Below are 54,873 nucleotides of genomic sequence, written 5' to 3'. Positions count from 1 at the left end.
GAGGCACAGTGGCGGTTTGAAAGCTGCCGTCGGCAGCCTGATGAGCAAAGATGGGCGCGCGTTTGAACAGCAGTCGCAACGCTTGCCAGTAAATCGCCAACGCGGTTTTTGCAGTCATCCACGGGAAGCGCCGCAGGTAGCGATGCAGGCTTTGCCGGTTGAGGGTTTCGCGTTGCAGATTGAGCGTGGCGTCGAACAGCTTGTGTTCGCCCTGCCAGTCGGCCATGTGCACGCCAAGGGTTTTGGCGGCGGGGCTGAAGCTCATGCGGTATTCAAGATCGCGCGGCAGAAACGGCGAGACATGGAACGCCTTGGCCACCGCGAAATGCTGGTGAAAATCCTGCAGATTGGCCGGCGTGCGCGCAGGCAGCACGTAGTGATAACGCTCGCGCCATGGGGTGTTGGTCACTTCGCAGACAATCGCGGCCAGTTGCCCGTCGGCTTCGTGGCAGTAAAAGAAACTCACCGGGTTGAACGACAAGCCCCAACTGCGCGCCTGGGTCAGCAGGCAGATCGAGCCTTGCGGTTCATGGCCGATGGCGGCAGCGACCTGCTGGCGCACGGCATCGATCAGGCGAATGCCGCGCCCGGTGAAGGTCTTCAGATAGTCGGTTTCGCGAAAGGAGAATGGCGCGAAGCGGCTACGCCCCGCCAGTGGCGACAGCGCCAGTACAGCGTCCTGTTCGCTCAGATCGAGATAGAGCAAGCCGATCTTGTAACGGAACGCGTGCTTGCGCGGCGAAAAGCGCCGATGACCGATCCAGCCGCTGTACAGGGCGCTGTTCATAAGGTTTCCCCGAACGAAGCAGCCACGCGCAATGCGCTGACCACACCGTCTTCATGGAAACCGTTGGCCCAGTAGGCGCCGCAATAATGTGTGTGTTGTGCGCCGTCCAGTTCTGCCCAGCGATTCTGCGCCGCCACTGCCGCGAGGCTGAATTGCGGGTGGGCGTAGGTGTATTTGGCGAGCACTTTGAATGGGCTGATGCCCGCGCTCTGGTTGAGGCTGACGCAAAACGTGGTGTCGCTCTGGATGCCTTGCAGGATGTTCATGTCATAAGTGACCGCCGCCTGAGTGTGGCCGGATCCGCCAAGCCGATAGTTCCAGCTCGCCCACGCCAGTTTGCGAGCGGGCAGCAGACGCGTGTCGGTGTGCAACACCACTTCATTGTCGGCGTAGGGCAGGGCGCCGAGGATTGCGCGTTCGGCATCGCTGGGGCTGGCGAGCAGTTGCAAGGCCTGATCGCTGTGACAGGCAAACACCACTTGGTCGAAATGTTCGCTGCCTGCCGGGCTGTGGATAACCACGCCATGTTCGTTGCGATCAACACGGGTCACCGGGCAGTTGAGGCGGATGTTCTCTTTGAACGAAGCGGTCAGTGGCGCGACATAGGCGCTGGAGCCGCCCTCGATGACCCGCCATTGCGGACGATTACTGATCGATAACAGCCCATGGTTCTTGAAGAAACGGACAAAAAACTGCAGCGGAAAATTGAGCATCTGCGCCATCGGCATCGACCAGATCGCGGCCCCCATCGGCACGATGTAATGCAGGATGAAACGCTCGCCGTAGCCGCCAGCCTTGAGGTAGTCGTCCAGCGTGGTGTCGGCAGCGATCCGCTGTTCTGCGAGGTCGCGTTGCGCTTCTTTGTTGAAGCGCAGAATGTCGCGCAGCATGCCCCAGAATCCCGGCGACAGCAGATTGCGGCGCTGGGCGAACAGGCTGTTGAGGTTGTTGCCGTTGTATTCCAGCCCCGTGTCCGGATCGGTCACGGAGAAGCTCATTTCGGTCGCTTTGAAGCTCACGCCGAGCTCGCCCAGCAAGCGAATGAAGTGGGGGTACGTCCAGTCGTTGAATACGATGAAGCCGGTGTCCACCGCGTAGGAGCGACCGTCGACGGTCACCTCTACGGTGTGCGTGTGGCCACCGACCCAGTCGCTGGCTTCGAACACCGTGATGTCGTGTCGGCGATTGAGCAGGTAGGCGCAGGTAAGCCCGGAGATCCCGCTGCCGATGATGGCAATTTTCACGTTGGTTCCTGCAGCGGTGGATTGCGTCGCACCATGCGTTTGCCAATGGCGAGTTGCGCTCGGGCGGGCAATTTCGACAACGGCCACAGGGCGGCCATGAACAGCGCGGGAAAGGCGATTTCCAGTGGCCGGTCCTTGAGTTTGGCGTAGATGTGTCGTGCGGCTTTATCCACAGGCCAGCTCAGAGGCATCGGAAAATCATTCTTGGCGGTCAGCGGTGTCTCGACAAAGCCGGGGCTGACCACCGTGACTTCAATGCCTTCATCCGCCAGGTCAATGCGCAACGATTCGAACAGGTAACGCAGCCCGGCCTTCGACGCACCATAGGCTTCGGCCCGAGGCAGCGGCAGATAGGTCACGGAACTGGCGACCCCGACCAGATGCGGTGCCGTGCCTTTACGCAGCAAGGGCAGGGCGGCTTCGATGCAATAGCTGCTGGCGAGCAGATTGGTGCGCACCACATGCTCGACGATCGAAGCGTCGAACTGGCGGGCATCGACGTACTCGCACGTCCCGGCATTGAGAATCACGCTATCGAGCGATCCCCAGTCCTGAGTGATGTGCTCACCGATTTCGCGCACGGTCTGGCTGTTGGTCAAATCGCCCGGCACCACCAGCACTTGTCCCGGATAACGTTGCGACAAGGCCTTGAGCGGGGCGACCTGACGTGAACTGACCGCCAGGTGCGCACCGGATTTCAGAATTTCCTCAGCCAGTGCCGCGCCGATACCACTGCTGGCACCGGTCAACCAATAGCGCCGTGGAGGTGTACGAGTCATCCCATTCTCCTTTTCAACCAAGTAATTACTCGGCCCAATACGGGCAAATGTTCGTACAGCAGCGCCCCGGCATCGAAATAATCCCGGTGGCGATAAACCTTGTCGCGCCAAAGCAAATGCGAGCAGCCGCTGACGCGTATTTCCCGGCCACTGGCCAGCCGTGGGTGGCGATAACTCATGACCCAGCGCAGGTAGCCTTCACCGTCACTGATCTGGTCGAAACCGTAGAAGTCGAAGCGCAGTTCGCTGACGTTGGCGTACATCTGGGCAAAGTAGCTGCGCAGTTGCGTCAACCCCTGCACGTCGTGCAACGGGTCGGTGAAGTGAATGTCATCGCTGTACAGCTCGCCCAAGCGTTGCAAGTTGTCTTTATCCAACTCGCAAAATTGCCGGGCGAAGCTGCGCAGCAATTCACTCATGATCGCCTCCGGCCGCTTGGCGGGCAGGCAGGTTCTTGAAGGCGGCCAACGCGCGCTCCCGTGACGCGCTGAGATTAACGATTGGCGCGCGATAGTCGGCGACACCGAACAGCCCACCGGCGCTGGCCGGGTTGTGCACTTGTTTTTTATTGAGCCCGGCCAGTTCAGGCAGCCAGTGCTTGATGAACAGCCCTTCGCTGTCGAATTTCTCCGACTGGCTCAGCGGATTGAAAATGCGGAAGTACGGCGCCGAATCGGTCCCGGTCGATGAGCTCCACTGCCAGCCACCGTTGTTGGCCGCCAGATCGCCGTCGATCAGGTGGCGCATGAAAAAGCGTTCGCCTTCACGCCAGTCGATCAGCAGGTTTTTGGTCAGGAACATTGCCACCACCATGCGCAGACGGTTGTGCATCCAGCCGGTTTCGAGCAATTGGCGCATGGCCGCATCGATGATCGGCAGCCCGGTGCGCGCTTCTTGCCACGCCGCCAGATCATCCGGTGCATGGCGCCAGGCCAAGGCCTCGGTTTCCGGGCGGAAGGCGCGGTGGCGCGATACCCGTGGATAGCCGACCAGGATGTGTTTGTAAAACTCACGCCACAGCAGTTCGTTGATCCAGGTGACCGCGCCCACCTTGCCGCTTTCGAATTCGCCCTGATTGCTCTGCAGGGCCGCGTGCAGGCATTGGCGGGGCGATATCACCCCGGCGGCAAGATAAGCAGAAAGCTGACTGGTGCCCGGTTTGGCCGGGAAGTCTCTTTCGCTTTTGTAGTAGTCGATTTGCGCATCGGCGAAGGTATCGAGGCGGCGTTGAGCTTCCTCTTCCCCTGCCGGCCACAGGGCGCGCAGGGACTCGCCGGGGGCGGCGAAACCGTCGACGCAGTCAGGCACCGGATCGCTCTCGAGCGCCAGTGCGGTTTGCTTGCCTGGGGTTTTCACCAGGGCCGGCATCGAGCGATGCAGGCGTTCATAGCAGACCTTGCGGAACTGGCTGAACACCTGAAAATAAGTGCCGGTTTTGGTCAGTACCGTGCCGGGCTTGAACAGCAGTTGATCAAGATAGCGGTGAAATTCGACGCCTTCGCCTTTCAGCGTGTCGGCCACCGCCGCATCGCGACGGCTCTCATGAACACCGTATTCTTCGTTGACGTGAACGGCGGCGATCTTCAGTTGCTGGCAGAGTTTGAGCAGCTGCGCTGGGGCCTGATCCCAGTGCGCAGCGGTGCGGATCAGCAAGGGAATGTTCAGCTCGCCCAGGCTTTTGCTCAGTTCGCGCAGATTGCGTAGCCAGAAATCGACCTTGCACGGCGCGTCGTCATGTTCTTGCCATTGCCGGGGGCTCAACAGGTACACGGCGACCGTCGGGCCGCGTGCTGCGGCGGCCGCAAGGGCGGTGTTGTCATGTTGGCGCAAGTCAGTGCGCAGCCAGATCAATTGCATGTCGGTCTTCACTGGGTTCATCAAATCAGCCCGCGCTGAATGAGCACCTGGTGCGCTGAAAGCGCATCTTCAGCCAGGTACAAATCAGCTATCTCGCAAGTTCTTACGGACAACTCGGCGTGGTGGATGCATACCGTTGGTCCGACAATTATTTTTGGGCCACTGACCCCCGCCAGAAGTTTCGGCAACTGTGCGAGTTGCATGGCTTTGCTGGAATACAGCAGTACGCCACGCGATTGCAGATGTTCGACCGCCAATGCCAGTTCCCCGGCTGGCAACGGCCAGTCAAAGACTTGCACCGGACAATCATTGCTGCTGATCAGCCACGCGCATAGCCACAGATGAGGTTCCAGTGGCAGGTCGGAGTGATTGATCAGCAGCAGCGGCGCTGAATGCAACTGACGGTTGTTATGGTAGATGCGCGCGCCGAATTTGCTGCGTAACCATGAATAAAAGAACACGCGCTCCATCTGCGCACCGAACTGGCCCTGCCAGCGTTGCTCAAGATCGGCCAGAAGCGGCATCAGCAATTGTTCGCACAGGGTGCGCGGCGGATACAGCGCCATGGCTTGATTGACGCTGTCGTCGAGGTTGCGTTCATTGAGTTGCGTGACGGCCATCAACAGTGTCTGACGCAATCGTTGCCAGTCGTTTTCCACCGTTTCGCTGAACGCTTGCGGGGTCTCGAGCAACGGCTTGACCTGACTGACCGCAACGCCGCGGTTGAGCCAGGTGAGGATGGTCAGGATCCGTTGCACATGCTCGGCCGAATACAGCCGATGCCCCTTGGGTGTGCGCTGCGGCACGATCAGCCCATAACGGCGTTCCCATGCGCGCAGAGTGATCGCGTTGACGCCGGTTTGCCGCGCCACTTCGCGGATCGGCAGCCAGCCTTCGTCGAGGGCTTTTTTAAAGTCCGCGCCCAAGTCTTCCTGGGCGCTGCTATCGGTTTTTTCAGTCATTAGATGGCGTTTCGCAAGCTGAGATTTTCCGGATGCGGTTGCAGATAAACCTGCTGCGCAATGTACGGGTCCGGATGGAGGCGAAAGTGATGCTTGAGCAGGGTCAACGGCACGACCAGCGGCACGATGCCGAGGCGGTACTGGCCGATGACATGTTGCATCTCTTGTTTGTCTTCGGCGCTGATCGCCTGTTTCAGATACCCGCTGATGTGTAACAGGACGTTGCTATGGGTGCCACGGGTGGCGCATTTTTTAAGCGCCGCCATCAGTTCGCTGAAGTAGCGTGGGCCCAGTTGCGCAGGGTCGCTCTGCGCCATGTTGCCTAACAACTGCCCCAGTGCCTTGTATTGCAGAGGGTTGTGGGCCATCAGCTGATATTTGTAGCGCGAATGGAATTCCGTGAGGGCACGGCGGCTCAGGCCTTGGGCAAGCAACTGCTGCCAGTCGCGGTAGGCGAGCACGCGGGTAATGAAGTTCTCGCGCAGCACCGGATCGTTCAGGCGGCCGGCTTCTTCCACCGGCAAGTCCGGGTGCCGTGCACAGAAGGCTTGAGCATAGATGCCGCGTCCGCCGCCGTTCACCGGGGCGCCGTTGGCGTGATAGACCTTGACCCGTTCCAGTCCGCAGGACGGTGACTGCTGCATGAAGATGTAGCCGCAGATGTCATTCAGTTCGGCGGCCATCTTCTGGCCGTACTCGGCCAGTGGCTGGGTGACGTTGATTGCGGGGTTGACGGTGCCAATGGCTTCGGGATGCTCCGGGTCGCCGACCAGGCGAATCGGCTCGCGAGGAATGCCCAGGCCAATCGCGACTTCCGGGCACAGCGGGACGAACTCGAAATATTCCGAGAGCGTGCGGCTGCACAGTCGCGACTCCTTGTGACCACCGTTGTAGCGCACCTCGGCACCCAGCAGGCAGGCGCTGATGGCGATTTTGGGTTTAAGCGCAGAAGGTTCGGACATGAGCACCTCGAATCTATACCTGTACAGAGGTTTGCCTCTGTACAACTTTTCCTCAGCATAGATTGTGGGGTGTACAAGTCAAATGATTTGTATAGGTTTTTGCGGGGGGGGAGCTCACTTCCAGCCCAAATGCCATTCAGCCGGGTCTTTCAGGATTTGCCAATCGAGTCGCTCGGCGCGCTGGGTCAGCACGGCCTGCAACTCAATCTCAAGCACCGTGCCTTCCTCATCGCAGAACAGTTCGGTCACCAGAAAATGCTTCTCGCGGTTTTTCGGCTGGGCTGCTGTCCATTTCGACAGCAGCAATTTGCGCGGATTGATGCGGTTCATTGCAGGTGCTCGTGCAAGCGTCGCGCGGCCTCCTGACCACTGAGCCATGCACCTTCGACACGTCCCGACAGGCACCAGTCGCCGCAGGCATACAAGCCCAGATCGGCATCGGCCAGCGTGCCCCATTCGTGGCCGGTCGCCGGGCGGGCATAGAGCCAGCGATGGGCGAGGCTGAAGGTCGGGGCGGGCATCGCGCCGTGCAGCAATTCGGCGAAAGCACCGTGCAGTTGCTCAATGACCGCCTCTTTGGACAGGTCGATGTGCTGCCGGCTCCACGCGCTTGTGGCATGCAACACCCAAGTGTCGAGGGTGTTGTCGCGCCCCGGCTTGCTGCGGTTGCGCGCCAGCCAATCGAGTGGGCTGTCCTGCACGAAGCAGCCTTCGATGGGGGTCTCCAGCGGCGTATCGAAGGCGAGGGCAACGGCCCAGGTGGGGTCCATTTTCACCCCGGCGGCGGCCCCGGCGAGTTTCGGCGCGGCGGCCAGCAATGCGGTGGCCTGCGGCGCGGGCGTGGCAATCACCACATGACTGAAAGGCCCGTGGGTGAAACCTTCGGCGTCTTGCAGATGCCAGTGTTCTTCGCCACGGAAGACCTCGGTGATCCGGCAAGCGAAATGCACTTCCATGCCATCGAGCAAGCCGCGTGTGATTGCGCTCATGCGTGGCGCGCCAACCCAACGGGTCTGCTCGTCCGGGGAGAGGTTGAGTTGCCCGCCCTGATAGGTGTAGAGCTGCGGCGTCCACTCGGCGACCCAGCCCTGGCTTTGCCAGCGCTGCACCTCGGTGACGAAGCGCCGGTCGCGGGCGGTGAAGTATTGCGCGCCCATGTCCAGCGAACCGGCGTCGCTGCGTTTGCTCGACATGCGTCCGCCGCTGCCGCGACTTTTATCGAACAACTGGACGGTGTACCCGGTCTCTGTCAGAGCCTGGGCCGCCGAGAGCCCGGCGATGCCGGTGCCGATGATTGCGATAGGTACAGTCATAGGGGCCTCGTTTACCTTTCTGTACAGAACAGACTACGCTGCTGATGAAACCTGTACAATTTTGTTTTTTGGTATAACTTCTAGCATTCTCGTTCGGACAGCTTGGCCTATGGTTAAACAATAGAGCCTGCCCGATAGAAAAGATCCCTGCTTCTAAAAATAGACTAGTGATCCGGGTAAAACGCCACGCGAGGAAGATGTCATGCATATATTGCTGACCGGCGGTACTGGTTTGATAGGGCGTCAGCTCTGCCGACATTGGTCTGGGCAGGGCCATCGTCTGACGGTGTGGAGTCGACGTCCGGAAACGGTCGCAAAAACCTGTGGTGCCCAAGTGCGTGGAGTTGCGCGCCTGGAGGACCTCGGCGAAGAAACTGTCGACGCCATCATCAATCTTGCTGGCGCACCGATTGCCGACCGACTCTGGACGCATCGACGCAAAGCGTTGCTGTGGAGCAGCCGTATCACGCTGACGGAAACGTTGTTGGCATGGCTCGAAACGCGGGCGCAGAAACCGTCGCTGCTGATCTCCGGGTCCGCCATCGGTTGGTATGGCGACGGTGGTGAACGTGAGCTGACGGAAGAGTCGCCGCCGGTCATCGACGATTTCGCCAGTCAGTTGTGCATCGCCTGGGAAGAAACGGCCCTGCGTGCCGAGTCTCAGGGCATTCGCGTGGTGCTTGTGCGAACCGGTCTGGTGCTGTCGGCTGAGGGCGGTTTTTTGTCGCGGCTGTTACTGCCGTTCAAGCTCGGGCTGGGCGGGCCGCTGGGCAATGGCCGGCAGTGGATGCCGTGGATTCATATCGACGATCAAATCGCCTTGATTGATTTTCTTCTGCTCCGCGATCAGGCGAGTGGTCCTTATAATGCGTGCGCGCCGAACCCTGTGCGCAATCGCGAATTTGCCAAGACGTTGGGCAGCGTACTGCACCGCCCGGCGTTCATGCCGATGCCGACGCTGGCGCTCAAAGTCGGCCTCGGCGAGATGTCTTTGTTGTTGCTGGGCGGCCAACGGGCCACGCCGGCACGCTTGCTGGAAGCGGGCTTCACTTTCCAGTTCACGGATTTACGCGCGGCCCTGGATGATCTCTCCAGCCGCCTCTGAAATAGGACGTTGCATGACCGATCACGCCTTGCTTCTGGTCAACCTGGGCTCCCCGGCCTCCACCTCGGTGGCCGATGTGCGCAGCTACCTCAATCAGTTTTTGATGGACCCGTACGTGATTGACCTGCCGTGGCCGGTAAGGCGTTTGCTGGTGTCGTTGATCCTGATCAAACGCCCCGAGCAATCGGCCCACGCCTATGCTTCGATCTGGTGGGAGGAGGGTTCGCCGTTGGTGGTGCTCAGTCGTCGTTTGCAGCAGCAGATGACCCAACAGTGGAACCGTGGCCCGGTTGATTTGGCGATGCGTTACGGCGAGCCGTCGATTGAAACCTGCCTGTTGCGATTGGTCGCGGCGGGGCACAAACGCATCACACTGGCGCCGCTTTATCCCCAGTTCGCTGACAGCACCACTACCACGGTGATCGAAGAGGCGAAGCGTGTCATTGGCAGCAAAAATCTCAATGTGCAGCTCTCGTTGCTGCAACCGTTCTACGATCAGCCGGAATACATTGAAGCGCTGGTCGAAAGCGCCAGGCCGCACTTGCAGCAGGACTACGATCACCTGCTGCTGAGCTTCCATGGCTTGCCCGAGCGGCACCTGACCAAACTCGATCCGACCGGCAATCATTGCTTCAAGAATGAAGATTGCTGCAAGAACGCATCGCCTGAGGTCTTGGCCACCTGTTATCGCGCGCAATGCCTGCGCACGGCGGCGTTGTTCGCTGAGCGCATGGGGCTGACGGATGGCAAATGGTCGGTGTCGTTTCAGTCGCGTCTGGGCCGAGCGAAGTGGATCGAGCCCTATACCGAGGCGCGGCTCGATGAGCTGGCGAAAAGCGGCGTGAAGAAGATTCTGGTGATGTGCCCGGCGTTTGTCGCTGACTGCATCGAGACACTGGAAGAGATTGGTGATCGCGGCAAGGAGCAGTTCTGCGAAGCCGGGGGAGAGGATCTGGTGCTGGTGCCGTGCCTCAATGACGACCCGCAATGGGCGAAGGCGCTGGCCACTCTGTGTGAACGAGCGCCGTTGGCGCTTTAAAAGCTTCGCGAGCAAGCTCGCTCCCACAGGGTCTGTGTTGCCACAAATGTTGTGTGCTCAGCAGATTCACTGTGGGAGCGCTCGCGAAAGCGGTCCTTCAGGCAATAAAGATTTTCAGCCGTCAGACCAGCGGCTCATCCGCCTTCTTGTGCTTCCAGCTGTCATTGCCCGGCAGGATCAGGTTCAGCGCAATCGCCACCACCGCGCATAGCGCAATGCCTTTGAGGCCGAAGTCGTCAGGCCCGGTGCCCGTGCCGACCAGCACGCCGCCAATCCCGAACACCAGCGTCACCGAAACGATCACCAGATTGCGCGCCTCGGCCAAGTCGATCTTGTGACGGATCAGGGTGTTCATCCCCACCGCCGCGATCGAACCGAACAACAGGCACAGAATCCCGCCCATCACCGGTACAGGAATGCTCTGCAGCAGCGCGCCGAACTTGCCGACAAACGCCAGGCTGATGGCGAAAATCGCCGCCCAGGTCATGATTTTCGGGTTGTAGTTCTTGGTCAGCATCACCGCGCCAGTCACTTCGGCGTAGGTGGTATTCGGCGGGCCGCCGAACAGTCCCGCAGCGGTAGTGGCGATGCCATCACCGAGCAGGGTGCGGTGCAGGCCCGGCTTCTTCAGATAGTCGCGACCGGTCACGCTGCCGACCGCAATCACGCCGCCGATGTGTTCAATCGCAGGCGCCAACGCGACCGGAACGATGAACAGAATTGCCTGCCAGTTGAACTCCGGCGCCGTGAAGTGCGGGATGGCAAACCAAGGGGCAGCGGCAATCTTCGCGGTATCGACCACGCCGAAATAGAACGCCATGGCAAAACCGACCAGTACGCCGGAAATGATCGGCACCAGGCGGAAGATGCCTTTGCCGAACACCGCCACGATCAACGTGGTCAGCAGCGCTGGCATCGAGATCATCATCGCGGTCTGGTAGTGGATCAGTTCGGAACCGTCGCCGGCCTTGCCCATTGCCATGTTCGCGGCAATCGGCGCCATGGCCAGGCCGATCGAAATGATCACCGGGCCAATCACCACCGGCGGCAGCAGACGGTCGATGAACCCGGTGCCTTTGATCTTCACGGCCAGGCCCAGGAAGGTGTAGACGAAACCGGCCGCCATCACGCCGCCCATGGTCGCGGCGAGGCCGAACTGGCCCTTGGCGAGAATGATCGGCGTGATGAACGCAAAGCTCGACGCCAGGAACACCGGCACCTGACGCCCGGTGACGATCTGGAACAGAATCGTCCCAAGACCTGCGGTGAACAGTGCCACGTTCGGGTCAAGGCCCGTGATCAGCGGCATCAGCACCAGGGCGCCGAAAGCCACGAACAGCATCTGCGCGCCGGACAACACCGTGCGCCAGAGCGGATCGTTGAACTCTTGCTGCATGGTCACGCGTCCTTCTGCTTGGTGCCGAAGATCTTGTCACCGGCATCGCCCAGCCCTGGGATGATGTAACCGTGTTCGTTCAAGCGTTCATCGATGGACGCGGTGTAAATGGTCACGTCCGGGTGAGCCTTTTCTACGGCGGCGATGCCTTCCGGCGCGGCCACCAGCACCATGGCGCGGATGTCCTTGCAACCGGCCTTCTTCAGCAGGTCGATGGTCGCGACCATGGAACTGCCGGTGGCGAGCATCGGGTCGATGATCATGGCCAAACGTTCGTCGATTTCCGGAACCAGTTTTTCCAGATAGGTGTGTGCTTGCAGGGTTTCTTCGTTGCGGGCAACGCCCACAGCGCTGACCTTGGCGCCCGGGATCAGGCTCAGCACGCCTTCAAGCATGCCGATGCCGGCGCGCAGGATCGGCACCACGGTGATCTTCTTGCCAGCGATTTTCTCCACCGACACCGTGCCGCACCAACCGGCAATGTCGTAGGATTCCAGCGGCAAATCTTTTGTAGCTTCGTAGGTCAACAGTGCGCCGACTTCCTGAGCAAGCTCGCGGAAATTCTTGGTGCTGATGTCGGCGCGGCGCATAAGACCGAGTTTATGACGGATCAGCGGATGGCGGATCTCAAGGATGGGCATGGGAAAGGCTCCGGCGGCGGGCAAAAAAACCGGCCTAGATTAATCTATCCGAGGGTGATGTCCTATAGGACATCGAGTACGTTAGTCCATAAAGGCTTGATCTGGCCTCGCTTGATGCGTACCTTTGCCCGCTTTTCCTGATTCCGCCACCCCTTGGAGAGCACCATGTCCGCTGATCTCGAGCATATCCGTCAAATCATGCGAGAGGCTGACTGCCTGTACACCGAGTCTGAAGTCGAGGCGGCCATCGCCCGCGTCGGTGCACAAATCAACGAACAACTGGCTGATAGCAATCCGGTGGTGTTCTGCGTGATGAACGGTGGCCTGATCTTCTCCGGCAAACTGCTGACTCATCTGAGTTTCCCGCTGGAAGCGTCCTACCTGCACGCCACCCGCTATCGCAACGAAACCAGCGGCGGCGACCTGTTCTGGAAAGCCAAGCCGGAAGTCTCGTTCATCGACCGCGACGTGCTGATCATCGACGACATCCTCGACGAGGGTCACACCCTGGGCGCGATCATCGACTTCTGCAAACACGCTGGGGCGCGCAAAGTGCACACCGCCGTGCTGATCGACAAGGATCACGACCGCAAAGCGCGTCCTGACCTGAAAGCCGATTTCGTCGGCCTGCCGTGCATCGACCGTTACATCTTCGGTTACGGCATGGACTACAAAGGCTACTGGCGCAACGCCAACGGGATCTTTGCCGTCAAAGGCATGTAACCCACGCCTTGATCTAACGGCGGGAACGGGCTTGCTCGCGAAGGCGTCGTGTCAGTCAATATCATTGACAAGGGACACACCGCTTTCGCGAGCAAGCCCGCTCCCACAGTTGTTTGGTGTGCGCTGATCGATTTTCATACACCCCATGCTAGAGTGCTCGGCCCCGCCCCCGGAGCCTGTCATGAGCCTCTTGATCCGCAGCTTTGCCGCCCTGTTGCTGACCCTAAGCCTGCCTCTGGCCGCCGCGCCGATGCACAGTCAATTCCTGCCGCCGGACGACCTGACCCTGCGCGCTGCCGCGCCCGAACAGCAGCAACTGCTGCAAGTGACCGACTATTCGGTGGTCGTGGGGGCGCAACGCCCATCCAATCAGCAGCCGATTCCGGTCACCTCGTCCCTGATGATTCGCCTCAAGGGCAAACCCCTGAACAAGGGCGCGACGATCGCTCAGGTGCTGGTGAGTTTTGATGGCGAAAGCAAAAGCCTGAAAAAACCGGTTTACGACGATAAGGGCAAGACGCTCACCCTGTTTTACCCGTTGTCGCAATACCGCGTGGTGATCGACTTGCTGCGCCACGATACCGTGTATGTGCAGTTCCTCAGCTACGCCAACGGCCATGTCTGGGCCGATTTGCACACCGGGGCCGTTCGATCGCGTTGAGCCCGGCGGCGGGGCAGGGGTAAACTGCCGACCCCGTGTCATGTCTGCGAGCTGGAGTCGGCAATGCGTAAAGATAAGAAACAAGTGATTGGTGACGAGATTGGCGATGAGCAGATCAAGCTGTTCCTCGATTTTGAACCGATCGATGCCACTTCGCCGTCGCTGCACAAATTGATCAAGGCGTACCGAGGCCTGCGCATCGATGACTTCGAGCGCTTTCTGACGTTCTTTGTCGCGGCGGGTTACGACGTGGATGGCAAGGATGAGCAGGGCCAGACATTCGTTGACCACATCAAGGATCAGCGCAACGCTGCTGACTACATCGAATTGATCGAAAAAGCCCGGGGCTAAAAACCTGAGGCACAAAAAAACGCCCCGCACTCACTGAGTGCGGGGCGTTTTTTATGCGGCAAGATCAAGCGTAGCTTGGGGTCTCGCTGCTTTCTTCAACCAGTTCCAGGGCGATGTTGTTCTGCGTGTTGATCTTGCGATACAGCGCCGCATCGGTTTCCAGGACTTTTTCACGGGCCGGGAAGATTTCGGCCAGTTTGGCCGCCCACTCACCCTTGGCCTTGCCCGGGAAGCACTTCTCGATCAGTTCGAGCATGATCGAAACGGTCACTGATGCACCCGGCGAAGCACCGAGCAGGGCGGCGAGGGAGCCGTCCTTGGCCGAAACCAGCTCGGTACCGAATTGCAGGATGCCGCCCTTTTTCGGGTCTTTCTTGATGATCTGCACCCGCTGACCGGCCACTTCCAGGCGCCAGTCTTCGGCTTTCGCCTCAGGGTAGAAGCGGCGCAGGGATTCCAGGCGCTGCTCCATCGACTGCATCACTTCGCTGACCAGGTATTTGGTCAGGTCCATGTTGTTCTTCGCCACCGCCAGCATCGGCCCGATGTTGCCGGCGCGAACCGACATCGGCAGGTCCATGAAGGAGCCGTGCTTGAGGAACTTGGTGGTGAAACCGGCGTATGGCCCGAACAGCAGGGATTTCTTGCCATCGACCACGCGGGTGTCCAGGTGCGGCACCGACATCGGTGGCGAACCCACCGCTGCCTGGCTGTAGACCTTGGCCTGGTGGTGTTTGACCACTTGCGGATTATCGCAACGCAGCCACTGGCCGCTGATCGGGAAACCGCCGAAACCTTTGCTTTCTTCGATACCCGAAGCCTGCAGCAACGGCAGTGCCGCGCCACCCGCGCCGAGGAAAACGAATTTGGCGTCGACTTCACGGCTGCTGCCGCTGTTGACGTCCTTGATGCTGACGGTCCAGCCGGCGCCGTTACGCTTGAGGCCGGTGACGCGTTTGCAGTATTTGACTTGAGCGTCGGGGGCGCTGGTCAGGTGCTTGAGCAACTGATTGGTCAGAGCGCCGAAGTTGACGTCGGTACCGTTCATCACCCGGGTCGCGGCGAGCACTTCGTCCGGCGCGCGCCCCGGCATCATCAACGGCATCCACTCGGCCATTGTGGCCTTGTCTTCGGTGTATTCCATGTCGGAAAACGCGTGGTGCTTGTGCAGCACATCAAAGCGTTCCTTGAGGAAGGAAACGCCTTTGTCGCCCTGCACGAAGCTCAGATGCGGGACCGGGCTGATGAAGGATTTGCACGAGCCGAACGTGCCTTTCTTGGTCAGGTACGACCAGAACTGCTTCGACACCTCGAACTGGGTGTTGATGTGCACGGCTTTCTTGATGTCGACGGTGCCATCAGCCGCCTGCGGCGTGTAGTTCAGCTCACACAGGCCAGCGTGGCCGGTACCGGCGTTGTTCCATGGGTTGGAACTCTCGGCAGCACCGGAATCCATCAGCTCGACAACTTCCAGCTTGATCGCCGGATCGAGCTCTTTGAGCAGTACGGCAAGGGTGGCACTCATGATGCCGGCCCCAACCAGAACTACGTCGACTGCTTCGTTATGCGCCATTTAACGCGTCTCCAAAATCTGCAGCACCAAATTGTCGGCATGGCTGCCAGGCATTCAAGGGCAGGTCAGTAAACCCAGGATGCCCATGGTCAGGTTCGCCATGTCCGAATCTTCGCAATTTTTCGCAACTTCGACGGACGCATGCGGCCTGGCTTTACGAGCTCCATGAACTCATTTCAGCACGCGGCTGGCAATTCGACTTATGGTCGAGACATCCGTTTTGTGCAACCAAATCCGTAGCGGACAGGCTTCAGGCTCTGGTATTCGAGGTATACCCGGTCCTGTGTCGTTGGGCTGTTTCAGACGCTAATGGTGCATGTTCAGACGCAAAACTATTCATTTGCTCGCCACACTCTTGTGAAGTTGTGAAAACCCGTTTTTTTCACGCTCTTTTGAAGACGTGAACCTCAAAAAAGGGCTGTCCAAGCCTGGCAACCTGCCCGAAGGGGCAAAACATCTCGGTGGCCGAGCGTAATGACAGCTCTGCAGATTCGCGAAAAGCGGGTTTTTGCCGCAGGAACAGGCAAGCACGCCAACTTCACTCGATCTGTGTGGGCGGCTCTCTGTGGGCGATTTGGATGTCGATGCATGCGCATTGACGCTGTTGCGGGGCCCGATCAGGAGACGTCCTTATAATCGGGGGGAGATTGTATCGAAGAAATGCGCGGAGTTGGTTGTGTTTAATGACTTTTATTAGGCATCCGGTCAGATGCTCAACTGGACCTGAGCGTTTGCGCGCGGTTGACGCTGGGCGATCCGGGCGCTGGCAGGCAGCGGATTACGCAACCAATTGAGGCGGATTTCTTCGATTTCCACCCATCCGTCGCCCATTGGCTGCAGGCTGCACTGCTTGAACGCCTGGCAGTGGCCGTTGCGGTCGAGCAGGGCAAAGCAGCGGTGCAGCGGGCGTGGGGCGAACAACGAGATCAAATAGCGCATGGCCGAGTACCTTGTTGGAGGACTGGTTCGAGCTTGCCCGCAGGCCGTGACGTCAAGGTGTATGGGCGGTGAACAATCTGTGACAGGAACCGCTTTCATCAGGGTTTGTCAGACATTTCAGTATTCATTGTGCGGTGCTGGTTCCGCGCAGTGGCCCACCGCTATACTGCGGGCCTGTTTGTGCCTGATTCTGGAGAAAAGAGCATGTTGCAACGCCTGTTGTTCGGTTTGATCACTGTGGCCGGTTTGACTCTGGCCGGCTGCGCCCACAGCCCGCAACAACTGAGTCCGGAACCGAAGCTGACCACGCAACTGGCGGCGGTCGGCCGTGGCCAGCCTGTGGTGGTGCGTGTGGTCGACGGTCGTCCGTCGCCAACCCTGGGCACCCGTGGCGGTCTGTACCCGGAAACCAGCGTCATCAGCGTGCAGCGCGAGCAGATCCTGCCCAAGTTGCAGGCTCAGGCTGAAGCCGCCGTGCGTCTGCTCGGGTTCACCCCGACCAACAACGCACCGAACGCACCGCAGTTGACCGTGACCCTGGCGGAGCTGAAATACCAGTCGCCGAAAGAAGGCATGTACGTGACCGAGGCGACTATCGGCGCGACCTTCCGCTCCGACGTGCAGAACGCCAACCGTCGCTACAGCGGCCGTTACGGTGCTTCGCTGGATCAGCGCTTCGGCATGGCGCCCAACCAGGAAACCAACACCAAACTGGTCAGCGACGTGTTGAGCGATGCGTTGACGCGTCTGTTCAAGGACCCGACCGTGGGTCAGGTCCTCGCCGAGTAAGCTTTCGGCGCAGTAAAAAAAGCCCGGTGCCAGTGATGGCTCCGGGCTTTTTTGTGGGCGCTGTCTTTGAACCTTGCACAAATCCCCTGTGGGAGCGGCGGCGGGTCAGGCGGCTTGAGAATAGAAATCGAGAACGCTCACGCCTGTCAGCAGATCCGTCTCCGGCAAATCCGCATGCTGATGCCCGCCGAGGGCGCAATACACCAGCCAGTGGCGATCCTGAACATTGAAGGCAAGGCTGCCGACGAGACTTTGCTGATCGTCGTAGGGGGTGATGAGGTACAGGCGATCCTGGTTTTCAGCGTGAAGCATGACGTGTTCCGTGTCGGTTTCGAGGCGCGCATGGTGGTGCATCCACATGACGAAGCCGTGACACAGGACAGCCATCGGTCGATTGATGCGTTATTTGTCGTAAAGGGGAGGCGTCGAAGGTATGTTTCGGTAAAATCCGCGCCGCGGTCGTCGCGCCTGGCGCCTGCCACACCGATTAAGTTTGAGGGTCTGTGATGTCGCTGCACTTGATGACGCTGTTTACCGCCCATCCCGCCAAATTGATCAATCTGCTGGCACTGTTGCTCGCGTTTCCGGGCAGTTGGTTGCTGCACGCGACCCGCCGCCGTGAACAGCGCGCCATGGCCAGTATCGCGGCCCAGCGTCAGGCTCAGCCCAATGCCGAACCGATTCTGGATTGGGCAACGCTGCGCATGAATCGGTTTTTCTATCGCTTTGGCTTTGCCTGCCTGGGCCTGGCACTGCTCATTTCGTGGATCAGCACGCGCTACTGATGATTTTCAGGCATGAAAAACGGCGCTCGAGGGCGCCGTTTCTGTATCTGGCCGACGCCGCTTACAGCGCTAACCCAGCCTTGACCCGGTACTGATTGCGCACCGGCGTTGCATATTGCAGCACCAGATACGGGCGATGCTCTTCAGGGCAAGCATCCAGTCGGCTCTGCCACTCTTCTTGCGCCTTGGCCAATTCATCGGCCGGGAATACCTCCGCAGCCTTCGGCACGTTCACTTGTGGATCAGCGTCCGCCCACTGCGCATAGGCCAGGTAATGCACCGGGAACAGGCGGTAGCCGCCCAGAATCTGCTTGTCCATCTCGATCGCCAATTGCTTGGTGTCTTCGAAGCACTCGGTGATCGGCGCGGCAAAGTTCACATGCACCCGGCCCTTGTAGCCGGTGATGCCCTTGGCGATGCTCACGTCATCTTCGCCCGGCACTTTGGCGTAGGTGCCGGTGGTGGCGCGGATGTACAGCTCGCGGGCCTTGGCCTGGTCGCAGGGGTCGTATTCGTAGCTGATCGACACCGGGGTGACGTTCAGTGACTGAATCACTTCGCCGAACGGTTCGTCCTTGCGGCTCATGTGGAACATTTTGAGGATCGCCGACTCGGTGCGGTCGTCGCCATCCTTCGCCCGGCCTTCGGCCTGCGCGATCCAGATCGAGGCGCAGTCGTTGCGGATCGAGTGGTTGATGTAGGCCGACAGCAACTGGTACGCGGCCATTTTCTCGCGGCGCCCGGTGATCGAACGGTGAACGATAAAACTCTTGTTCAGGCGCATCAGATCGCTGACGAACGGCTTTTGCAAAAGGTTGTCGCCGATGGCGATACGCGGGGTCGGCAGGCCGGCGTGGTACACGGCATAGTTGACGAAGGCCGGGTCCATCACGATGTCGCGGTGGTTGGCGATGAACAGATAGGCACTGCCTGACTTGAATTGCTCGACACCGGTGTAGGTCACGCCATCGGTGGCGCGCTCGATGGTGTGGTCGACGTAGAACTCGACTTTATCTTGTAAGGTAGCTACCGAGTTGACGCCGGCGAACTCACGACGCAGCCGATGGGCTATAAGGGGTTTGAGCATCCAGCCGAAAGGACCGGCAAAACGCGGGAAGCGGAAGTGGGTGAGGATATCTAGAAACGCCTTGTCGCCGAGCAGTCTTGCCAGTACCGCAGGTACTTCGCTGTCGTCGTAAGGTCGGATGGCATCGAATTCGCCCATCATGCTCTCTTGTTGGAAACGGCTAGGGTAAGTAAAGGTTTTGATCGAAAACCCGCGGGGCACGGTCTGAAAAGGTAGCCAGACAAAAATAGCCCTGCAAATAGACCGGCGATTATACGCACAAGTCACTTGGGAGACCGCGATGCTGGAAACCGCTGAGTATGAATGTCCGTATTGTGGTGAAGATGTCGAGACGACGCTGGATCTGTCTGGCGGCGACCAGACCTACATCGAGGACTGTCAGGTGTGTTGTCGGCCGATCACATTCGTATTGCAGGTTCACGAAGAAGAATGGCACCTGGAAGTCTTCAGCGAAAACGAGTGAGGGGCGCCCATGCAGCGAATCTACGAACCGGAGAGCCTGATGGAAGGCGAAATGCTCAAAGGCATGCTCGCCAGCGAAGGTATTGAAGCGCTCCTGGTGGGCCGGGATCTGCTCGGCGGCACGGGTGAATTGCCGATTTTTGGACTGCTGGGGCTTTCGGTGGATAACGATCAGGCCGAGTACGCCCGCGAACTGATCACCGCGTACAATGCCGCGCTGCCGCTGCCCGGCGATGAACCGGAGAGCTTCCCCGGGACGCTGGTCTGTTAGGCTGACGTTCGTTTTACTTCTGAGTCGTGTTGCCCCATGTGTGGACGTTATGCCCTGTTTCGCTGGAACCGCGACTTCGCGGCGCTGCCTGGTTTTCCCGCCGATCAACAGGCGCAGTGGAACATTTCCCCCAATGATTCGGTGTTGATGCTGCGCGCCGAGGCCGACGGCCAGCGCACGCTGGCCCGGGCCCGATGGGGGCTGACGCCGCCGTGGTTGACCGATTTGTCGAAAACACCGGCGCATGCCCGGGCAGAAACAGTGGCCGAACAGCCGATGTTTCGCGAGGCACTGCGCCTGCGTCGCTGCCTGCTGCCGGCCAACGGCTTTTACGAGTGGCGGGGTACCCAACGCAAACGCCCGTACTGGCTGACGCCGGGGGAGGGTTCTTCGCTGTTTTTTGCGGCGATCTGGGAGGCATATCCGGTGCAGGAACAGGTGTGGCTGAGTACCGCCGTCATCACTCAGCCGGCGGCCAGTCAGCGCCGGCCGTTGATTCTCGATGAGGCGGGGCAGGCCGCTTGGCTCAATCCCGAAACACCGTTGCATGTGTTGCAGGGTTTGCTGGCCAGTGAGCCTGCCGCGCTGCGCGAGCGGGTGCTGGCGAATCTGATCAATGATCCGAAGCTCAATGGGCCGGAGTGTCTGACCCCGGGGTAGTGCGTTGACTGCATTGACGCCTTGGCGCGCAAGCCCGCGCCCACCATTGGAATTCACTCCAGGGTGGTAGCGGGCTTGCTCGACAAGGCGCCTTTGGATCAGACCTTGAACTGATTGATCAACCGCCGCTGCTGCTCCGCCAGTTTGGTCAGGTCGGCACTGGCCGAACTCGACTCATCCGCGCCGCCCGCCACCTCATTGGCCACCTGGCCAATATTGATCACGTTGCGGTTGATGTCATCGGCCACCGCGCTCTGCTCCTCGGCCGCACTGGCAATCTGCGTATTCATGTCGTTGATCACCGACACCGCCTGGGTAATCGTCTCCAGCGCCTCGGCCGCTTTCGAGGCGTGCTGCACGCTTTCGTCGGTGCGGTTCTGGCTGTCTTCCATGACCCGCACCACATCGCGGGTGCCCTGTTGCAGTTGCTGGATCATGGTCTGGATTTCTTCGGTGGCTTTCTGGGTTTTCTGCGCCAGATTGCGCACCTCGTCCGCCACCACCGCAAAGCCGCGACCTTGTTCGCCGGCACGCGCCGCTTCGATCGCCGCGTTCAGCGCCAACAGGTTGGTCTGTTCGGCGATCCCGCGAATCGCGGTGAGGATCGCGTTGATGTTCTCGCTGTCCTTGGCCAGGGTTTGCACCACACCCACAGCCTTGCCGATTTCCACCGCCAGCACGCCAATCGAATGGGAGGTATCGCGGACAATCTGCATGCCCTGGCTGGCGGCTTGATCGGCATGGCTCGCTGCTTGCGCCGCTTGGGTCGCGTTGCGCGCCACATCTTGCGCGGTGGCGGTCATTTCCTGCACGGCGGTGGCGACCTGATCGATCTCGGCCATTTGTTTCTGGATGCCGATGTTGGTGCGAATCGCGATGTCGGCGGTGTGTTCCGACGAGTCGCTGACGCTCTGCACCGACGTCACCACTTGGGTAATCATCGCCTGCAACTTGCTCAGGAAGGTGTTGAAACCCTTGGCAATCGAACCCAATTCGTCGCTGCGATCACTGCTCAAGCGACGGGTCAGATCACCTTCACCCTGGGCAATGTCATCCAGCATCGCGACCATCTGCTTGAGTGGCCGGGCAATGCCGTGGCCCACCAGCCAGATCACCAGCAGGCCGACGCCAGCGATGATCAGACCGACCATGGCCATGCCGAAGGTGTCGGACTTGCGCTGGGCATCGAGGTCGCCCTGCAGTTTTTGCAGATCAGCCATCACCGCGTTGATCGGCAGTTGCAGCATCAACGTCCAGCGCGCGTCAGTCTGGCCAATGCCGAACGGCAAGTACAATTCGATGCGCCCCTTGTCCTTATTGACGGAGTAGGTGACTTCGCCGCGCTTGAGGTTGGCCATGCTGGCAATCTGTTCGGCGTCGAGAATGTCGCTGACCTTTTCGCCGAATTTGCTCGGATCCTTGGTGTAGGCGACGATCCGGCCATTGCTGCCGATCAGGGCCATTTCTCCGGCGCCGCTGTAGAGTTTCTGATTGGCGCCCAGGAGCATTTCCTGGATGAAGTTCACCGACAGGTCGGCGCCGACGATGCCCTGGAATGCGCCGTTGAGCATGATCGGTTCGATAAAGGAGGCGAGCATGACGATCTTGTCGCCGACCTTGTAGGGCGCAGGATCGATCACGCAGGATTTTTTGCGCTCTTTCGAACACAGGTAGTACTCGCTGGCGCGCACGCCGGTGGAGAGGACTTTCTGGTCGTCGACGTCCACCAGTTTGTCCAGGCCCAGGGTGCCGTTGTCGTTGCGGAACCACCATGGCAGGAAGCGCCCGTTGGCTGCGTCGATACCGACGACGCGGGTGCCGACGTAGGCTGCGTCATTGTGGTCCAGTGCGTTTTTTTCCCACGCGATGTAGGTGCCGAGAATCTTCGGGTTCTTTTCGACGTTCTCTTTGATCAGGCTGATCAACTGTTCACGGCTGACGCTCAGGCGTGGCTGGCCATCGGCGCCGGGCGTGCCGAGCAAGGCGTTGACCCGCACCAGCCCGCCGGCAATCAGCAACGGCGCTTCGAGTTCGCGCTGAATCTGGCTGACCTGGGTTTGTGCCAGTGAGGTCAGTCGCTGTTCGATGACTTGTTCAAACTGGGCCTGAGTGCGTTGCTGCACCATTTCCTGAGTGCGGGCGCCAGAGAACAGCGCGTACAGCACCAGCGCGGCAACCACGCTGAGTACGATAGCGCCGGCCAGGGCGGCGACGGAAAACTGGATCGACTTGAACTTCATGGGAGCTCCGCACGCAAGAGGATGTCTGCGGTGATGTATCGGCAGCGGGCAATGAGCCATGAATGGTGCAAGGCGCAATTGGGTGGGGATGTCGCAAATGGATGCGTGCGCGACGCAGTTGTCGGGGGCTTGCGGTCGCTGTGAATTTTTTACGACAGTGCGGGCGGGAAATATCTGAAAGCCGCTGCAATACGTCTGTTGACTCTGGCGCCGATACCATTACCCGCCTACGATACGCGCACGTTTTCAGGGAGCTTTTGAATGAACAAGACATTGGTTGTAAGTGCACTGAGCGCAGCGCTGTTGCTGGCCGGTTGTCAGTCGGTCAACACCACCAGCGGCGGAGCCGTAGGGGTGGAGCGCAAGCAGTACATGTTCAGCATGCTGTCCTCGCAAGAGGTCGACCAGATGTATGCCCAGTCGTATCAGAAAACCGTCGGCGAGGCGTCGAGCAAAGGCGTGCTGGACAAAACCAGTCCTGAGGCCAAGCGCGTTCAGGCGATTGCCAACCGCTTGATCGCTCAGGCGCCGAACTTCCGCCCGGATGCCGCGCAGTGGCAATGGGAAGTCAATCTGATCAAGAGCGATGAGCTCAACGCCAACTGCGGCCCCGGCGGCAAGATCATCTTCTACACCGGGCTGATCGACAGCCTGAAACTCACCGACGATGAGATCGCCGCGGTCATGGGCCATGAAATTGCCCACGCCCTGCGCGAGCACGGTCGTGAAGCGATGTCCAAGGCCTATGGCGTTGAAATGGCCAAACAGGGCGCGGGCGCACTGTTTGGTCTGGGGCAGGACAGCCTGGCGCTGGCCGACACCGTGGCCAACTACGGCATGACCTTGCCCAACAGCCGAGCCAACGAAAACGAAGCCGACCTGATTGGTCTGGAACTGGCCGCTCGCGCCGGTTACAACCCGAACGCGGCGATCACCTTGTGGAACAAGATGAGCAAGGCTTCGGAAGGTTCTCCACCGGAGTTCATGAGCACTCACCCGGCGTCGAGCAGCCGTATTGCCTCGTTGCAGGCGGCGATTCCGAAGGTCATGCCGCTGTACGAGAAAGCGCCGAAGTCCTGATGGTTTTGCAGCGAGGCTGATTGCCCCTTCGCGAGCAAGCCCGCTCTCACTTTGGAATGCACTCCATAGTGGGGGCTGGTTTGCTCGCGAAGAACGCTGACAGGGTCTATCGACTTACGCCGTCAAACCCAGCCACTGCTTTGCATCGCCTTGTACACCGCAACGACTGCCAAAATCAGGAATGCCGAAGCCGCCAATCGACGGATCAATGTCAGTGGCAGTTTTTCCGCCGCAAAATTACCGGCCAATACCACCGGCACGTTGGCAATCAACATGCCCAGGGTGGTGCCGATAATCACCAGCCAAAGCTCCGGATATTGCGCAGCCAGCATGACGGTGGCGATCTGGGTCTTGTCTCCGATTTCCGCGAGGAAGAACGCAATCAGCGTCGTGAGGAACGGCCCGAATTTGCGTGCCGTGCTCGCTTCATCGTCGTCCATTTTGTCCGGGACCAGCGTCCACAACGCCGTGGCCGTAAAGCTGGCGGCGAGAATCCAGTGCAGTACCGAATCGGAGAAGAAGCTGCCGAACCAGGCACCGACCGCACCGGCTGCTGCGTGGTTGGCCAGCGTTGCGGCGACGATACCGGCAATGATCGGCCAGGGTTTGCGGAAGCGAGCGGCGAGAATCAGCGCGAGCAGTTGCGTCTTGTCGCCGATTTCGGCCAAGGCAACGATTGCGGTGGGAACGAGTAACGAGTCCAGCATCAGGATTTCCTAAGGGGCGGGTCGACACGGCTATGACACGTACAGCCTTCCCGCCCCGGGTAAGGTGTTCGTGTCATAGGTCTTGTCAAACCCTGCTATCCGTCTGGTGCGGACGCTTGGGTCGCATACGCCATGATCTGAGGATCAAGTATGTTGACGTATGCCGGACGAGCTTGGCGCTCGTGGGAGACTACTCCCCTAGGACGGAGCGGATTCTGCCTAGGCAGAATCCATTCGGCAAGTGCTAATTTTCAGCCGCGCTTGGCCCGGTAAATCCGGAATCCGTTGCCCTCGGCCTTGATCGCACACACGCCCAGATGCTCTTCGATCAGTGGCTGATACTTCAGGAAACTGTTCGCCACCAAGCGCAGTTCGCCACCGTTTTTCAGATGTTTGACCGCTTTTCGCAGCAAGTTCTCGGTGGCGAAATAATCGGTGTGCACGCCGACATGGAACGGCGGGTTGCTCAGAATCGCGCTCAAACCCATTGGTGCCGCATCGATTCCGTCACCGGTCAGCACCTCGCCTTCCAGGCCGTTGGCTGCCAAGGTCAGACGACTGCTGGCCGCAGCAAACGCATCGACGTCCAGCAACGTGACCTGGTTGTGCGGGTAACGACGTTTGACCGCTGCCCCCAACACGCCCGCGCCACAACCGAAGTCGAGCAGATGACCGCTCGGCAGTTTGTCCAGATGTTCCAGCAGCAGGGCACTGCCGCGATCCAGTCGGCCGTGGCTGAACACGCCGGGCAGGCTGATGACTTTCAACGGGCCTTCAGCCAGCGGCAATTCGTAAGTCTGCGCCAGGCTTTCCAGCGATTTTGCTTCTGGCGCATTGGCCACGGTCACTTGCCACAGTTGGCAATGCCGGGCGCTGTCGAGTTTGCGCGGCTTGCCGAACGGGTTGAGTTGCTTGGACGCACCTTCGATGCCGCTGCGTTTTTCCCCGACCAGAAACACCTCACGCCCCGGCAGACGTGCGGCCACAGCGTTGAGGATGTAATCGGTCAGGTCTTTGGATTTGGGCAGAAACACCACGGCGCTGTCGAATTCGCGCTCCGGGATATTCACGCCAAAGTGGCTGCGGCCTTCGAAGCGAGCGTCGAGCGCGGCTTGATCGCCGGCGTGCCAGCACCAGCCAAAGGCGTTGGGCAGACGTGCGAGCAAATCGTCGGCAGGCAATCCGGCCAGCAATAGCGAGCCCTGGAATAACTCGGCCTGACGAAGCAGTACTTCACTGCGCGGATCCATAACTGCTCCTCAAAAAAAGTGCCGCAGTTTATCAACTGACGACCCGCAGCGCCTTAGCGCTGAAAAACGCCTGAGCGTTTTCAGTCAATTGACCCACGATACGTTGCCGGGCCTCGCGACTGCCCCAAGCGTTGTGCGGCGTGACGATCAGGCGCGGGATGTCGGCGGCCAGCAGTGGATTGCCCTGGGTGGGCGGCTCGACGCTGAGCACATCGGTAGCGGCGCCGCCGAGATGGCCATTGCGCAAGGCGTCGGCCAAGGCCTGTTCGTCGATCAGTCCGCCACGGGCGGTATTGACCACGAACGCGCCGGGCTTCATCGACGCCAGTTCGCGAGCACCGATGAACTGGCGAGTGTGTTCGTTGAGCGGGCAGTGCAGGGTCAGCGCGTCGATCTGCGGCAGCAATTGATCCAGTGGCAGACGATCCGGCCGGGCCGGGCGGCCGGGGATTTGCCCCAGCAGCACGCGCATGCCGAAGGCTTCAGCCAACCGGGCAACGGCACCGCCGAGTTCGCCATGCCCAAGCAGGCCGAGGGTTTTGCCTTCCAGTTCGACAATCGGGTAGTCCAGCAGACAGAACTGTTTTGCTTGCTGCCAGCGACCTTCGCCCACCGCTTGCTGGTAATCGGCCAAGCGCGTGGCGAGATTGAGCAGCAGCATGATCGTGTGCTGCGCCACCGATGGCGTGCCGTAACCCTGGCAGTTGCACACGGTGATGCCGTGAGCACGGGCGGCGGCCAGATCAACGTTATTGGTGCCGGTGGCGGTGATCAGGATCAGTTTCAGTTCCGGGCTGGCGGCCATCGCTGCGTCGTCGATCAGGATCTTGTTGGTTATGGCCACGGTGGCACCTTGCAGGCGTTCGGCGACGTGTTCAGGCAGGGTCTGGGTGAACAGTTGCAAGTCAGTGAAGCAGGCGCGCAAAGGGCTGAGGTCAAGATCGCCGAGATCCAGCGAAGGGTGATCGAGGAATACGGCGCGGCGCGAGTTAGTCATCAACTGTACCTTTTGTGCAGTGAACGGAAGGCGTAATCTGCCGAGCCTATCAGATGAAACAAAACGTTACGCCTGGCCTAAAGGAGCCCCCATGTACTGGACCGAGTTCTTGACCGTTGCACTGATCCACTTGCTGGCCGTCGCCAGCCCCGGCCCGGACTTTGCCGTGGTGGTGCGCGAGAGCGTGACCCACGGTCGCCGCGCCGGCACATGGACGGCGCTGGGTGTGGGCACGGCGATTTTTCTGCACGTTGGCTATTCGTTGCTCGGCATCGGCCTGATCGTGTCGCAGTCGATCGTGTTGTTCAACGCGTTGAAATGGGCGGCGGCGGCTTATTTGCTGTACATCGGCTTCAAGGCCCTGCGCGCGCAACCGGCGAAAACCGTCAGCGATGATCTGCACAAAGAAGCCGGTGAGCGCACCGCACGCGGCGCGTTCACTTCAGGCTTTGTGACTAACGGCCTGAACCCGAAAGCCACGCTGTTTTTCCTGTCACTGTTCACTGTGGTGATCAACCCGCATACGCCGCTGTCGGTGCAGGCCGGTTACGGGGTTTACCTGGCCGTCGCGACCGCCACCTGGTTCTGCCTTGTCGCGATGCTGTTCAGCCAACAGCGCGTGCGCGCCGGTTTCGCCCGCATGGGCCACTGGTTCGACCGCACCATGGGCGCGGTGCTGATCGCTATCGGCGTGAAGCTGGCGTTCACCGAGATGCACTAGGCGATGGATAACCGGCAAATGCTGGCGCAAAGCTAGCATTTGTACGGCTGTGCAAATCATTCCTTTGGCTGATTTGGCTGGCGTATAAGGGTTTTAGAGTACAAATCTCTACGCCAACACCGTGCAGTCAGAAAAGGGATTCTTATGTTGCAGACTCGCGTCATTCCCCCGGCCGATGGGGCCTACCAGTATCCATTGCTGATCAAGCGGCTGCTGATGTCCGGCGCCCGTTACGAGAAAACCCGCGAGATCGTCTACCGAGACCAGTTGCGCTACAGCTATCCGACCCTGATCGAGCGTGTGGCGCGGCTGGCCAATGTGCTGACGGCGGCGGGCGTCAAGGCCGGTGACACCGTGGCGGTGATGGACTGGGACAGCCATCGTTATCTGGAATGCATGTTTGCCGTGCCGATGATCGGCGCGGTGATCCACACGATCAACGTGCGTCTGTCGCCTGAACAGATCCTCTACACCATGAACCACGCCGAGGACCGCTTTGTGCTGGTCAACAGCGAGTTTGCAGGTCTCTATCAGGCCATCGCGCCGCAACTGACCACCGTCGAGAAAACCCTGCTGCTCACCGATCTGCCGGAAAAAACCGCCGAGTTGCCGAATCTGGTTGGCGAGTACGAACAACTGCTGGCCGCCGCGAGCCCGCAGTACGACTTCCAGGATTTCGACGAAAATTCGGTTGCCACCACGTTCTACACGACCGGCACCACCGGCAACCCGAAAGGCGTGTATTTCACCCATCGGCAACTGGTGCTGCACACCATGGGCGTGTCGACGATCATGGGCTGCATCGACAGCGTGCGCCTGCTCGGCACCAGCGACGTGTACATGCCGATCACCCCGATGTTCCACGTACACGCCTGGGGCCTGCCGTATGTGGCGACCATGCTCGGGCTCAAACAGGTTTACCCGGGGCGTTACGATCCGGAGTTTCTGGTGGAGTTGTGGCGCAAGGAGAAGGTCACGTTCTCCCACTGCGTGCCGACGATCCTGCAAATGTTGCTCAATGCCAAGGGCGCGCAAGGCACCGATTTCGGTGGCTGGAAAATCGTCATTGGCGGCAGCGCACTCAATCGCACCTTGTACGAAACCGCCAAGGCGCGCGGCATTCAGCTCACGGCGGCGTACGGCATGTCGGAAACCGGGCCGCTGGTTTCCTGCGCACATCTCAATGATGAGCTGATGGCCGGCACCGAGGATGAGCGCACCACGTATCGGATCAAGGCCGGTGTCCCTGGACCGCTGGTGGAAGCCGCGATCATCGACGCCGAGGGCAATTTCCTCCCGGCCGACGGTGAGACTCAAGGCGAACTGGTATTGCGCGCGCCATGGCTGACCGAAGGCTATTTCAACGAGCCGCAGAAGGGCGCTGAGCTCTGGGCCGGCGGCTGGCTGCACACCGGTGACGTGGCGACGCTCGACAGCATGGGCGTGATCGACATCCGCGACCGCATCAAGGACGTGATCAAGACCGGTGGCGAATGGATTTCCTCGCTGGACCTCGAAGACCTGATCAGCCGCCATGTCGCGGTACGCGAAGTAGCAGTGGTGGGCATCGCTGATCCGCAGTGGGGGGAGCGTCCGTTTGCCCTGCTGGTGATCCGTGAAGGGCACGAGATCGGGGCGCGTGAGCTCAAGGAACACCTCAAGCCGTTTGTGGAATTGGGGCACCTGAGCAAGTGGGCGATCCCGAGCCAGATTGCCCTTGTTACCGAAATTCCCAAGACCAGCGTTGGCAAGCTCGACAAGAAGCGCATCCGCCTCGACATCACCCAATGGCAGGCCAACAACAGTACCTTCCTTTCGACACTTTGAGTGTCCGCCGGCGCGCCGAAAACGGCGCGCCAGGCCCCCCAAGCAAGCGCTTGGCTTGTGAAATCGAAAAAATCAGCCATCCTTGCCGTGCCGACATGTGTCGGACTGGCAAAAGGACTGTTCCAGAGTGGCCGGCAGCTGCAAATCACACTTTAGAGGGATCAAGCTCTACAACCTGCTGGCTATAGTCCACTCAAGGATTTTTAAGAACGGGGCACACGCACAAAACGGGGCGATGCATCTTTGGAGTGATTTCGGTCAGCCTTTGGCAGCCGGTCCTTCAGGCGTTTTTAAAAGTACTCACTGCCATAACAATAATGCACATGGAGTAGCGTCGATGACCTCAGTAAACCAGTTCTGGCGCCGGGCGAAACTGCCTCTGGCGGTCAGTCTTGCCTCTTCGCTCGCCGGGCCCGCATTCGGCGTCAGTTTCAACGTCGGTGAAATCGAAGGCCAGTTCGATTCGTCCCTGTCGATCGGTGCCAGTTGGTCTACTCAGCAGCCGAACAAGAACCTCATCGGCGTCAACAACGGCGGTCACGGCCTGTCCCAGACATCTGACGACGGTCACGCCAACTTCAAGAGCGGTGAGACGTTCTCGAAGATCTTCAAGGGTATCCATGACCTCGAACTGAAATACGGCGACACCGGTGTGTTCGTTCGTGGCAAATACTGGTACGACTTCGAACTCAAGGATGAAAGCCGCCAGTTCAAGGACATCAGCGACAACAACCGCAAGGAGGGCGCCAAATCCTCGGGCGGGCAGATTCTCGATGCCTTCGTCTACCACAACTACTCCATCGCCGATGAGCCAGGCTCCGTGCGTCTGGGCAAGCAGGTCGTAAGCTGGGGTGAAAGTACCTTCATCGGCGGCGGTATCAACTCGATCAACCCGATCGACGTGTCTGCATTCCGTCGTCCGGGCGCCGAGATCAAGGAAGGCCTGATCCCGGTCAACATGTTCTACGTGTCCCAGAGCCTGACCGAAAACCTGTCGGCCGAAGCCTTCTATCAGTTGGAATGGGACCAGACCGTCGTCGACAACTGCGGCACCTTCTTCGCTCAGCCGGACATCATTGCCGACGGTTGCACCGACAACCTGCGGGTTTTGAACAAGCGCTCGCAGATTCCGGGCATTGCCTTGGGGCCTTTGGCGGCCAACGGGGTCAATGTCAACGAAGAGGGGGTTCTGGTGCGCCGTGGCGCCGACCGCGATGCCCGTGACAGCGGTCAGTGGGGCGCGTCGTTCCGCTACATGTACGAGCCGCTGGACACCGAATTCGGTGCCTATTTCATGAACTACCACAGCCGTGCACCGATCTTCAGCGCCACGGGCGCGCCACAATCGGTCTATAACGGCGTGGCGGCACTACCCGCGGCATTTCGTGCACTGGGGCCGCTGTTGGTCGCGGGTAACTCGAAGTACTTTGTCGAATACCCTGAAGACATCCGTCTCTACGGCTTGAGTTTCTCCACCACCCTGCCTACCGGTACGGCGTGGAGCGGTGAAATCAGCTACCGGCCGAACGCGCCGGTACAACTGAACTCCACCGATATCCTGTTCGCCGGTGTCCGTCCGCTGGGCGGCCCGTACAGCAATGCGTCGCTGCTAAACGGTGTACCGGGCCAGGATCTGCATGGTTACGAGCGCAAGGAAATCACCCAACTGCAAACCACGTTCACGCACTTCTTCGATCAGGTGATGGGCGCCAGCCGTCTGACCCTGGTGGGTGAGGTGGGCATGACTTACGTGGGCGGTCTGGAAAGCAAGTCCGACAAGCGTTATGGCCGTGACCCGGTCTACGGCCCGGGCGAACTGCCAGCCACCGGTGGCGTCGACACCTGCGCCAACATTCTCAACAACGGCACCATCAACGGTGCGGGGCCAGGTTCGCCGCAGAACAACCGCAGCCGTAATTGCACCAACGAAGGTTTCACCACTGCCGCGTCCTGGGGCTACCGCGGTCGCGCCATCTGGGAATACAACGATGTATTCGCTGGCGTGAACCTCAAGCCGAACGTGGCTTGGTCTCATGACGTCAGCGGCTACTCGCCAGGCCCTGGCGGTAACTTCGAGGAAGGTCGCAAAGCCGTCAGCCTGGGCGTCGATGCCGAGTACCAGAACACCTACACCGCGAGCCTGGCGTACACCAACTTCTTCGACGGCAAGTACACCACGGTGGATGACCGCGATTTCGTAGCGCTCAGCTTCGGCGTGAACTTCTAAGCACTGCATTTCAGGACGAACGAATTTATGAAAATAACAAAGAGTCTGTTCCATGCCAGCGTTCTGGGCCTGTCGCTGCTGGCGACCGGTGTCATGGCCGCGGTGCCTGCTGCCGAAGCCGACAAACTGGGCAAGAGCCTGACCCCGATGGGCGCCGAAATGGCCGGTAATGCCGACGGTTCGATTCCTGCCTGGAAACCGATGCCCAAGAATGCGGGCACCGTCGACAGCAAGGGGTTCCTGTCTGACCCGTATGCAAGTGAGAAACCGCTGTTCACCATCACTGCGCAGAACGTGGATCAATACAAGGACAAGCTCGCCCCGGGCCAGTACGCGATGTTCAAGCGCTACCCGGATAGCTTCAAGATGCCGGTTTACCCGTCCCATCGCGGTGCTACCGTGCCGGATGACGTGTTTGCCGCGATCAAGAAAAACGCCACCAATACCAATCTGGTGTCCGGCGGCAACGGGCTGGAGAACTTCGAAACGGCCGTACCGTTCCCGATCCCGAAAAGCGGCGTGGAAGTCATCTGGAACCACATCACCCGCTATCGCGGCGGCAGCGTGACCCGTCTGGTGACCCAGGCGACGCCACAGCCGAACGGCTCGTTCAGCCTGGTGTACTTCCAGGACCAGTTCGTGTTTCGCGACAAGATGAAGGACTACGATCCGAAGAACCCTGGCAACATCCTCTTCTACTTCAAGCAGAAAGTGACCGCGCCGGCGCGTCTGGCCGGTGGTGTGCTGCTGGTGCACGAAACCCTCGACCAAGTGAAAGAGCCACGTTCGGCGTGGGTCTACAACGCCGGTCAGCGTCGTGTGCGCCGCGCGCCACAAGTGTCCTATGACGGTCCGGGTACTGCGGCGGATGGTCTGCGTACCTCCGACAACCTCGATATGTACAACGGTGCGCCGGATCGCTACGACTGGAAACTCGAAGGCAAGAAAGAGATGTACATCGCCTCCGACAGCTACAAGCTCGACGATCCGAAACTGAAATACACCGACATCATCAAGGCTGGCCACATCAACCAGGATCTGGCGCGTTACGAGTTGCGTCGCGTCTGGCACGTAGTGGCGACCCTCAAGGAAGGTCAGCGCCACATCTACGCCAAGCGTGACTTCTACATCGATGAAGACACCTGGCAAGCAGCCGTCATCGACCACTACGACGGTCGTGGACAACTGTGGCGCGTAGCCGAGGCGCATGCCGAGAACTACTACGACAAGCAAGTGCCGTGGTACGCGCTGGAAACGCTCTACGACCTGCAATCCGGCCGCTATCTGGCGCTGGGCATGAAGAACGAAGAGAAGCAGGCCTATGACTTCGGCTTCACCGCCACCACCAGCGACTTCACCCCTGCCGCTTTGCGCCAGGAGGGTGTTCGCTAAACCGTTGTAAAGCGAGGCCGCATCCTCGTGAAAACGCCCCGACCGGTTCGGGGCGTTTTTTTGTCTGTAGCTTTTTTGTAGCCATTTGTAGCAGCAACCTTCATAACCGGTTCGTTTAAGGCTAGTCTGCGGACATCTGCAACGCCGCCAACTGCAATTCGAACAAGAGCCGGCCATGACTGATCTGTCCCCACTTCCGGGTCCCGCAAGCGTTGCTGTCGCGGCACTGGCCGGGCGTTTTTTTCGCCCGCCGTTGCCTGATGGCTATGTGTTGCGACCACGCCTTTGCGAGCGCCTGCAAGCGGGGCTCGGTGGACGGCTGTTGCTGGTCAGCGCTCCCGCCGGGTTCGGCAAAAGCTCGTTGGCGGTGGAGTTCTGCCAGAGCCTGCCTGCGCACTGGCAAAGCCTGTGGCTGGGTTTGAGCCCTCGCGACAGTGACCCTGGGCGGTTTCTCGAGCGCCTGCTCGAAGGCTTGCAGGATTATTTTCCGCAATTGGGCAGTCGCGCACTCGGCCTGCTGAAAATGCGTCAACGCCATCAGCCCTTCGCCTTCGAAGAGTGGCTCGACGGTCTGCTCGATGAGCTGGCATTGCACCTCGATCCGCTGAGCCCATTGCTGTTGGTGCTCGACGATTACCATCTCGCCCAAGGTCCGGTCCTGGACCGTTGCCTGCAGTTTTTCCTCAATCACTTGCCCGACGGCTTGCTGGTGATGGTCACCAGTCGGCAGCGCCCGGACTGGCATCTGGCGCGCTTGCGCCTGTCCCGGCAATTGCTTGAACTGCATGAGCAGGATCTGCGCCTGACCCACGACGAAGCCCTGACGTTACTTGATCGCCACAGCACTTCACTGCGCGGCGAAGCCTTGGAGAATCTGATCCTGCGCAGTGAAGGCTGGGTGGCGGGATTGCGTTTCTGGCTACTGGCGGTGTCCGAAGCCGGTGGCGATGCCGCTTTGCCTCAGGCACTGAACGGCGGGGAAGGGCTGATCCGCGACTATCTGCTTGAAGAAGTCATCGATTGTCTGCCCACCGAAGTGCAGGCGTTTCTCTACGACACTGCCCCGCAGGAACGCTTTTGCAGCGAACTCTGCGATGCGGTGCGTGAAGCCCATGACAGTGCCGAGATCCTGCGTTTCCTGCTGGCGCATCAGGTGTTTCTGGTGCCGCTGGATGAGCACGGGCACTGGTATCGCTATCACCATTTGTTTTCCGATTTGTTGCGCAGCCGGCCGATTGCCCAGGCGATGGTGCCGACCGCCACGCTGCACCTGCGTGCCTGTCGCTGGTTCAATGCCCAGGGCCTGCTCGACGAAGCGGTGGAACAGGCCTTGCGCGCCGGTCACCTCGATGTGGCGGCGAATCTGGTACAGAACCTTTCAGAAGAACAACTGCTGGCCGAGCAAAACGTCGGCATGCTGCTGCGCTGGAAAATGGACTTGCCTGATAGCCTGCTGATCAGCACGCCGCGCTTGATCGTCCTTTATAGCTGGGCGCTTGGGCTGGCCTGTCAGCTCGACGCGGCCGAAGAGTTGTCCAGCCACTTGAGTCGTTTCCTGCCGGCCCCGTCCGCCACGGCGCAAAAGTCGATGCTGGCGCAATGGCTGGCGCTGAGCGGAATCATTGCCCGTGGCCGCGGCCATCGAGAGTTAACCCTCAGGTATTGCACCGAAGCGCTGGAGAGCCTGCCGGCCAAGCGTTATGGCCAACGGCTGATGTGTTTGTCGACCTTGTCCAATCTGGCAATCGCTGACGGCGACCTGTGGCGTGCCCGTGGCCTGAACCGCGAATCCCTTGAGCTGGCGCAACGCGTCGGCAATCCCCTCTTCGAAGCCTTGGCGCATTACGACCGCGCCCGCGTGTTGCAGGCGCGCGGCGAAATCCTGCGGGCACTGGATGAAGTGCATCAGGGCCTGGAACGCCTGCGCGGCCTGTCACCGCAACGCTTGTACGCGGTGCGCGCACGGCTGACGCTGTACGAAGGTTTTCTGCTGGCGATGCGCTTGCAGCCACAGGCCGCGCGCGCGCGGTTACTGGCTGGTATTGGCGAGGCGCGCGCCTGTCGTGATATCAGCGTGTTGATCGGTCACTGCGTGATCGCACGCCTGGACGGCGCGAGCGGCGAATTCGCCAAAGCCTTCGCCGAACTCGCCGAAGCCGAACGCCTGATGCACATCTGGGACGTGCCGCCCATCTACTATCTGGCGATGATCACGCTGGTCAAATGTGAACTCTGGCTGGCGCAGGGGCGTACTGATCTGGCTGAAGCCTGGCTGGCGCGACTGGGCCAGACGTACACGGGCGAACGCGCCGCGGCTCCGCCGGAATTTCATCCACAGTTGCCGTTGCATGTTGAGTTGCAACAGGCGCTGCTCGATGTGATTCAAGGCCAGCCGATGCTCGCTGAGGGGCGGCTGAACGTTCTGCATGAGAATGGCCAGCAAACCGGTCGTCAGTTGCTCAGCGTGATGGTGTTGACCCAAAAGGTTGCGTTGCTGCTGGCGGGTGGGCGAGAGCCGGAAGCGCGCAAGGCATTGAATCAGGCGCTGGAAGCGGCGGCGGGGGGCGTGCTGCAGCCGTTCGATAGCTTGGTGAAGGAACACGCGGACTGGCTACGAGGGCATTTGCAGGCCTCTGCGACCTTGCCTGGGCAGCAATTGCTGGAGCATTTTCCGCCTGTAGCGGCTCGTCCAGTCGCCGAGTCCGGCGTTGCGGAACAACTCAGTAGCAGGGAGCTCGCCGTTTTACGCCTGATTGCCCAAGGCTGTTCGAACCAGCAAATCAGCGAGCAATTGTTCATCTCGCTACATACAGTGAAAACCCACGCCAGCCATATCAACAGCAAGCTGGGCGTTGAGCGGCGTACGCAGGCGGTGGCGCGGGCGAAGGAGTTGGGGTTAATGATTTAACGACGGTAAAATCCCGGAACAAACGGTTTCGACCGCTGATGAAAATTTTCCAGGATATCCCCCATGACGGTTTCAACCGCAGTGCTCATCCGCGAAACCTTCCCCGTCGGTCCGCTCCAGTGCAATTGCACCATCATCGGCGACCCAATCACCAAAAAAGCCATCGTCGTCGACCCCGGCGGCAATCCTGACCTGATCATGGCGCGCCTCGATGCCCACGGTCTGAAAGTCGTCAGCATCATCCACACCCACGCGCATCTCGATCACTTCCTCGCTTCCGGGCAGATGAAAGAGAAAACCGGCGCGACCCTGCATCTGCACAAGGAAGACCAGTTCCTGTGGGACAACCTGGAGATGCAATGCCAGATGTTCGGCGTGCCTTACACCCCCGTACCCTCACCGGATCGCTGGCTGAGTGACGATGAAGAACTCGCCTGCGGCTGCGGCGTGGCGTTGCACACGCCGGGTCATACACCCGGCTCCATGAGCTTTTGGTTTTCCGAGGCTAAGCTGTTAATTGCCGGTGACACGTTGTTTCGTCGCGGCGTAGGGCGCACGGATTTGTGGGGCGGCGATCAGGCGACCATCGTGCGATCGATCAAGCAGCGGCTTTACACACTGGATGAAGACGCGACGGTCGTTACCGGGCATGGTCCGGATACGCGTCTGGGTGATGAAATGCGTGAAAATCCTTTCGTGCGGGCGTAAATAATTTGTAATGGGTGTGCGGCGGAATTTTTACGCATAGTCATGATCAAACGCCCGCAGAGGTTCATTGCCAAACGGCCGCTGCACCATAGAATGCAGAAACGTAGGAGCTCTTCATGTTCACCAAGCGTCGTTTGATTATTGTCGCCACGGCCGTGGCCTTGCTGTCCGGCTGTGCTTCGCCTAACCCCTATGACAATCAGGGCCAGGCCGACGGTGGCTCCCAAGGCATGAGCAAAACCGCCAAGTATGGTGGTCTCGGGGCACTTGCCGGTGCATTGGCCGGTGCGGCCATCGACCACAACAACCGTGGCAAGGGCGCCTTGATCGGTGCAGCGGTAGTGGGGGCTTCGGCGGCCGGTTACGGTTACTACGCTGACAAGCAGGAAGCGAAACTACGCGCCAGCATGGCCAACACTGGCGTTGAGGTGCAGCGTCAGGGCGATCAGATCAAGCTGATCATGCCGGGCAACATCACGTTCGCCACCGATTCGGCGAACATCGCGTCCAGCTTCTACCAACCGCTGAACAATCTGGCCAACTCGCTGAAAGAGTTCAACCAGAACCAGATCGAAATCGTCGGCTACACCGACAGCACCGGCAGCCGCCAGCACAACATGGACCTGTCCCAGCGTCGTGCGCAGAGCGTGGCGACCTATCTGACCTCGCAAGGTGTCAGCGGTGCCAACCTGTCGGCCCGTGGCGCCGGTCCGGATAACCCGATTGCCAGCAACGGTGACGTCAATGGCCGGGCGCAGAACCGTCGGGTTGAAGTCAACCTGAAAGCGATTCCGGGGCAGCAGTATGGTGGTCAGCAGCAGGGCACGGTTCAGCAATATCCGTAACTGATCGTTTGAGTGAAAAAATGCCCGGTCCTGGTGATCGGGCATTTTTTGTGTGGTCTGTGCCGGCCTCTTCGCGGGCAAGCCCGCGAAGAGGCCGGTGTTGTCACCGCAAAATCAGCAGATACAAAAAAGCCCTCGGACAACAGCATTGTCCGGGGGCTTTTTGTTGGGCGCGAAACCCAATTACTTCTTCAGGCCATATTGCTCATCGAGCATGCCCGGCGAGTTTGGGGTCTTCGGTGCGTAGTCGCGTGGAGGCTCCTGATCGCGCGGTGGCGTCAGGCGTTCGCGCGGTGCCTGCGTCGCATCGGCGTGCAGGGCGGCGATCAGGCGTTGGCGGGTCTGCTCGTCCAGGGCCAGACGGTTGGCACCCTCGGCGAGATGATCCTGCACTTCCTGATAGCTCTGGGTCAGCTTCTTGACCAGCATCGCAGTGCTGTTGAAGTGGGTGACCACTTCGTTTTGATAACTGTCGAAACGCTCCTGGATATCATCCAGTTGACGCTGCGTACGGCTCGGCGCGGCGTTCGGCGCAACGCGCGCGATCAGGAATCCAATGGCGACACCCACAACCAGGGCAAGAGTCGGTAACAACCAAACTAAGAGCGAGTGTTCCACGAGTCCTTCCTCTATAAACGGCTTTGCTTTACGTTAACGGCTCGAACCTGCGCTGTATACCGCGATTCACTCGCAATAGATTGGCACAGACAATTTGCTAGACGAGTCGACCCGACTCGAGGTCACGGAGTTCCTTCCTTGCTGATGCGTGAAACCCCCGTAGTGATTGATGGCCCAATCGGCCAACTTGAGTCTCTGTATCTGGATAACGAGCAGCCGCGCGGTATCGCGCTGATCTGCCATCCTAACCCGGTGCAGGGCGGCACCATGCTCAACAAGGTCGTCTCGACCCTGCAGCGCACCGCGCGCGACGCCGGGCTGATCACCTTGCGTTTCAACTATCGCGGCGTCGGCGCCAGCGAAGGTTCCCACGACATGGGCACTGGCGAAGTCGATGATGCCCAGGCTGCGGCGGCATGGCTGAGGGAAAAACACCCGGATCTGCCGTTGACCCTGTTCGGTTTCTCCTTTGGTGGATTTGTTGCAGCAAGTCTCGGCGGGCGTCTTGAAGCGCAGGGCGTGCCGCTCAAGCACCTGTTCATGGTCGCGCCGGCGGTGATGCGTCTGGGTGATCAGGATCAACTGCCACAGCACGGCGAGCTGACGGTGATCCAGCCGGAAACCGACGAAGTGATCGATCCGCAACTGGTCTACGACTGGTCCGACAAACTCCAGCGCCCCCATGAGCTGCTGAAAGTGGCAGAATGCGGACACTTTTTTCATGGCAAGTTGACCGATCTCAAGGATCTGATCCTGCCGCGTCTCTCGAATTGATTGCAGTCTGACAAGCGATTACCCATGACGAACCGTACCCGTATCCTCACCGGCATCACCACCACCGGCACGCCGCACCTGGGCAACTACGCCGGCGCCATCCGCCCGGCGATCCTTGCCAGTCGCGACAGCAATGCCGATTCGTTCTACTTTCTGGCCGACTACCACGCCCTGATCAAATGCGATGACCCGCTGCGCATCCAGCGCTCGCGTCTGGAAATCGCCGCGACCTGGCTGGCCGGTGGCCTCGATGTCGACCGCGTGACCTTCTACCGCCAGTCCGACATCCCGGAAATCCCCGAGCTGACCTGGCTGCTGACCTGCGTTGCCGCCAAGGGCCTGCTTAACCGCGCCCATGCCTACAAGGCTTCGGTGGACAAGAACGTTGAAACCGGTGAAGACCCGGATGCCGGTATCACCATGGGCCTCTACAGCTATCCGGTGCTGATGGCGGCGGACATCCTGATGTTCAACGCGCACAAGGTGCCGGTCGGTCGCGACCAGATCCAGCATGTGGAAATGGCGCGCGACATCGGCCAGCGCTTCAACCATTTGTTTGGTCAGGGCAAAGAGTTTTTCACCATGCCCGAAGCGCTGATCGAGGAAAGCGTGGCGACGTTGCCGGGCCTCGACGGGCGCAAGATGTCGAAGAGCTACGACAACACCATCCCGTTGTTCTCCAGCGCCAAAGAGATGAAGGACGCGATCTCGCGGATCGTCACCGACTCCCGCGCGCCGGGCGAAGCCAAAGATCCGGACAACTCGCACCTGTTCACCCTGTTCCAGGCCTTCGCCACGCCGGCGCAATCCGACGAATTCCGCAGCGAACTGTTGGGCGGCCTGGGTTGGGGCGAGGCGAAGAACCGTTTGTTCCAGTTGCTCGACAACGAACTGGGCGAGGCTCGCGACAAGTATCACCAGTTGATCGAGCGTCCAGCAGATCTGGAAGACATCCTGCAGATCGGCGCGAAAAAGGCCCGTGCCGTGGCCACGCCGTTCCTCAACGAACTGCGTGAGGCCGTCGGCCTGCGTTCGTTCGTCAATCAGGTTCAAGTCGCAGCGACCACCAAGAAGAAAGTGGCGAAAGCCGCACGCTTCGTCAGCTTCCGTGAAGACGACGGCAGCTTCCGTTTCCGTCTGCTGGCCGCCGATGGTGAGCAACTGCTGCTGTCGCGCAACTTCGCCGACGGCAAAAACGCAGGCCAGGTGACCAAGCAACTGCAATCCGGCCAGCCTTTGGACGTGCGCAGCGAAGACCAGAGCTTCAGCGTGTGGCTGGAAGGCGAGTGCGTTGGCGACAGTCCGGCATTCGCTGACAGTGCAGCGCGGGATGCGGCCATCGAGGCCCTGCGGATCGCTCTGACACCGGTTCAGGAATAATCAGCGGCTCGGCCCGACCAAGGGCTGATTGCCATTCTCAAGGGCCGTCGCTACAGTGACGGCCCGTTTTTGTTGCCTTGCTAACGAATTATGACGCCCCTAGAACGATACCAAGCTGATCTGAAACGCCCGGACTTCTTCCATGACGCCGCGCAGGAAACTGCTGTGCGTCATTTGCAACGCCTGTACGAGGACCTGATCGCCGCCGATCAGAACAAACCGGGGCTGCTGAGCAAACTGTTTGGCAAAAAGGATCAGGCGCCGGTCAAGGGTCTGTACTTCTGGGGCGGCGTGGGCCGCGGCAAGACTTACCTGGTCGACACCTTCTTCGAAGCGCTGCCGTTCAAGGAAAAGACCCGCACTCACTTCCACCGTTTCATGAAGCGTGTGCATGAAGAGATGAAGACCCTCGGCGGTGAGAAAAACCCGCTGACCCTCATCGCCAAGCGTTTTTCGACTGAATCGCGGGTCATCTGCTTCGATGAGTTCTTTGTCTCCGATATCACTGACGCCATGATCCTCGGCACGCTGATGGAAGAGCTGTTCAAGAATGGTGTGACCCTGGTCGCGACTTCAAACATCGTCCCGGACGGTCTGTATAAAGACGGTCTGCAACGTGCGCGCTTCTTGCCAGCCATCGCGCTGATCAAGCAGAACACCGAGATCGTCAACGTCGACAGCGGCGTCGACTACCGTCTGCGTCACCTCGAACAAGCGGAGCTGTTCCACTATCCGCTCGACGAAGCCGCTCACGAAAGCCTGCGCAAAAGCTTCAAGGCACTGACGCCTGAGTGCACCGCTGCGGTCGAGAACGATGTGCTGATCATCGAAAATCGCGAAATCCGTGCCTTGCGCACTTGCGATGACGTGGCCTGGTTCGACTTCCGCGAACTGTGCGACGGCCCGCGCAGTCAGAACGATTACATCGAACTGGGCAAGATCTTCCACGCAGTGCTGCTCAGCGGTGTCGAGCAGATGAGCGTCACCACCGATGACATCGCTCGACGTTTCATCAACATGGTCGACGAGTTCTACGACCGCAACGTGAAGCTGATCATTTCTGCCGAAGTCGAGTTGAAAGATCTGTACACCGGCGGACGTCTGAACTTCGAGTTCCAGCGCACGCTGAGCCGTTTGCTGGAGATGCAATCCCACGAATTCCTGGCTCGGGCGCACAAGCCTTGAACCGATTCGGCAAATAAAAAAGGGCCTGCGAATGCAGGCCCTTTTTTATGTCTTGAAGATTCCTCGGATTCACCGCAATCCCCCTGTGGGAGCGGGCTTGCTCGCGAAAGCGGTGTGTCATTCAACATCGATGTCGGCAGATGCGCCGCCTTCGCGAACAAGCCCGCTACCACAGGGGATCTCTGTATGCTTCGGGGGTTAGGCAGCCTGCTGAAATTGCTGCCGATACTGGTTTGGCGACAGTTCGGTGTGCTGGCGGAACAGTCGCGCAAAGAAGCTCGCATCGTCATAGCCGACTTCATAACTGATGGTCTTGATGCTCTTGCGGCTGCCCGACAGTAAACCCTTGGCCGTTTCGATGCGCAGCCGTTGCAGGTAATGCAGCGGTTTGTCACCGGTGGCGGTCTGGAAGCGGCGCATGAAGTTGCGGATGCTCATGCCGTGTTCGCGGGCCACGTCTTCGAAGCGGAATTTGTCGGCGAAGTGTTCTTCGAGCCAGTGTTGAATCTGCAGAATGATCACGTCCTGATGCAGCTTCTGCCCGCCGAAACCGATGCGCCCTGGCGAATAGTTACGCTGCACCTCGTAAAGAATATCGCGGGCCACAGCCTGCGCCACGTTGGCGCCGCAGAAGCGCTCGATCAGATAGATGTAGAGATCGCAGGCCGACGTGGTGCCGCCGGCGCAATAGAGATTGTCGGCATCAGTCAGGTGCTTGTCCTGATTGAGGTGAACCTGCGGGAAGCGCTCGGCGAAGGCGTTGAAGAAGCGCCAGTAAGTGGTTGCTTCCTTGCCATTGAGCAGCCCCGCCTCGGCCAGCCAGAACACGCCTGTGGCCTCGGCGCATAGCACGGCGCCGCGAGCGTGTTGTTCGCGCAACCAAGGCAGGATTTGCGGGTAACGGCTGCACAGCGTATCGAAATCGTCCCAGAACGCCGGGAGGATGATGATATCGGTGTTTTCGAGACCGCCATCCACCGGCATGACTACATTGCTAAAGCTTTTCACCGGTTGGCCATCAGGGCTGACCAGGCGTGTTTCAAACGCCGGTGTCAGGCCGTGGCCCAATTGTTTGCCGTAGCGCAGGCTGGCCACATGGAAAAAATCCTTGGCTTGCATGAGGGTGAAGGCGAAAACCTGGTCGATCGCCAGGATGCTGACGCGCCGTAAGGGCGTGGAGACTTGCTTAGACATAATTCAACTTTTGTTTTGTTTTTATAAGGGAAAGTGGTCACCAGACGGCTGGATCGTCTTATTTTTTGTCGGATGTGTCCAGTGTCCTGTGTCGGAGGGGAGGCTTAGTCTCTGAAGGGTGTATCCCTCCAATAACAAAGAAAGGTGCCGCATGATTCCCAGAACCTTGTTCAGTTCCGAGCACGAATTGTTCCGCGACAGCGTACGAACATTCCTCGAAAAAGAGGCGGTGCCGTTTCATGCGCAGTGGGAGAAACAGGGCTATATCGACCGCAAACTATGGAACAAGGCAGGGGAGGCGGGGATGCTCTGCTCGCACCTGCCGGAAGAATACGGCGGCCTGGGAGCGGACTTTCTTTACAGCACCGTGGTGATCGAAGAGGTCGGTAGGCTGGGCCTGACCGGGATCGGTTTCTCGCTGCATTCGGACATCGTCGCGCCGTACATCCTGCATTACGGCAGCGAAGCGCTGAAGCACAAGTACCTGCCGAAACTGGTGTCGGGTGAGATGGTTACGGCTATCGCCATGACCGAGCCTGGCGCCGGTTCCGACCTGCAAGGGGTCAAGACTACGGCCGTGCTCGACGGTGACGAGTATGTGATCAACGGCTCCAAGACCTTCATCACCAATGGTTTTCTCGCCGATCTGGTCATCGTCGTCGCCAAGACCGATCCGAAAGCCGGCGCCAAAGGCACCAGCCTGTTTCTGGTCGAGGCGAACACGCCAGGTTTCGATAAAGGCAAGCGCCTGGAGAAAGTCGGGATGAAGGCGCAGGACACGTCGGAATTGTTCTTCCAGGACGTACGCGTGCCCAGGGAAAACCTGCTGGGTCAGGCCGGGGCGGGATTTGCCTATCTGATGCAGGAGTTGCCTCAGGAACGTCTGACGGTAGCCATCGGTGGCTTGGCCTCGGCCGAAGCAGCGCTGCAATGGACGCTCGATTACACCCGTGATCGCAAGGCGTTCGGCAAGGCGATTGCCGACTTCCAGAACACTCGATTCAAACTGGCGGAAATGGCCACGCAGATTCAGATCGGACGGGTGTTCGTCGATAAGTGTCTGGAGCTGCATCTGCAAGGCAAACTCGACGTGCCGACGGCAGCGATGGCGAAATACTGGGGCACCGACCTTCAATGCAAGGTGCTCGACGAGTGCGTGCAACTGCATGGCGGCTACGGCTTCATGTGGGAATACCCGGTGGCCCGGGCCTGGGCGGATGCGCGGGTGCAGCGGATTTATGCCGGCACCAACGAAATCATGAAAGAGATCATTGCGCGGTCGCTTTGAGTCTTGCGTTGACTTGACTGGCGTCTTCGCGGGCAAGCCCGCTCCCACAGGTTCGGTGATCGTGGGGGCGGGGTTGCTCGCTAAGACGGTTTATCTCGCGATCACGGCGCAGGGTTGGGGTGATCCTTATGAATCGCCTCAATCCCCTCCAGCACTTCATCTGAAAGCTTCAGATCAAAACTGGCGATGTTGCTGTCCAGTTGCTCAAGCGTCGTCGCACCAATGATGTTGCTGGTGACGAACGGCTGCTGGGTCACGAACGCCAAAGCCATTTGCGCCGGGTCCAGGCCGTGTTCGCGGGCCAGCGCCACGTAACGGGTGCACGCGGCCTCCGATTGCGCGTTGAAATAGCGGCTGAAGCGGCTGTAAAGGCTCAGACGGCCTTTTGGCGGACGTGCACCACCTTCGTACTTGCCCGACAAAAAGCCGAACGCCAGCGGCGAATAGGCGAGCAAGCCGCACTGTTCGCGGATGGCGATTTCCGCCAGGCCAACTTCAAAGCTGCGGTTGAGCAGGTTGTACGGATTCTGGATCGACACCGCGCGCGGCCAGCCACGGGCTTGGGCCAGCGCCAGAAAACGCATCGTGCCCCAAGGGGTTTCGTTGGACAGGCCGATGTGGCGGATTTTGCCAGCCTTTACCTGTTCGTCGAGTGCTTCGAGGGTGTCCTCCAGAGGTGTCAGGTTGGCTTCGATCTTGTGTTTGTAGCCCAGTTGTCCGAAAAAGTTGGTGCTGCGCTCTGGCCAGTGCAGTTGATACAAATCGATGTAATCGGTCTGCAGGCGCTTGAGGCTGGCGTCGACCGCTGCGGTGATGTGCTGACGGTTGTGGCGCAGGTTTTTGTCGCGGATGTAGTCGATGGTGTTGCCTGGGCCGGCGATTTTGCTGGCGAGGATCCAGTCGGCACGATCGCCGCGACTTTTGAAGTAATTGCCGATGTAACGCTCGGTGGTGGCGTAGGTGTCGGCTTTCGGCGGCACCGGATACATCTCGGCGGTGTCGATGAAGTTGATCCCGGCTTCCTTGGCCCGTTCGATCTGGGCGAAGGCTTCAGCTTCGGTGTTTTGCTCGCCCCAGGTCATGGTGCCGAGGCAGATTGCACTCACGTTCAGGTCGGTACGGCCTAGCTGGCGATAGTCCATCGGGTGCTCCTTGGGCAAAACAATCATAAAAGCAGGTTGAAATATTTTTCGCAATCTGCATAATTGCCGACCTCTTTCTGCAGTGGAAGTGATGCGCCGCCGCCGAAGAATCTTGCCGTTGAACGGACGCGCCGACCCGAGCCCCCGAAAGCGTCTGTATCCGGCTGCCTTTGACTTGTCAAAGTACGCACTATTCAGTAAGATCCGCCGTCTAATTTACAGGGCGGCCCCTGAGGCTATAAAGAATGAAAACTTTTACTGCTAAACCGGAAACAGTAAAGCGCGACTGGTTTGTCGTCGACGCTGCTGGTCAGACCCTGGGTCGTCTGGCCACCGAAATCGCGAGCCGTCTGCGTGGCAAGCACAAGCCTGAGTACACTCCTCACGTTGACACCGGCGACTACATCGTCGTAATCAACGCTGAGCAGATCCGTGTTACCGGTGCTAAAACCACTGACAAAATGTACTACTCCCACTCCGGTTTCCCGGGCGGCATCAAGTCGATCAACTTTGAAAAGCTGATCGCTAAAGCCCCTGAGCGCGTGATCGAGACCGCGGTTAAAGGCATGCTGCCTAAAAACCCACTGGGTCGCGACATGTACCGTAAGCTGAAAGTCTATGCGGGCGCTGCACACCCACATACTGCTCAGCAGCCCCAAGAACTGAAGTTTTAACGGAATAGTACATTATGTCGGCGACTCAAAATTACGGCACTGGCCGTCGCAAGACCGCAACCGCACGCGTTTTCCTGCGTCCGGGTACTGGTAAAATCTCCATCAACAACCGTTCGCTGGATAACTTCTTCGGCCGCGAAACTGCCCGCATGGTAGTTCGTCAGCCGCTGGAGCTGACCGAGACTGTCGAGAAGTTCGACATCTACGTCACCGTGATCGGTGGTGGTGTAAGTGGTCAGGCTGGCGCAATCCGCCACGGTATCACTCGCGCTCTGATGGACTACGACGAAACCCTGCGTGGCGCTCTGCGCAAAGCTGGCTTCGTTACTCGCGACGCTCGTGAAGTTGAACGTAAGAAAGTTGGTCTGCGTAAAGCGCGTAAGCGTCCGCAGTACTCGAAGCGTTAATTTCGCTTCCACGTTCAAAAAGAACGCCCGATTCCTCACGGAACCGGGCGTTTTTTTATGCCTGTGATTTATCAAAGAATTGCGCTGTGACAACTTGCCACATTCGTAGACCCCCTATACTACAAGGCTTGAGGGTGAGAGCTCCGGGTAATTCCCTTGTCAGAATTGGGGCTTTTCATTACCATCTCGGCAAAATTTTTATAAGTAACATTGATTTATTTAGTAGATGCCTGATTTAACAGGCCACAAAGCTGATGGGAGAGGACTGAATGAGCAATGACGGCGTGAATGCAGGCCGGCGTCGCTTCTTGGTAGCAGCCACATCCGTGGTGGGTGCTGCAGGAGCGGTGGGGGCTGCGGTCCCGTTCGTGGGGTCATGGTTTCCCAGTGCCAAGGCGAAAGCCGCTGGTGCACCGGTGAAAGTGAATGTCAGCAAAATCGAGCCAGGACAGCAGATGATTGCTGAATGGCGCGGTCAGCCGGTGTTCATTGTCCGCCGTACCGAGGAAATCCTGGGGAATCTTAAAAAGATCGAGGGGCAGCTCTCCGATCCGACCTCCAAAAACTCCACGCAACCCACCTATGTCGACCCGGAAGTACGTTCCATCAAGCCGCAAATCCTGCTGGTGATCGGGATCTGTACGCACCTGGGTTGCTCGCCGACCTTCCGTCCCGAAGTGGCGCCCGCGGATCTGGGCAAAGATTGGGTAGGCGGTTATTTCTGCCCTTGCCATGGTTCCCGTTACGATCTGGCTGGCCGCGTCTACAAGTCGCAACCTGCGCCTTTGAATCTGCCAGTTCCCCCGCATTCCTATGAGACTGATGACCTGATTGTCATTGGCATCGATACGGAGAAAGCGTGATGAGCAAGTTCATGGATTGGGTTGATGCGCGCTTCCCCGCCACCAAGATGTGGGAAGACCATCTCAGCAAGTATTACGCGCCAAAAAACTTCAACTTCTTCTATTTTTTCGGCTCCCTGGCGCTGCTGGTTCTGGTTAACCAGATCGTCACCGGTGTCTGGCTGACGATGAGCTACACCCCGTCGGCAGAAGAAGCGTTCGCTTCCGTCGAATACATCATGCGTGACGTCGAGTACGGCTCGATCCTGCGTTTGCTGCACTCCACAGGTGCTTCGGCGTTCTTCATCGTGGTCTATCTGCACATGTTCCGAGGCTTGCTCTACGGCTCGTATCAGAAACCGCGTGAGCTGGTCTGGGTGTTCGGCATGCTGATCTACCTGGCGCTGATGGCTGAAGCCTTCATGGGGTATCTGCTGCCATGGGGCCAGATGTCCTACTGGGGTGCCCAGGTGATCATTTCGTTGTTCGGCGCGATTCCAGTCATCGGTAACGACCTGACGCAATGGATTCGTGGTGACTACCTGATCTCCGGGATCACCCTGAACCGTTTCTTTGCCTTGCACGTTGTGGCCCTGCCGATCGTGATTCTCGGTCTGGTGGTGCTGCATATTCTGGCACTGCACGAAGTTGGTTCGAACAACCCTGACGGCGTTGATATCAAGAAGCATAAAGACGAAAACGGTATCCCGCTGGACGGCATTGCGTTCCATCCGTACTACACCGTGAAAGACATTGTCGGCGTGGTCGTGTTCCTGTTCATCTTCTGCACGATCGTGTTCTTTTTCCCGGAAATGGGTGGTTATTTCCTCGAGAAGCCGAACTTTGAAGTGGCTAACGCCTTCAAGACGCCTGAACACATTGCTCCGGTCTGGTACTTCACGCCGTTCTACGCAATTTTGCGGGCGATTCCGGACAAGCTTATGGGCGTGATCGCGATGGGGGCTTCGATTGCTTTGCTGTTTGTACTGCCTTGGCTTGACCGAAGTCCGGTCAAGTCGATGCGCTATAAGGGCTGGCTGAGCAAAATCTGGCTTGTGGTTTTCTGTGTGTGTTTTGTGCTGCTTGGCTGGACTGGCGTGAAAGCCCCGACACCGACTCTGACGTTGTTGTCGCAGGTCTGCACCTTCCTGTACTTCGCCTACTTCATTCTGATGCCGTTCTACACCCGGCTCGAGAAGACCAAACCGGTTCCGGAAAGGGTGACTGGCTGATGAAAAAATTATTCGCTGCACTGATTCTTGTTGCTTTGCCTGTGTTGTCGTTCGCCGCCGAGCACGGTCCTGAGCTGGAAAGCGTCGACATCGACGTTTCCGATAAAGCAGCCCTGCAAGATGGCGCGCGTACGTTCGCCAACTATTGCATGGGTTGCCACAGTGCCAAGTTCCAGCGCTACGAGCGGGTCGCCGATGATCTCGGCATCCCGCACGATGTGATGCTGGAGAAGCTGGTCTTCACCGGTGCCAAGATTGGCGATCACATGAGCATCGGCATGCAGCCCGCTGATGCCAAGACCTGGTTCGGCGCTGCGCCACCGGATCTGACGCTGGTCGCTCGCGTTCGGGGTACTGACTGGCTCTACGGTTATCTGAAGTCGTTCTATGAAGATCCTGCGCGTCCATGGGGTGTGAACAACAAGGTCTTCCCGAACGTCGGCATGCCTAACGTGCTGGTCGGCCTGCAAGGTCGTCAGGTCGTGGGCTGCAAACAGGTGCAGATCGTCGAAGACGGCAAGAAGCAATATGATCCGTTGACTGGTACGCCTTTGACTCATGAAGCGTGCGATCAACTGACCATCGTGCCGAAGTCGGGTGCTCTGAATGAAGAGCAGTTCGATGAGAAGGTCAAGAATCTGGTAACCTTCCTGGCTTACTCGGCTAACCCGGTTAAGCTGCAACATCAGCGCATCGGTACTTACGTTTTGCTCTACCTGGCGTTCTTCTTTGTGTTCGCCTACCTGCTCAAGCGTGAATACTGGAAAGACGTGCACTGATAACGCTTCAAGCATTGCTGTTAATCGCGCGCGCCCAAGGGTGTCTCCGATAGCGCAACGTCTGGCCAGCCAGGTGTTGCGGGAGGCACCCTCTGGGCGCGCGCGTTTTTCCGGTTCCGACAAATTCAACAAGCGAGGAGGATCGCCATGGGCGTGACCAATCGGTTGGCCTGTTACTCCGACCCCGCCGACCACTATTCCCACCGAGTGCGTATCGTACTTGCAGAGAAGGGTGTCAGCGCCGAGATCATTTATGTGGAAGCTGGTCGCCAGCCGCCTAAACTGATTGAGGTGAACCCTTACGGCAGTCTGCCGACGCTGGTCGATCGTGACCTGGCGTTGTGGGAGTCGACCGTGGTGATGGAATATCTGGATGAGCGTTACCCGCACCCGCCGTTGATGCCGGTTTATCCGGTGGCGCGTGCCAACAGCCGTCTGCTGATTCATCGTATTCAGCGTGACTGGTGTGGTCTGGTGGATCTGATCCTGGATCCGAAAGCCAAGGAAGCCGCGCGAGTTGTGGCGCGTAAGGAATTGCGCGAAAGCCTGACAGGCGTGTCGCCGCTGTTTGCCGACAAACCGTTTTTCCTCAGTGAGGAACAAAGTCTGGTGGATTGCTGCCTATTGCCAATACTCTGGCGTTTGCCGATTCTGGGTATTGAACTGCCGCGGCCAGCCAAGCCGCTGCTTGATTATATGGAGCGCCAGTTTGCGCGTGAGGCTTTCCAGGCGAGTCTGTCTGGCGTCGAACGCGATATGCGCTAAGGCTTAAGGAGCCGCTATGAACTCCAGTCGACCTTATCTGGTCCGCGCGCTCTATGAGTGGATTGTTGATAACGATTGCACCCCGCACATGCTGGTCAATTCCGAATACCCAGCGGTGCAGGTACCGCAGGGTTTTGCCAGTGACGGGCAGATTGTCCTGAACATCTCGCCGAGTGCTGTGCGTCATCTGCACATGGATAACGACGTGGTGACCTTCGAGGGGCGCTTCGGTGGTGTCCCGCACAGTCTTTACGTGCCAATCAGTGCAATCCTGGGCATCTACGCCCGGGAGAACGGGCAGGGCATGGTGTTCGACCTCGAGTCGCCGATGGATGATGAAGGCGATATCGAGCCGGATGACGACCTGCCACCTCCTGACAGCGAGCCACCGCGCCCAAGCGGCCGACCAAGTCTGAAAGTGGTGAAATAAAAAAAGGCGATCCGCAAGGATCGCCTTTTTTGTTACTGCAAGGGCGGGTGTCAGTCGATGTACTCGAACAGTTTCACGATTTTCTGCACGCCGGAGACGCCTTGCACCAGGTTGGTGGCCTGAGTGGCTTCCTGTTTGGTCAGCAGGCCCAGCAGGTAGACGATGCCGTTCTCGGTCACGACTTTGATGCGCGAGCCAGGAATGCTGGCGTCGGTGAGCATCTGGGTCTTGATCTTGGTGGTTAGCCAGGCATCGTTCTGACGGGCCAGCAGGGAGGAGGGTTGCAGCACTTGCAGTTCGTTGTGCACCTTCTTCACGCGCTGCACGTTGGCGGCGGCCTGCTCGGCCTTGGCCTTGAGGTCTTCGCGTGGTGTCTGGCCGGCCAGCAACACGACGCCGTTGAAGCTGGTGACGACGATGTGCGAATCGTTATCCAGGGCCGGGTCGGCCTTGGCGACGTTCACGCCCACTTTGGTTTCGATCAGCGAGTCGTCGATCTTGCTGCCGAAGGTGCGGGTGCCGCGGTCGTCTTCAATCGGCGCTTCACGGCTGGCATTCACCACTGAGGTGCAGCCGCTGATGCCGAGGCATAGAGTCAAGGCCAGAAGGCCAAGGCGATTAGGGGTCATTCTTCACTCCCGAACAGTTGGCTGTCGATCAGATCGCAAAGGCAATGGATCGCCAGCAAGTGGACTTCTTGAATGCGTGCAGTGACATTGGCCGGTACGCGAATCTCTACGTCCTCGGGCAACAGCAGCGACGCCATGCCGCCGCCATCGCGTCCGGTCAAAGCTACGACAATCATTTCGCGATCATGTGCGGCCTGAATCGCTTGAATAATGTTCGCCGAGTTACCGCTCGTCGAAATCGCCAGCAATACATCGCCTGGTTGACCGAGCGCACGGATCTGCTTGGAGAACACTTCGTTGTAGCTGTAGTCGTTGGCAATCGAGGTGATCGTCGAGGTGTCGGTGGTCAGGGCTATGGCTGGCAAGCTCGGGCGCTCGCGCTCGAAGCGGTTAAGCAGCTCCGAGGAAAAGTGCTGGGCGTCGCCCGCAGAGCCGCCATTGCCGCACGAAAGCATTTTGCCTTCGTTGAGCAGGGCATTGACCATGATCTGGCTGGCTTGCTCGATGTGCGGTGCAAGTACGTCCATCGCCTGTTGCTTGGTGTCGATACTGGCCTGGAAAAGCTGGCGAATTCGGGATTGCATGTCCATCTGTGTGACCTTAAGTAGCGCGGCTGTTCGGCACATGAATGTGCAGCCCGCAAAGCAAAGAGCAAAATGTGTCGGGTGAAAAACGGGTCGGGTGCAGGTGATCAACTGTCGAAAGCATTCTGCAACCAGTTCAGCTGACTCGGATGGCTGTCGATGGCCACCACGTCGAAGCGGCAGGGGGAGTTGGCCCAACGCGACTCGCGCTGAAGAAAATACTGCGCAGCGAAAATCAGTTTCTGCTGCTTGCGCCCATCGATACTAGCGAGCGCTCCACCCCATTGAGTGTTTTTTCTGTAGCGAACTTCAACGAATACTACTGTATCGCCATCAAGCATGACCAGATCAAGCTCGCCGCGTTTACATAACCAGTTCTGCGCCAGCAGGCGCAGACCTTGGTTCTGTAGATGCTCGAGCGCTTGGCGCTCGGCATCTTTACCGCTTTGCGAGCGTGACCTGTCGGGCATCAGCGCGGGGTATCCGGCAGACGTTGGACCTGACCATTGACGAACTGCGCCCAAGGCAACTGACGCACAACGCGTTGAGTCTGGGTCATGCCGAGGCTGCCCGACTGGCCTTCGATGCGGCTGTCCGGCAGGGCTTTGAGCTGGCTCAGGCGCGGAGCCAGGCGATAAGCGTCAACGCCCATGGCGTACAGACGCCCCAGACTGCCGGCCGCTTGCGGCCACTGTGCGGTGACTTGTTGGCGCAGCGGATCGCTGGTTTCCAGCAGCCATGGGGTTTCGCAGAAGCGAATGCCGTTCATGTCGTTGTACTGGTTCACATCGCCGCTGGCGCTGTACACATGGGAGGTCGCATAGACCGGAACGTCACCGGCGTACTGGAAGTTCAGGGTCGGCTTGATCTGCTGTGCCTGTTGTGGTGTCGAGGCGAGGAAGATGAATTCGATGTCCTGACTGCGCGACGGTTGTGCGGCTACGTTGGTGCCGGCAGCATTTTGCAGGCTCTTGGCGCGGGCTTCGCTCTGGCGCAGCCGGAACATATCAGCGATCTGCTGAGCCAGTTGCACAGGTTGATCAATGTGCTCGATGGCGACAACGCTGCCGCCATTGGCTTGCCAGTCCTGGCTGAACGCGCGCATTACGCGGTCGCCCCATTCGCCTTTCGGCACCATGATCGCAGCGCGGTGCAGGCCGTCGGCGCGTGCGCGGCGGGACACTTCGCGGGCTTCGTCTTCAGCCGCCAGACCAAACTGAAACAGCTGTGCCGGACCTTGATCGCCTTCGCTGTAGTTCAGTGCCAGGGTGGTGATAGGCAGTTGTGGGCGAGTGCTCAGTTGTTTGACCAGTGGTTTTTCCAGCGGTCCGACCACCAGTTGCACGCCATCGGCTTGAGCCTTGCGATAGAACTCATCCATCGAGGTCAGCTTCGTGCTGTCGTAAAACTCGATGGCTGGCGGCTTCTGCCCGGCCTGTTGAGCCTGATAGTGCGCAGCCATGAAGCCTTCGCGTAGCGCTTTGCCGACAGCAGCCAGTTGACCATCTTGTGGCAGCAGCAGGGCAATCTTGCTCAGGGGCTGGCTGGTCAGCTCCTTGAGTTTGGCCAATGGCAATGGCAGCTTGATGGCGGCCGGATGCTTTGGATTTTGTGCACGCCAGGTGTCGATGGCGGCTTGCTGTTGTTCCAGGGTGCCGGCGGTTTTTACGGCCAGTGCCAGGCCCATCCAGCCACCGAGATCGTCGGTGGTGTTGGGTTGCAGTTGATCGGTCGGCAGCGAGGCGATCAGGCTCCAGATGGCTTCGTGGTTCTTGCTGGCGGCTTCACCTTGCAGCATCGGGGCGATGAAGACGCGCTCACGGGCAGCGGCGAGCGTCTGGCCATCGGCTTCCAGGGCGCGGGCGTGCACGGTGCCGGTGCGTATCTGCTGATCTTCCGGCATTTCACCCAAGTGTTGCAGGCTCGGATGGCTCAGCGCGGTCAGCGCCGCTTTTGGCTGATTGCGCGTCATGGCCAGTTCCGCTGCCAAGGTGCTGGCGAAAATCTGCTGGCCTGGCTTGAGTTGCTCCAGTGGCACTTGTTGCAGGATCTGTGCGGACTGTCCGGCATTGCCCTGGCGATAAGCCAGATCTGCGGCGCTCAGGCGCAACAGGGCAGCTTTTTCCGGGGTTTTAGCTTGGGTAGCCTGTTCGAGCATTTGCTCGATGCTGGCATCCGGAGTCCGTGGAAGTTCGCCAAGGCTGGAGGAAGGGGAGCTGGCGCAAGCCGCCAACAAGGCAGCGAGGCAAAGGGCAGTGAACAGCCGCAGGCAAGCGATCATGTAAATGTTCCTGATACTCGATCAAATTAGCGTGGAATTGTACCCAAGCGCTGGCCGGGGCGCGATGTTACTGGCATGAATCAGTCAATTTAGCTGAAGGAAATGTTGCCGCGGCGCACAGTTACGCACAAAACCCAAGGATGCCTGAACGCATCGCGAGCCTCGTGACGCGTTACAATGCCGGCTTTTACCGATCATGAGGTGTGCGCTTTGACTGCTCCAGGTCCTTTGAATTCCGCTGCTGGCTCGCTTTATGTGGTGGCGACGCCCATCGGCAACCTGGACGACATCAGCGCCCGGGCACTGAAAATTCTCCGTGAAGTGGCACTGATCGCGGCGGAAGACACGCGTCACTCGCAACGATTGATGCAGCACTTTGGTATTTCCACACCGCTGGCCGCCTGCCACGAACATAACGAACGAGATGAAGGTAGCCGCTTTATTACCCGTTTGCTGGCGGGTGACAACGTGGCGTTGATCTCTGATGCAGGAACACCGCTGATTTCCGATCCGGGGTATCACTTGGTGCGTCAGGCACGGGCCGCCGGGATCAATGTGGTGCCGGTGCCAGGCGCCTGTGCGCTCATTGCTGCGCTATCGGCGGCGGGGCTGCCGTCTGACCGGTTCATCTTCGAGGGTTTTCTGCCGGCCAAGTCAGTCGGACGCAAGGCGCGCCTGGAAGCCGTCAAGGATGAGCCGCGCACGTTGATTTTCTATGAGGCGCCGCACCGTATCCTTGAATGTTTGCAGGACATGGAGGCGGTTTTCGGTGGCGAGCGTCAGGCGTTGCTGGCCCGTGAAATCACCAAGACGTTCGAAACCCTTAAAGGTTTGCCGTTGGCTGAGCTGCGCGCATTTGTGGAGTCCGACAGCAATCAGCAGCGCGGCGAGTGTGTGGTGTTGGTGGCAGGCTGGACCGCGCCGGAGTCCGAAGACGCTGTCAGCAGCGAGGCGATGCGCATCCTTGATTTGTTGCTCGAAGAGATGCCGCTCAAGCGTGCGGCGGCGCTTGCAGCGCAAATCACTGGTGAGCGTAAAAACGTGTTGTATCAAGTCGCGCTGGATAAACAGAAGGGTGAGTAACCCATCGCACAGAGCGGGTTTGCGGCTATTAAGGCTTGTTCTTCAGTCGCTCTGCCGTTAACCTTCGCGGCGGAGAGTCGATCGGACAGTCGCTGCCCTCTATGAAAATTAGGGGGGGGAGGAAAGTCCGGGCTCCATAGGGCGAAGTGCCAGGTAATGCCTGGGAGGCGTGAGCCTACGGAAAGTGCCACAGAAAATAACCGCCTAAGTGCTTCGGCACCGGTAAGGGTGAAAAGGTGCGGTAAGAGCGCACCGCACGTCTGGCAACAGTTCGTGGCTAGGTAAACCCCACTTGGAG

At 59.3% G+C, this 54,873-nt stretch carries 56 protein-coding genes, 1 other RNA gene, 1 pseudogene and 1 riboswitch (2 of these 59 running past the window's edge); of the genes and pseudogenes, 31 read left to right on the top strand and 27 right to left on the bottom strand.

The window, feature by feature from the left end; translation table 11 throughout:
• The 9 genes from AACY02_RS12570 to AACY02_RS12530 all read right to left on the bottom strand — a co-directional run.
• Positions 1–787, bottom strand: the 5' portion of a protein-coding gene (locus tag AACY02_RS12570) for a DUF1365 domain-containing protein (RefSeq protein ID WP_221731559.1). It extends 29 nt beyond the left edge of the window; 787 of the gene's 816 nt are visible here — the first part of the coding sequence; its start codon is at positions 785–787; its stop codon lies beyond the left edge, outside the window.
• Positions 784–2,031, bottom strand: coding sequence for an NAD(P)/FAD-dependent oxidoreductase (locus AACY02_RS12565; RefSeq protein ID WP_339432197.1), 1,248 nt, complete (start codon positions 2,029–2,031; stop codon positions 784–786). Before AACY02_RS12565 ends, AACY02_RS12570 begins: the two co-directional genes overlap by 4 nt.
• Entirely contained in the window at positions 2,028–2,810 is a 783-nt protein-coding gene (locus AACY02_RS12560) for an SDR family NAD(P)-dependent oxidoreductase (protein ID WP_339432196.1), read from the bottom strand. Before AACY02_RS12560 ends, AACY02_RS12565 begins: the two co-directional genes overlap by 4 nt.
• Complete coding sequence (locus AACY02_RS12555; RefSeq protein ID WP_339432195.1) at positions 2,807–3,229, bottom strand: nuclear transport factor 2 family protein; 423 nt, start codon at positions 3,227–3,229, stop codon at positions 2,807–2,809. Before AACY02_RS12555 ends, AACY02_RS12560 begins: the two co-directional genes overlap by 4 nt.
• Positions 3,222–4,667, bottom strand: a complete 1,446-nt coding sequence (gene phrB, locus AACY02_RS12550; protein ID WP_339432218.1) for a deoxyribodipyrimidine photo-lyase — start codon at positions 4,665–4,667, stop codon at positions 3,222–3,224. Before phrB ends, AACY02_RS12555 begins: the two co-directional genes overlap by 8 nt.
• Before the next feature lie 20 nt (positions 4,668–4,687).
• On the bottom strand, positions 4,688–5,629 hold the full coding sequence (locus AACY02_RS12545) for a MerR family transcriptional regulator (RefSeq protein ID WP_339432194.1): 942 nt from the start codon (positions 5,627–5,629) through the stop codon (positions 4,688–4,690).
• Positions 5,629–6,591 (bottom strand): YbgA family protein, encoded by a 963-nt coding sequence (locus AACY02_RS12540; RefSeq protein ID WP_339432193.1) that lies wholly within the window; start codon positions 6,589–6,591, stop codon positions 5,629–5,631. The genes AACY02_RS12545 and AACY02_RS12540 overlap by 1 nt, the downstream gene beginning before the upstream one ends.
• 114 nt (positions 6,592–6,705) lie before the next feature.
• Entirely contained in the window at positions 6,706–6,921 is a 216-nt protein-coding gene (locus AACY02_RS12535; protein ID WP_339432192.1) for a TIGR02450 family Trp-rich protein, read from the bottom strand.
• Positions 6,918–7,904: an NAD(P)/FAD-dependent oxidoreductase gene (locus AACY02_RS12530; protein ID WP_339432191.1), complete on the bottom strand. Its 987-nt coding sequence runs from the start codon at positions 7,902–7,904 to the stop codon at positions 6,918–6,920. The genes AACY02_RS12535 and AACY02_RS12530 overlap by 4 nt, the downstream gene beginning before the upstream one ends.
• Positions 7,905–8,106: 202 nt before the next feature.
• Between AACY02_RS12530 and AACY02_RS12525 the strand changes: the two genes are divergently transcribed.
• A complete protein-coding gene (locus tag AACY02_RS12525; RefSeq protein ID WP_339432190.1) occupies positions 8,107–9,009 on the top strand; it encodes a TIGR01777 family oxidoreductase in 903 nt (300 codons plus the stop codon).
• A 13-nt stretch (positions 9,010–9,022) separates the two neighbouring features.
• Complete coding sequence (gene hemH / locus AACY02_RS12520) at positions 9,023–10,048, top strand: ferrochelatase (protein ID WP_339432189.1); 1,026 nt, start codon at positions 9,023–9,025, stop codon at positions 10,046–10,048.
• Positions 10,049–10,169: 121 nt separating this feature from the next.
• Here the strand turns inward: hemH and AACY02_RS12515 are convergent, their stop codons facing one another.
• Together AACY02_RS12515 and upp are read right to left on the bottom strand one after the other, a co-directional pair.
• Positions 10,170–11,444 (bottom strand): uracil-xanthine permease family protein, encoded by a 1,275-nt coding sequence (locus tag AACY02_RS12515; RefSeq protein WP_339432188.1) that lies wholly within the window; start codon positions 11,442–11,444, stop codon positions 10,170–10,172.
• A 2-nt stretch (positions 11,445–11,446) separates the two neighbouring features.
• A complete protein-coding gene (gene upp, locus AACY02_RS12510; protein ID WP_007912842.1) occupies positions 11,447–12,085 on the bottom strand; it encodes a uracil phosphoribosyltransferase in 639 nt (212 codons plus the stop codon).
• Positions 12,086–12,250: 165 nt separating this feature from the next.
• Here upp and AACY02_RS12505 point away from each other — a divergent pair, with 165 nt between their 5' ends.
• From AACY02_RS12505 to AACY02_RS12495, 3 genes are all read left to right on the top strand, one after another.
• On the top strand, positions 12,251–12,808 hold the full coding sequence (locus tag AACY02_RS12505; RefSeq protein WP_339432187.1) for a hypoxanthine-guanine phosphoribosyltransferase: 558 nt from the start codon (positions 12,251–12,253) through the stop codon (positions 12,806–12,808).
• A 181-nt stretch (positions 12,809–12,989) separates the two neighbouring features.
• Complete coding sequence (locus AACY02_RS12500) at positions 12,990–13,469, top strand: hypothetical protein (RefSeq protein ID WP_339432186.1); 480 nt, start codon at positions 12,990–12,992, stop codon at positions 13,467–13,469.
• 63 nt (positions 13,470–13,532) lie between these two features.
• Positions 13,533–13,820, top strand: coding sequence for a PA4642 family protein (locus AACY02_RS12495; protein WP_339432185.1), 288 nt, complete (start codon positions 13,533–13,535; stop codon positions 13,818–13,820).
• 64 nt (positions 13,821–13,884) lie between these two features.
• On the opposite strand, the gene mqo is transcribed toward AACY02_RS12495, so the two are convergent.
• Both mqo and AACY02_RS12485 read right to left on the bottom strand, forming a co-directional pair.
• On the bottom strand, positions 13,885–15,393 hold the full coding sequence (gene mqo, locus AACY02_RS12490) for a malate dehydrogenase (quinone) (protein WP_339432184.1): 1,509 nt from the start codon (positions 15,391–15,393) through the stop codon (positions 13,885–13,887).
• Positions 15,394–16,098: 705 nt separating this feature from the next.
• Complete coding sequence (locus tag AACY02_RS12485; RefSeq protein ID WP_339432183.1) at positions 16,099–16,332, bottom strand: hypothetical protein; 234 nt, start codon at positions 16,330–16,332, stop codon at positions 16,099–16,101.
• Positions 16,333–16,536: 204 nt separating this feature from the next.
• Between AACY02_RS12485 and AACY02_RS12480 the strand changes: the two genes are divergently transcribed.
• Positions 16,537–17,121 carry a YajG family lipoprotein gene (locus tag AACY02_RS12480; protein WP_221731543.1) on the top strand — a complete coding sequence of 195 codons (585 nt, stop codon included), beginning with the start codon at positions 16,537–16,539 and terminating at the stop codon, positions 17,119–17,121.
• Between the two features lie 105 nt (positions 17,122–17,226).
• Here the strand turns inward: AACY02_RS12480 and AACY02_RS12475 are convergent, their stop codons facing one another.
• Positions 17,227–17,433, bottom strand: a complete 207-nt coding sequence (locus AACY02_RS12475; protein ID WP_016770662.1) for a hypothetical protein — start codon at positions 17,431–17,433, stop codon at positions 17,227–17,229.
• 194 nt (positions 17,434–17,627) lie between these two features.
• On the opposite strand from AACY02_RS12475, the gene AACY02_RS12470 reads away from it, so the two are divergent.
• On the top strand, positions 17,628–17,906 hold the full coding sequence (locus AACY02_RS12470; protein ID WP_221731542.1) for a hypothetical protein: 279 nt from the start codon (positions 17,628–17,630) through the stop codon (positions 17,904–17,906).
• A 61-nt stretch (positions 17,907–17,967) separates the two neighbouring features.
• On the opposite strand, the gene AACY02_RS12465 is transcribed toward AACY02_RS12470, so the two are convergent.
• Positions 17,968–19,131, bottom strand: a complete 1,164-nt coding sequence (locus AACY02_RS12465; protein WP_339432182.1) for a 1-acyl-sn-glycerol-3-phosphate acyltransferase — start codon at positions 19,129–19,131, stop codon at positions 17,968–17,970.
• Positions 19,132–19,273: 142 nt separating this feature from the next.
• Here AACY02_RS12465 and AACY02_RS12460 point away from each other — a divergent pair, with 142 nt between their 5' ends.
• From AACY02_RS12460 to AACY02_RS12450, 3 genes are read left to right on the top strand one after another with little or no spacing between them, the layout of a single operon-like run.
• Entirely contained in the window at positions 19,274–19,456 is a 183-nt protein-coding gene (locus AACY02_RS12460) for a CPXCG motif-containing cysteine-rich protein (protein WP_339432181.1), read from the top strand.
• 9 nt (positions 19,457–19,465) lie between these two features.
• A complete protein-coding gene (locus AACY02_RS12455) occupies positions 19,466–19,726 on the top strand; it encodes a putative signal transducing protein (protein ID WP_339432180.1) in 261 nt (86 codons plus the stop codon).
• 36 nt (positions 19,727–19,762) lie between these two features.
• The gene (locus AACY02_RS12450; RefSeq protein ID WP_339432179.1) at positions 19,763–20,386 is read left to right on the top strand and encodes an SOS response-associated peptidase; all 624 of its coding nucleotides are present in this window, start codon (positions 19,763–19,765) and stop codon (positions 20,384–20,386) included.
• A gap of 98 nt (positions 20,387–20,484) precedes the next feature.
• On the opposite strand, the gene AACY02_RS25990 is transcribed toward AACY02_RS12450, so the two are convergent.
• Positions 20,485–21,228 (bottom strand): methyl-accepting chemotaxis protein, encoded by a 744-nt coding sequence (locus AACY02_RS25990; RefSeq protein ID WP_401138739.1) that lies wholly within the window; start codon positions 21,226–21,228, stop codon positions 20,485–20,487.
• 111 nt (positions 21,229–21,339) lie between these two features.
• Positions 21,340–21,537: pseudogene (locus AACY02_RS25985) on the bottom strand (HAMP domain-containing protein); the annotation flags it as partial.
• A 1,350-nt stretch (positions 21,538–22,887) separates the two neighbouring features.
• On the opposite strand from AACY02_RS25985, the gene AACY02_RS12440 reads away from it, so the two are divergent.
• Positions 22,888–23,706: a M48 family metallopeptidase gene (locus AACY02_RS12440; RefSeq protein WP_339432177.1), complete on the top strand. Its 819-nt coding sequence runs from the start codon at positions 22,888–22,890 to the stop codon at positions 23,704–23,706.
• Between the two features lie 122 nt (positions 23,707–23,828).
• Here the strand turns inward: AACY02_RS12440 and AACY02_RS12435 are convergent, their stop codons facing one another.
• From AACY02_RS12435 to AACY02_RS12425, 3 genes are all read right to left on the bottom strand, one after another.
• Positions 23,829–24,413: a TMEM165/GDT1 family protein gene (locus tag AACY02_RS12435; RefSeq protein WP_221731535.1), complete on the bottom strand. Its 585-nt coding sequence runs from the start codon at positions 24,411–24,413 to the stop codon at positions 23,829–23,831.
• 87 nt (positions 24,414–24,500) lie between these two features.
• Positions 24,501–24,625, bottom strand: a riboswitch (yybP-ykoY riboswitch).
• A gap of 39 nt (positions 24,626–24,664) precedes the next feature.
• Positions 24,665–25,663, bottom strand: coding sequence for a class I SAM-dependent methyltransferase (locus AACY02_RS12430; protein WP_339432176.1), 999 nt, complete (start codon positions 25,661–25,663; stop codon positions 24,665–24,667).
• A gap of 31 nt (positions 25,664–25,694) precedes the next feature.
• Positions 25,695–26,660, bottom strand: a complete 966-nt coding sequence (locus AACY02_RS12425; protein WP_339432175.1) for a 2-hydroxyacid dehydrogenase — start codon at positions 26,658–26,660, stop codon at positions 25,695–25,697.
• A 91-nt stretch (positions 26,661–26,751) separates the two neighbouring features.
• Here AACY02_RS12425 and AACY02_RS12420 point away from each other — a divergent pair, with 91 nt between their 5' ends.
• The 7 genes from AACY02_RS12420 (at position 26,752) to AACY02_RS12390 (ending at position 37,288) form a co-directional block, all read left to right on the top strand.
• Positions 26,752–27,381 carry a LysE family translocator gene (locus tag AACY02_RS12420; RefSeq protein ID WP_339432174.1) on the top strand — a complete coding sequence of 210 codons (630 nt, stop codon included), beginning with the start codon at positions 26,752–26,754 and terminating at the stop codon, positions 27,379–27,381.
• 144 nt (positions 27,382–27,525) lie between these two features.
• Complete coding sequence (locus AACY02_RS12415) at positions 27,526–29,208, top strand: fatty acid--CoA ligase (protein ID WP_339432173.1); 1,683 nt, start codon at positions 27,526–27,528, stop codon at positions 29,206–29,208.
• 337 nt (positions 29,209–29,545) lie between these two features.
• Positions 29,546–31,435 carry a DUF1302 domain-containing protein gene (locus AACY02_RS12410; RefSeq protein ID WP_339432172.1) on the top strand — a complete coding sequence of 630 codons (1,890 nt, stop codon included), beginning with the start codon at positions 29,546–29,548 and terminating at the stop codon, positions 31,433–31,435.
• A gap of 27 nt (positions 31,436–31,462) precedes the next feature.
• Positions 31,463–32,827, top strand: coding sequence for a DUF1329 domain-containing protein (locus AACY02_RS12405; RefSeq protein WP_339432171.1), 1,365 nt, complete (start codon positions 31,463–31,465; stop codon positions 32,825–32,827).
• Positions 32,828–33,002: 175 nt separating this feature from the next.
• A complete protein-coding gene (locus AACY02_RS12400; protein WP_339432170.1) occupies positions 33,003–35,735 on the top strand; it encodes a LuxR C-terminal-related transcriptional regulator in 2,733 nt (910 codons plus the stop codon).
• Positions 35,736–35,798: 63 nt separating this feature from the next.
• On the top strand, positions 35,799–36,443 hold the full coding sequence (locus AACY02_RS12395; RefSeq protein ID WP_339432169.1) for an MBL fold metallo-hydrolase: 645 nt from the start codon (positions 35,799–35,801) through the stop codon (positions 36,441–36,443).
• A gap of 116 nt (positions 36,444–36,559) precedes the next feature.
• A complete protein-coding gene (locus tag AACY02_RS12390; RefSeq protein WP_339432168.1) occupies positions 36,560–37,288 on the top strand; it encodes an OmpA family protein in 729 nt (242 codons plus the stop codon).
• A gap of 183 nt (positions 37,289–37,471) precedes the next feature.
• On the opposite strand, the gene AACY02_RS12385 is transcribed toward AACY02_RS12390, so the two are convergent.
• Positions 37,472–37,906, bottom strand: a complete 435-nt coding sequence (locus AACY02_RS12385; protein WP_339432167.1) for a YhcB family protein — start codon at positions 37,904–37,906, stop codon at positions 37,472–37,474.
• Positions 37,907–38,050: 144 nt separating this feature from the next.
• Between AACY02_RS12385 and AACY02_RS12380 the strand changes: the two genes are divergently transcribed.
• The 3 genes from AACY02_RS12380 to zapE all read left to right on the top strand — a co-directional run bounded on the left by AACY02_RS12380 (position 38,051) and on the right by zapE (position 41,245).
• The gene (locus tag AACY02_RS12380; RefSeq protein WP_339432217.1) at positions 38,051–38,680 is read left to right on the top strand and encodes an alpha/beta hydrolase; all 630 of its coding nucleotides are present in this window, start codon (positions 38,051–38,053) and stop codon (positions 38,678–38,680) included.
• A gap of 24 nt (positions 38,681–38,704) precedes the next feature.
• Complete coding sequence (locus tag AACY02_RS12375) at positions 38,705–40,060, top strand: tryptophan--tRNA ligase (RefSeq protein WP_339432166.1); 1,356 nt, start codon at positions 38,705–38,707, stop codon at positions 40,058–40,060.
• 90 nt (positions 40,061–40,150) lie between these two features.
• Positions 40,151–41,245 carry a cell division protein ZapE gene (gene zapE / locus AACY02_RS12370; RefSeq protein WP_339432165.1) on the top strand — a complete coding sequence of 365 codons (1,095 nt, stop codon included), beginning with the start codon at positions 40,151–40,153 and terminating at the stop codon, positions 41,243–41,245.
• 198 nt (positions 41,246–41,443) lie between these two features.
• On the opposite strand, the gene AACY02_RS12365 is transcribed toward zapE, so the two are convergent.
• Positions 41,444–42,340, bottom strand: coding sequence for a GlxA family transcriptional regulator (locus tag AACY02_RS12365; RefSeq protein WP_221731600.1), 897 nt, complete (start codon positions 42,338–42,340; stop codon positions 41,444–41,446).
• 250 nt (positions 42,341–42,590) lie between these two features.
• On the opposite strand from AACY02_RS12365, the gene AACY02_RS12360 reads away from it, so the two are divergent.
• Positions 42,591–43,727 (top strand): acyl-CoA dehydrogenase family protein, encoded by a 1,137-nt coding sequence (locus tag AACY02_RS12360; protein WP_339432164.1) that lies wholly within the window; start codon positions 42,591–42,593, stop codon positions 43,725–43,727.
• 101 nt (positions 43,728–43,828) lie between these two features.
• On the opposite strand, the gene AACY02_RS12355 is transcribed toward AACY02_RS12360, so the two are convergent.
• Positions 43,829–44,869 (bottom strand): NADP(H)-dependent aldo-keto reductase, encoded by a 1,041-nt coding sequence (locus AACY02_RS12355; RefSeq protein ID WP_339432163.1) that lies wholly within the window; start codon positions 44,867–44,869, stop codon positions 43,829–43,831.
• Positions 44,870–45,114: 245 nt separating this feature from the next.
• Between AACY02_RS12355 and rplM the strand changes: the two genes are divergently transcribed.
• From rplM to AACY02_RS12320, 7 genes are all read left to right on the top strand, one after another.
• Positions 45,115–45,543 (top strand): 50S ribosomal protein L13, encoded by a 429-nt coding sequence (gene rplM, locus AACY02_RS12350; protein WP_007917032.1) that lies wholly within the window; start codon positions 45,115–45,117, stop codon positions 45,541–45,543.
• Between the two features lie 14 nt (positions 45,544–45,557).
• Positions 45,558–45,950 carry a 30S ribosomal protein S9 gene (rpsI, locus tag AACY02_RS12345; protein ID WP_100845125.1) on the top strand — a complete coding sequence of 131 codons (393 nt, stop codon included), beginning with the start codon at positions 45,558–45,560 and terminating at the stop codon, positions 45,948–45,950.
• 269 nt (positions 45,951–46,219) lie between these two features.
• Positions 46,220–46,813 carry a ubiquinol-cytochrome c reductase iron-sulfur subunit gene (gene petA, locus AACY02_RS12340; protein WP_221731519.1) on the top strand — a complete coding sequence of 198 codons (594 nt, stop codon included), beginning with the start codon at positions 46,220–46,222 and terminating at the stop codon, positions 46,811–46,813.
• The gene (locus tag AACY02_RS12335) at positions 46,813–48,024 is read left to right on the top strand and encodes a cytochrome b (protein ID WP_339432162.1); all 1,212 of its coding nucleotides are present in this window, start codon (positions 46,813–46,815) and stop codon (positions 48,022–48,024) included. Before petA ends, AACY02_RS12335 begins: the two co-directional genes overlap by 1 nt.
• A complete protein-coding gene (locus AACY02_RS12330; protein WP_339432161.1) occupies positions 48,024–48,803 on the top strand; it encodes a cytochrome c1 in 780 nt (259 codons plus the stop codon). The genes AACY02_RS12335 and AACY02_RS12330 overlap by 1 nt, the downstream gene beginning before the upstream one ends.
• A 147-nt stretch (positions 48,804–48,950) precedes the next feature.
• Positions 48,951–49,568 carry a glutathione S-transferase N-terminal domain-containing protein gene (locus tag AACY02_RS12325; protein WP_090286143.1) on the top strand — a complete coding sequence of 206 codons (618 nt, stop codon included), beginning with the start codon at positions 48,951–48,953 and terminating at the stop codon, positions 49,566–49,568.
• Positions 49,569–49,584: 16 nt separating this feature from the next.
• Positions 49,585–49,998 carry a ClpXP protease specificity-enhancing factor gene (locus AACY02_RS12320; protein WP_108590189.1) on the top strand — a complete coding sequence of 138 codons (414 nt, stop codon included), beginning with the start codon at positions 49,585–49,587 and terminating at the stop codon, positions 49,996–49,998.
• Between the two features lie 50 nt (positions 49,999–50,048).
• Here AACY02_RS12320 and AACY02_RS12315 read toward each other — a convergent pair whose 3' ends face one another.
• From AACY02_RS12315 to AACY02_RS12300, 4 genes are all read right to left on the bottom strand, one after another.
• Positions 50,049–50,627, bottom strand: coding sequence for a BON domain-containing protein (locus AACY02_RS12315; RefSeq protein ID WP_166221262.1), 579 nt, complete (start codon positions 50,625–50,627; stop codon positions 50,049–50,051).
• A complete protein-coding gene (locus AACY02_RS12310; RefSeq protein ID WP_008082788.1) occupies positions 50,624–51,217 on the bottom strand; it encodes a phosphoheptose isomerase in 594 nt (197 codons plus the stop codon). The genes AACY02_RS12315 and AACY02_RS12310 overlap by 4 nt, the downstream gene beginning before the upstream one ends.
• 101 nt (positions 51,218–51,318) lie before the next feature.
• Positions 51,319–51,681 carry a YraN family protein gene (locus AACY02_RS12305; RefSeq protein WP_150592666.1) on the bottom strand — a complete coding sequence of 121 codons (363 nt, stop codon included), beginning with the start codon at positions 51,679–51,681 and terminating at the stop codon, positions 51,319–51,321.
• Positions 51,681–53,492, bottom strand: a complete 1,812-nt coding sequence (locus tag AACY02_RS12300; RefSeq protein WP_339432160.1) for a penicillin-binding protein activator — start codon at positions 53,490–53,492, stop codon at positions 51,681–51,683. The genes AACY02_RS12305 and AACY02_RS12300 overlap by 1 nt, the downstream gene beginning before the upstream one ends.
• Before the next feature lie 177 nt (positions 53,493–53,669).
• Here AACY02_RS12300 and rsmI point away from each other — a divergent pair, with 177 nt between their 5' ends.
• Together rsmI and rnpB are read left to right on the top strand one after the other, a co-directional pair.
• Positions 53,670–54,575 carry a 16S rRNA (cytidine(1402)-2'-O)-methyltransferase gene (gene rsmI, locus AACY02_RS12295; protein WP_339432159.1) on the top strand — a complete coding sequence of 302 codons (906 nt, stop codon included), beginning with the start codon at positions 53,670–53,672 and terminating at the stop codon, positions 54,573–54,575.
• A 73-nt stretch (positions 54,576–54,648) separates the two neighbouring features.
• Positions 54,649–54,873: RNase P RNA component class A (gene rnpB / locus AACY02_RS12290), an RNA gene on the top strand (it continues 129 nt past the right edge of the window).

Origin of the sequence: Pseudomonas sp. EA_65y_Pfl2_P78 (assembly GCF_963970495.1) — a bacterium.
Classification (GTDB): Bacteria; Pseudomonadota; Gammaproteobacteria; order Pseudomonadales; family Pseudomonadaceae; genus Aquipseudomonas; species Aquipseudomonas baetica_A.
This window is presented reverse-complemented; position numbering and strand designations above follow the sequence as displayed.

Coding starts and splice junctions, on each gene's coding strand:
- AACY02_RS12560 (WP_339432196.1), bottom strand. CDS start 2,810: ATGACTCGTACACCTCCACGGCGCTATTGGTTGACCGGTGCCAGCAGT.
- AACY02_RS12555 (WP_339432195.1), bottom strand. CDS start 3,229: ATGAGTGAATTGCTGCGCAGCTTCGCCCGGCAATTTTGCGAGTTGGAT.
- phrB (WP_339432218.1), bottom strand. CDS start 4,667: ATGCAATTGATCTGGCTGCGCACTGACTTGCGCCAACATGACAACACC.
- AACY02_RS12545 (WP_339432194.1), bottom strand. CDS start 5,629: ATGACTGAAAAAACCGATAGCAGCGCCCAGGAAGACTTGGGCGCGGAC.
- AACY02_RS12540 (WP_339432193.1), bottom strand. CDS start 6,591: ATGTCCGAACCTTCTGCGCTTAAACCCAAAATCGCCATCAGCGCCTGC.
- AACY02_RS12535 (WP_339432192.1), bottom strand. CDS start 6,921: ATGAACCGCATCAATCCGCGCAAATTGCTGCTGTCGAAATGGACAGCA.
- AACY02_RS12530 (WP_339432191.1), bottom strand. CDS start 7,904: ATGACTGTACCTATCGCAATCATCGGCACCGGCATCGCCGGGCTCTCG.
- AACY02_RS12525 (WP_339432190.1), top strand. CDS start 8,107: ATGCATATATTGCTGACCGGCGGTACTGGTTTGATAGGGCGTCAGCTC.
- hemH (WP_339432189.1), top strand. CDS start 9,023: ATGACCGATCACGCCTTGCTTCTGGTCAACCTGGGCTCCCCGGCCTCC.
- AACY02_RS12515 (WP_339432188.1), bottom strand. CDS start 11,444: ATGCAGCAAGAGTTCAACGATCCGCTCTGGCGCACGGTGTTGTCCGGC.
- upp (WP_007912842.1), bottom strand. CDS start 12,085: ATGCCCATCCTTGAGATCCGCCATCCGCTGATCCGTCATAAACTCGGT.
- AACY02_RS12505 (WP_339432187.1), top strand. CDS start 12,251: ATGTCCGCTGATCTCGAGCATATCCGTCAAATCATGCGAGAGGCTGAC.
- AACY02_RS12500 (WP_339432186.1), top strand. CDS start 12,990: ATGAGCCTCTTGATCCGCAGCTTTGCCGCCCTGTTGCTGACCCTAAGC.
- AACY02_RS12495 (WP_339432185.1), top strand. CDS start 13,533: ATGCGTAAAGATAAGAAACAAGTGATTGGTGACGAGATTGGCGATGAG.
- mqo (WP_339432184.1), bottom strand. CDS start 15,393: ATGGCGCATAACGAAGCAGTCGACGTAGTTCTGGTTGGGGCCGGCATC.
- AACY02_RS12485 (WP_339432183.1), bottom strand. CDS start 16,332: ATGCGCTATTTGATCTCGTTGTTCGCCCCACGCCCGCTGCACCGCTGC.
- AACY02_RS12480 (WP_221731543.1), top strand. CDS start 16,537: ATGTTGCAACGCCTGTTGTTCGGTTTGATCACTGTGGCCGGTTTGACT.
- AACY02_RS12475 (WP_016770662.1), bottom strand. CDS start 17,433: ATGCTTCACGCTGAAAACCAGGATCGCCTGTACCTCATCACCCCCTAC.
- AACY02_RS12470 (WP_221731542.1), top strand. CDS start 17,628: ATGTCGCTGCACTTGATGACGCTGTTTACCGCCCATCCCGCCAAATTG.
- AACY02_RS12465 (WP_339432182.1), bottom strand. CDS start 19,131: ATGGGCGAATTCGATGCCATCCGACCTTACGACGACAGCGAAGTACCT.
- AACY02_RS12460 (WP_339432181.1), top strand. CDS start 19,274: ATGCTGGAAACCGCTGAGTATGAATGTCCGTATTGTGGTGAAGATGTC.
- AACY02_RS12455 (WP_339432180.1), top strand. CDS start 19,466: ATGCAGCGAATCTACGAACCGGAGAGCCTGATGGAAGGCGAAATGCTC.
- AACY02_RS12450 (WP_339432179.1), top strand. CDS start 19,763: ATGTGTGGACGTTATGCCCTGTTTCGCTGGAACCGCGACTTCGCGGCG.
- AACY02_RS25990 (WP_401138739.1), bottom strand. CDS start 21,228: ATGGCCGAGATCGATCAGGTCGCCACCGCCGTGCAGGAAATGACCGCC.
- AACY02_RS12440 (WP_339432177.1), top strand. CDS start 22,888: ATGAACAAGACATTGGTTGTAAGTGCACTGAGCGCAGCGCTGTTGCTG.
- AACY02_RS12435 (WP_221731535.1), bottom strand. CDS start 24,413: ATGCTGGACTCGTTACTCGTTCCCACCGCAATCGTTGCCTTGGCCGAA.
- AACY02_RS12430 (WP_339432176.1), bottom strand. CDS start 25,663: ATGGATCCGCGCAGTGAAGTACTGCTTCGTCAGGCCGAGTTATTCCAG.
- AACY02_RS12425 (WP_339432175.1), bottom strand. CDS start 26,660: ATGACTAACTCGCGCCGCGCCGTATTCCTCGATCACCCTTCGCTGGAT.
- AACY02_RS12420 (WP_339432174.1), top strand. CDS start 26,752: ATGTACTGGACCGAGTTCTTGACCGTTGCACTGATCCACTTGCTGGCC.
- AACY02_RS12415 (WP_339432173.1), top strand. CDS start 27,526: ATGTTGCAGACTCGCGTCATTCCCCCGGCCGATGGGGCCTACCAGTAT.
- AACY02_RS12410 (WP_339432172.1), top strand. CDS start 29,546: ATGACCTCAGTAAACCAGTTCTGGCGCCGGGCGAAACTGCCTCTGGCG.
- AACY02_RS12405 (WP_339432171.1), top strand. CDS start 31,463: ATGAAAATAACAAAGAGTCTGTTCCATGCCAGCGTTCTGGGCCTGTCG.
- AACY02_RS12400 (WP_339432170.1), top strand. CDS start 33,003: ATGACTGATCTGTCCCCACTTCCGGGTCCCGCAAGCGTTGCTGTCGCG.
- AACY02_RS12395 (WP_339432169.1), top strand. CDS start 35,799: ATGACGGTTTCAACCGCAGTGCTCATCCGCGAAACCTTCCCCGTCGGT.
- AACY02_RS12390 (WP_339432168.1), top strand. CDS start 36,560: ATGTTCACCAAGCGTCGTTTGATTATTGTCGCCACGGCCGTGGCCTTG.
- AACY02_RS12380 (WP_339432217.1), top strand. CDS start 38,051: ATGCGTGAAACCCCCGTAGTGATTGATGGCCCAATCGGCCAACTTGAG.
- AACY02_RS12375 (WP_339432166.1), top strand. CDS start 38,705: ATGACGAACCGTACCCGTATCCTCACCGGCATCACCACCACCGGCACG.
- zapE (WP_339432165.1), top strand. CDS start 40,151: ATGACGCCCCTAGAACGATACCAAGCTGATCTGAAACGCCCGGACTTC.
- AACY02_RS12360 (WP_339432164.1), top strand. CDS start 42,591: ATGATTCCCAGAACCTTGTTCAGTTCCGAGCACGAATTGTTCCGCGAC.
- AACY02_RS12355 (WP_339432163.1), bottom strand. CDS start 44,869: ATGGACTATCGCCAGCTAGGCCGTACCGACCTGAACGTGAGTGCAATC.
- rplM (WP_007917032.1), top strand. CDS start 45,115: ATGAAAACTTTTACTGCTAAACCGGAAACAGTAAAGCGCGACTGGTTT.
- rpsI (WP_100845125.1), top strand. CDS start 45,558: ATGTCGGCGACTCAAAATTACGGCACTGGCCGTCGCAAGACCGCAACC.
- petA (WP_221731519.1), top strand. CDS start 46,220: ATGAGCAATGACGGCGTGAATGCAGGCCGGCGTCGCTTCTTGGTAGCA.
- AACY02_RS12335 (WP_339432162.1), top strand. CDS start 46,813: ATGAGCAAGTTCATGGATTGGGTTGATGCGCGCTTCCCCGCCACCAAG.
- AACY02_RS12330 (WP_339432161.1), top strand. CDS start 48,024: ATGAAAAAATTATTCGCTGCACTGATTCTTGTTGCTTTGCCTGTGTTG.
- AACY02_RS12325 (WP_090286143.1), top strand. CDS start 48,951: ATGGGCGTGACCAATCGGTTGGCCTGTTACTCCGACCCCGCCGACCAC.
- AACY02_RS12320 (WP_108590189.1), top strand. CDS start 49,585: ATGAACTCCAGTCGACCTTATCTGGTCCGCGCGCTCTATGAGTGGATT.
- AACY02_RS12315 (WP_166221262.1), bottom strand. CDS start 50,627: ATGACCCCTAATCGCCTTGGCCTTCTGGCCTTGACTCTATGCCTCGGC.
- AACY02_RS12310 (WP_008082788.1), bottom strand. CDS start 51,217: ATGGACATGCAATCCCGAATTCGCCAGCTTTTCCAGGCCAGTATCGAC.
- AACY02_RS12305 (WP_150592666.1), bottom strand. CDS start 51,681: ATGCCCGACAGGTCACGCTCGCAAAGCGGTAAAGATGCCGAGCGCCAA.
- AACY02_RS12300 (WP_339432160.1), bottom strand. CDS start 53,492: ATGATCGCTTGCCTGCGGCTGTTCACTGCCCTTTGCCTCGCTGCCTTG.
- rsmI (WP_339432159.1), top strand. CDS start 53,670: ATGCCGGCTTTTACCGATCATGAGGTGTGCGCTTTGACTGCTCCAGGT.